The organism is Sphingomonas trueperi (genome assembly GCF_011927635.1).
Lineage (GTDB): Bacteria > Pseudomonadota > Alphaproteobacteria > Sphingomonadales > Sphingomonadaceae > Sphingomonas > Sphingomonas trueperi.
The window spans coordinates 54,551-109,227 of sequence record NZ_JAATJB010000002.1; the positions used below are offsets into that span (position 1 = coordinate 54,551).

Sequence of the window (54,677 nt, forward strand, 5' to 3'; positions counted from 1 at the left end):
GCCCGAAATCGATCGCGTCGCCCTCGCGCAGCCGCTTGGCGTTGCGGATGAACGCCCGCCAGCGGCGCGGCCCCTCGCGTTTGTGGAGCGTCGCGCCGATCCTGGCCTCGCCGCGCGTGCCCTCCAGCTGGGCGGGGATCACGCGGGTGTCGTTGAACACCAGGCAGTCGCCGGGGCGGAGCTGGGCGGCGAGATCGCGGACGATCGCGTCGCGCGTCTCCGGCCCGTCGAGCACCAGCAGGCGGGCGGAGTCGCGCGGGGCGGCGGGGCGCAGCGCGATCCGCTCGTTCGGCAGTTCGAAATCGAAAAGGTCGACGTTCACGAGGAGAGGTCGATCACTTCTTCTTCGGTGCCGGCTTTTTCGCCGCAGGCGCGGGCTTGGCAGCGGCCGGGGCGGTCGGCGCCACCGGGATCAGCGTCGGGCCGGTCGCCGCCGGGGTGGCGGGGGCCAGCGGCTGATAGGGCGGGGGATTGTCCGATTCGATATAGGCGTGGATGATCACGGTCGGATGCTGCGGCGGCTCGCCGCGCGCGATCTTGTCGACCCACTCCATCCCCGAGGTGACGCGGCCGAACACGGTATAGTCGTGGTCGAAGGCCAGCTTGGGCTGCATCATGATGAAGAACTGGCTGTTGGCGCTGTTCTCCGCCTCGGTCTTCTGCTCGGCCGTCGCATTGTCCGGCGCGCCGCGGCGGGCGGCCGAGACGGTGCCGCGGACGTGCGGCAGCGAACTGAACTCGGCCGGCACGTTGGGCAGGTCCGAATCGCCGGTGCCGTCGCCCTTGGGATCGCCGCCCTGGGCGATGTTGTAGGGATCGTCGACCACGCGGTGGAAGGTCAGGCCGTCATAGAAATGGCGGCGGGTGAGCGTCTTGATCCGCTCGACCATCTTGGGCGCCACGTCCGGGCGCAGGCGGATCAGCACGCGGCCGCCGGTCGACAGGTCGAGCACCCAGGTGTTCTCCGGGTCGGCGGGAACCAGCACGGCGGGGCGAGTGTTCACATCGGCATTGACGCCCTTGAACGGCTCGATGATCGGCTGCGGCTTGCCCCCGCCGCCCTGGGCCAGCGCCGGCACGGCGAACAGCGTGGCGGCCATGGCGGCCATCGTGGCTAGGAAACGCATCGAACTTCCCACTCGTTTTCTGGTGAATGCGCGGCTCTACCGCAATCGCCGGGCAGCGCAAAGCCCGGTGCGCGTCGGCTTGGCGTTAGTTGCTGCCCTTGCGGCCGAGCAGCTCGACGCGGGCGGCGACATCGGCTTCCACCGCCTCGGTGACGAAGCGGTGGATCGGGCCGCCATACATCGCGATTTCCTTCACCAGCCGGCTGGCGATCGGCTGAAGCGACACGTCGGCCATCAGGAAGACGGTCTCGATCCGGTCGTTGATCTGCTGGTTCATGCCGGCCATCTGGTATTCGTACTCGAAGTCCGCGACGGCGCGCAGGCCGCGGACGATCACGCTGGCGCGCTCGCGCTCGGCGAAGTCCATCAGCAGCGAATCGAAGCTGACCACCTCGATCGTGCCGGGCAGCCCCTCTACCTCGCGACGGACCATCGCCATCCGCTCCTCGACCGTGAACATCGGCGACTTGGACGGGTTGGTGGTCACGCCGATCACCAGCCGGTCGACCAGCTTCGCGCCGCGGCGGATGATGTCCATATGGCCGCGGGTGATCGGATCGAAGGTGCCGGGATAGACCCCGATACGGCTGTGCATGCGGCGTCTCCCCCCGGTCCTTACCGGTCGCGTTCGAGCGTGAAGCGCGCCACGTCGCGCAGCAGATCGGCCTCGGGGCCGAAGGCGTGGAGATGGGCGATCGCCTGGTCGACCAGCATCCGCGCCTGTTCGCGCGCGCGATCGATGCCGAGCAGCGACAGGAAGGTCTCCTTGCCCGCCGCGCCGTCCTTGCCGAGCTTCTTGCCGACCAGTGCCTCGTCGCCCTCAGCATCGAGAATGTCGTCGACGATCTGGAAGGCGAGGCCGATATCGCGGGCATAGCCGCGCAGGCCCGTGCGGCCCTCGTGCGGCACGCGGCCCAGGATCGCGCCGCATTCGACCGCGCAGGAGATCAGCGCGCCGGTCTTCAGCGCCTGCAGGCGGGTGACGGTGGCGAGGTCGAAGCTCGCCTTTTCCGCCTCCAGGTCCATCATCTGGCCGCCGGCCATGCCAGCAGGCCCCGAGGAGCGGGCGAGTTCGGATATTAGCTCGACCCGGACGAACGGGTCGGCATGCGTCGCCTCATGCGCGAGCAGCTCGAAGGCGAGATCGTGGAGGCAGTCGCCGGCCAGGATCGCGGTGGCCTCGTCGAACGCCTTGTGGACCGTCGGCTTGCCGCGGCGCAGGTCGTCATCGTCCATCGCCGGCAGATCGTCATGGATCAGCGAATAGACATGGATGCATTCGAGCGCGGTGGCGACGCGCGCCGCGCAGCTCTTGTCGACCGCGAACAGCTGGGCGGTGGCGAATACCAGCAGCGGGCGCAGCCGCTTGCCGCCGCCGATCGCGGCGTGGCGCATCGCGCGATACAGGTCGGCGCGGGGATCGTCGGGCACGTCGAGCAGCCGGTCGAACTGGGCGTCGATCTCGGCCGCGACCTGGCGCAGCGCCGATTCGAGCGCGAGCGAAGCGTGCGTCACGCTCGCCACGCCTCAGCCGGCCGCGAAGGGGGCGGTGCCGGCGGCGCGGCCGTCGGCATCGGTGCGGATCGCCTCGATCCGGGCCTGCGCCGCGTCGAGCCGCGCAGCGCATTGCCGGCGCAGCTGGTCGCCGCGCTCATAGAGGTCGATCGCCTCCTGCAGGGCCGCTTCGCCGCTCTCCAGCCGGCTCACGATCTTCTCCAGTTCCTTCAGCGCCTCTTCGAAGGAGAGCGCCGTGATGTCCGCTTGGGTAGCCATGCGCTCGCTATGCGGCAGGGTGGGGCCCGATGGCAACCGGGCCCCGCCATGTATTTACTGGCCGGCGGGCTTGGCGCCGGTGCGGTAGCGATCGAACCAGGCGAGGATCGCCGCAGCCTTGGCCGCCGACTGGCTGGGCCGGGCGGTGAAGCCGCCATGGCTGGCGCCGGGCACCTTCACCAGCGCGGTGGGCACGCCGCGGATCTGGAGCGCGGCATAATATTGCTCCGATTCGCTCACCGGGGTGCGATAATCCTCGCTCCCGACGACGACGAGCGTCGGCGTCTTGACGTTGCCCACCAGGCTGAGCGGCGAGCGGTTCCAGTAGCTCATCGGATCCTCCCAGGGCTGCTTGGCGAACCAGTAGCGCGAGGTGAAGCCCGTGCCGTCCATGGTCAGCGCCTCGCTGATCCAGTTGATCACCGGCTTTTGCGTGGCGGCGGCCTTGAATCGGTCATTCTTGCCGACGATCCACGCGGTGAGCACGCCCCCGCCCGATCCGCCGGTGACGAAGAGGTTGTCGGGATCGGCCACCCCCGACGCGATCGCGGCGTCGACCGCCGCCATCAGGTCCCCATAATCGTCGCCGGGATACTTCTTGTCGATCAGGTCCGCGAATGCCTCGCCGTACGAGGTGCTGCCGCGCGGATTGGCATAGACCACCGCATAGCCGTGCGCGGCGTAGAGCTGGTAATCGGTCGAGAAGCCGGGGCCATAGGCGGTGTGGGGGCCGCCATGGATCTCGAGGATCGTCGGCACGCGGGTGCCGGGCTTCACGCCGGGCGGGGTGACCAGCCAGGCGTCGATCTTGCGGCCGTCGGGTGCGGTCACCGCGAGCGGGGTCACCGGAGCGAGCGTCTTGGCGGCCAGCACGGTGTCGTTGAGATGGGTGAGACGCTTGCCGTTCACATAGATGTCGGCCGGGTGCAGCGCGTCGCCGCCGGTATAGGCGATGGTGCCGCCGGCCGAAACGGTAAAGTCGCCGCCGGTATAGGGCCGATCGAGCCCGCCGCCGCCAAGGCCGGTGGCGACGGTGCTCACCTTGCCGTCGAGCCCGATGCGGGCAACGAGCTTGCGGCCGTGATCGTCATAGGAGACGAACAGGCTGCGGCCGTCCCTGGCCCACACTGCGCCGTCGATGCTCTTGTCGAGCCCGGCGGTGAGCGACCGGCTGCCGCTGCCGTCGCGGTTCATCACGTAGAGCTGGGTGTTCTGGAAGCTGCGGTGCGTGTCGTCGAAGCCGAGATAGGCGATGCGAGTCCCGTCGGGCGAGAGCACCGGCGCGGCATCGGGGCCGTAGCGCTTGGTGATCTGGGTCAGCGTTCCGGAGGCGACGTCGACCGCGTAGATCTCGCTGTCGTTCGGCTCGCGCTCCCAATCCTTGCGCCGGTTGCTGCCGAAGTAGAGCGTCCGCCCATCATTCGACCAGGCGAGCGGGCCGGCATCGTCGAACTTGCTGAACGTCACCTGTCGCGGCGCGCCGCCGTCCGCCGCAACGACGAAGAGATGGTCCGAGCCGGGCTTGAGATAGCCGCCGCCATCGGCGCGGTAGGTGACGCGGTCGATGATCTCCAGCGGCTCGGCCCATTTGGCGCCCTCGGGCTTGGGTGGCTGGCTGCCGAGCGTCATGCCTTCGCCGGGCACGGTCATGGTGTAGGCGAGCTGCTTGCCGTCCGGCGACCAAGCGATGCCCTGCGGGCTGTCCGGCAGGCCGGTGATGCGCGCGGTGGCGCCGGTAGCGATCCAGCGGACGAACAGTTGCGGCGCGCCGCCCTCGGCGCTGGAGACATAGGCGAGGCGGGTGCCGTCGGGCGACCAGCGCGGCTGGCTGTGCGATCCGGTGCCGGCGACCAGCGGAGTCTGTTGGCCGGTCTTCACGTCGACCAGCCAGATGCTGGCGCGGCCGCGATCGGTCATGATGTCGGCCGACTGGCGGACATAGGCGACCTTGGTCCCGTCCGGGCTGATCTGCGGGTCGCTCGCCTGCTCGAGCGAAAACAGGTCGCTGCCGGTGAACAGGCGGTTGGGCCCGTCCTGCGCGAGCGCGGCCGCGGGGATCGCGGCGCTGAGGAGAAGGGCGAGGGAGGCGAGGCGCATGAAGGTCTCCGGCAGGACAGGTGCAGCATCGTGTTCGGGCGCGGGGCGCTTGGCAAGTCGTTACGAGGACAATGGACGGCAGTATGATTGCCGCCATTGGCACCCTGCGCCTAGGCCGGCGTTGGGAAGCGCGAAGGAGACTTGCAGATGTTCGAAATCATCAATCCCGCGACGGGCGAAACCGTCGACCGCATCGCCGAGCTGGACGATGCCGGGATCGAGGCGGCGCTGGCCCGCGCGGCGGCCGGGTACAAGCAGTGGCGCGAAACCTCGATCGAGACGCGCACCGCGCTGCTGGGCAAGATCGCCGATGCCTGGGAAGCCAACAAGCAGCACCTCGCCGAACTGGCGGTGCGCGAGATGGGCAAGACGATCACCGCGGGCCTGGCCGAGGTGGAGAAGTGCATCTCGGGCTTCCGCCACTATGCCGAGCATGGCCCCACCTATCTGGCGCCCACGGCCGTCCAGACGCCGACCGGCCATGCCGTCGCGCGCTGGCTGCCGCTGGGACCGGTGCTGGCGGTGATGCCGTGGAACTTCCCCTATTGGCAGGCGGTGCGCTTCCTCGCGCCGACGATCCTTGCGGGCAATGTCGCGCTGCTCAAGCATGCCTCCAGCGTGCAGGGCTGTGCAGCGGCGATGGAGGCGATGGCGCGCAAGGCGGGCGCGCCCGAGGGGCTGTTCCAGAACCTCGCGATCACGTCGGGCAAGGTCGACGCGATCATCGCCGACAAGCGGGTGGCGGCGGTGACGCTCACCGGCTCGGAAGGCGCTGGTGCCAAGGTCGCCGAGGCGGCGGGCCGCGCGCTCAAGAAGGTGGTGCTGGAGCTGGGCGGCTCCGATCCGTTCATCGTGATGCCCTCGGCCGATCTCGACGCGGCGGTGAAGACCGCGGTGACCGCGCGCGTGCAGAATGCCGGGCAGAGCTGCATCTGCTCGAAGCGGATGATCGTCCATGCCGAGGTGTACGACGCCTTCCTCGAGAAGTTCGTCGCCGGGATGGAGGCGGTGAAGATCGGCGATCCGATGGACGCGGACACCGTGATGGGGCCGCTCTCCAGCGTCCAGCAGCGCGACACCGTGCTGGAGCAAGTGGAGAAGGCCAAGGCGGCGGGGGCGAAGCTGCTGACCGGCGGGGCGAAGATCGATCGTGGCGGCGCGTGGATGACGCCGGGGGTGCTGGTCGACCTTGATCCGGAAAGCGACGTGGCGAAGGAGGAGATCTTCGGGCCGGTCGCGGCGGTCTACAAGGTCGCGGATATCGATGAAGCGATCGCGCTGGCGAACGACGTGCCCTACGGGCTGGGCTCGTCGGTATGGACGCAGGACGAGGCCGAGGTGGAGCGGTTCGCGCGCGACATCGAAGCGGGGATGACGGCGGTGAATTCGCTGCTCGCCTCGGTGCCGGAAGCCCCGTTCGGCGGCGTGAAGCTCTCCGGCCATGGCCGCGAGCTCGGGCCGTGGGGGCTGCACGAGTTCATGAACCTGAAGGCGGTGATGTTTGGGGGTGGGAAGGCTGGGGATTGAGCTTCCCGCCCTATAGCCCCTCCCCTCCTCGGAGGAGGAGGGGAGGGGCTAGCGAATGGAAATCACCGCCCGGCCTTCACCTCCGCCAGCAGATCCTTGCGGCTGAGCTTGCCGATCATCGTCTTGGGCAGGCTGTCTCGGATCACCACTTCCGCCACCCGCTCGTGCTTGCCGAGCTGCGCGTTGAGCCAGCCGCACATCTCCTTGGCGTCCGCGGTCATGCCGTCGTTCAGCGCGACATAGGCGTGCGGCAGCTCGCCATGGTATGGATCGGGCAGCCCCAGCACGAGCGTCTCCTTCACCGCCGGATGGGTGTAGAGCACCGCCTCGATCTGGCTGGGAAAGACCTTGAACCCGCCGACCGCGATCATGTCCTTCAGCCGGTCGACGATGTGGATATAGCCATCCGCATCGATGATGCCGACATCGCCGGTGCGCAGCCAGTGATCGTCGACGAAGGTGCCGACATCGGCCTCGGGCCGGTTCCAATAGCCCTGCATGATCTGCGGGCCCTGCACGACGATCTCGCCCGGCTCGCCCTCGGGGGCAGGCTTGCGCGGATCCTCCTTGTCGACCAGCCGCACTCGGGTGCCGGGGATCGGCTGGCCGATCGTGCCGCTCTTGTTCAGCCCGACATAGGGATTGGCCGAGACCACGCCCGAGCTTTCGGACAGGCCATAGCCCTCGATGATGTGCGCGCCGGTGACCGACTCCCAGTTGAGCTTGAGCTGCTCGGGCAGCGGCGCGCCGCCGGAGATGCAGAAGCGCAAGGACGAGAAGTCGGACGGCTTCATCCCCGGCGCGTCGAGCAGTGCCTGGTACATGGTCGGCACGCCGGGCAGCGAGCGCGGCTTGGTGCGGCGCAGCTCGGTGAGCACCTGCTGCGCGTTGAAGCGCGGCAGCATCACGATCTTGCCGCCGGTGATCACCGTGCGGTTGAGCACGCAGGTGTTGGCGAAGACATGGAAGAAGGGGAGCACGCCCAGCACCGAATCCTCGGCCTGGCCGAGTTCGGGGTCGAGCTCGGCCACCTGCCGCGCATTGGCCGACAGATTCTGGTGGGTGAGCACCGCGCCCTTGGGCGTGCCGGTGGTGCCGCCGGTATATTGGATCAGCGCGACGTCGCGCTCGGGATCGATGGTCGGATTGGGGCAATCGCCCTTGTTGGCGATCAGCTTGGAGAAGGCGAGGATGCGCGGGTCGTGCGGGCGGGCGGTCACCTCGCTGCCGCGGAACAGCTGGTAGAAGAGCGACTTGGCGGTGGGCAGCGCGCCTGCGACCGAGCCGACGACGAGGCGCTCGAGATCGGACCGCTCCAGCACCTTGAGCGCGGTGGGGAGCAGCGCGGTGGCGGACAGGGTGAAGAGCAGCCTTGTCCCCGAATCGGCGACCTGCGCGGCGAGTTCCTCCACCGAGTAGAGCGGCGAGAAGTTCACCACCGTCGCGCCCAGCTTGAGGATGCCGTAATAGGCGGCGACGTAATGCGGCACATTGGGCAGGAACAGCCCGATCCGGTCGCCCGGGCCATAGCCCAGCGCGCGCAGCCCGCAGGCGACGCGATTGGCGCCGTCCAGCACCTCGCCATAGCTGTAGATGCGACCCATGAAATCGAGGAGCGGAGCTTGGCGGCGGGCCGCTGCGCTCTCCTCGAACAGGTCTACCATGGACCGCAACGCGTAGCTGCGATCCCACTCTCCTGGATGCCGATAGGCGGTCTTCCAGACCATTTCGGGCTTTGTCATTGACACCAGTGTAAGCAACCAGATTTTGCCATGCAAGCGCGGTTTTCACGCGCACGAGGACGTTTCGCGCAACCTGCGCGGTCCGTCGCTACGGCAAGTTCCGAGGTCGGGTTTCGCGCCTCAGCGCGCGAGGCGGCCGCTCCAGGTGACCAGCACCGAAACGGCGAGCACGCCGAGATCGACCGCGGCATGGACCTGCTGGGGCGCGGTATCGCCGACGCGGTGCATCAGCAGCTCGAAATCGGCATGCGGGGGCGAGGGGCGCGTGATCGCAACGAGCAGCGCGACGGCTCCGGCAACCAGCAACAGGCGCTTGTGACGCGGCATTTTCCCCAGTCTCCCTGCCGCCGATCTACACGCGACGGCAGAAACAGGCAAGCTCAGGCCGCGTCGAGTCGCAGCGCGCGGGCGCGGTCGCGGCCGGCCGCCTTGGCCTCGAACAGCGCCGAGTCGGCGCAGCGATACAGCGCCTTCCAGTCGAGATCGGAGGCAAGCGTGCCGGTGCAGGTGCCGATGCTCGACGTGATCGTCAGGTCGAACGGCATCCGGACCCGGCGCAGGCTGGCGAGCAGCGCCTCGGGCTCGATCCGCTGCGTGGCGGGGGTGAGCAGCGCGAATTCCTCGCCCCCCATCCGCGCGATCAGCACCGGGTCCGGCGCGGCATGGCGCAGCGCGACGGCGAACAGGCGCAGCACCTCGTCGCCACCGTCATGCCCCAGCGTTTCGTTGACGCGCTTGAAATGATCGATGTCGACGAGGAGCAATTGCTGATGCTCGACGCGCCCGATCGCTTGGTGGAGGAAGGCGCGGCGGTTCAGCAGCCCGGTGAGCGGATCGATGTCGGCCAGCTTGCGCGCGACCACTTCGCGGGTGATCGCCGCGTCGCGCTCGTCGCGCAGGAACTTGATCCGATAGGCCACGGCGAGCGACGAGATCAGCGCCTCTGCCCCCATCGACACCACCGTCGAATTGTCGATCCAGAAGTTCCAGCCGATCAGATGGAGCGAATTGAGCACCCGCAGCACCGCCAGCAGGATGGGTGCGCTCCAGGCGACGGCGAACAGCCACAGGAATCGCGAGCGCTGGTACCATGCGCCCCACAAGGTGGGCACGACGATGGCGAGCAACCCGACGATCGTCAGCGCGTAGAGCAGATCGGCGATGCGCAGATTGATCGCGCCGAACGCTGCGACTCCGAAGGCCGAGAGCGGCACCGCCATGGCGATGACGTTCGAGCAGCGTCCCACCCAGGATGGCAGGTCCTTGTCTTCGAAGAAGCTGCGCGTGAACAGGGCCGCGGCGCCGCCCGCCAGCCCCATGAACAGATAGTTGAGCCGCAGGCGATCATTGTTCGCCAGCGCCGGCGCCAGCCAGGCAAGGGCTCCCGACGAGGTGATCGTATAGCCGAGCAGCGCCGCTAGCAGCAGGCAGTAATGGAGTTGGAACCGATGCCGCATCGCGCACCAGAGCGCGAGATTGTAGACGATCAGCGCCAGCGACATGCCTGCGAAAAAGGCATAGAGCGCCGCCAGCCCGAGATTGGCGGCATCGCCTTCGGCGAGCGTCGCGATCCGCGGCCCCAGCAGGATCCCGCGCGCGTTGGCGGCATTGTCGACATGGAACAGCACGCGCACCAGCGCCGGGTCGCGCACAGGGATCGGGAGCTGCGCGATCGCGCCGAGCTGGATCAGCGGGGCGATCCCGCGCGCGTCGCTCCGCCAGCTGCGGATCGCGTCGTCCGCATAGACGAGATGGATCGTCAGCCCGTCCTGCCAGACGCTGCCGAAGCGGATGACCAGGGGCGTCGCAAAGGTGGAGCGGCGATCGATCACGCTGGTCATCGCCCAGAAATCGCCGGAACCGAATCGGTGCTGCGGCGTCGTACAGTCGAACCGTTCCGGGTGCCGGATCAGTTCGTCTTCCCGCTGCCCCTTGTCCGCCAGCAGACACACGCCAAGTGGTTGACCGGCAACGCCCGCTTGGGCATGTGCCGGGGGCACGATGCACGCGAGCACCGCGACGAGCGCGATGCAGAGCAGCCGGCGGGAAAAGGCGCTAACCATGGTGGCGTCGCTACGCCTGTCGGACAAAGAAGACGTAAATGAGGCCGATGCCGGGCACTGCTGATACTGCCGGAGCGCATGGCACCCCTTCCGCGGAACCAGGGCCGGGCGGCGCGGCCGCCGCGCCTGCCAATCGGCTGGATGTCGTCGACGTGCTGCGCGGCTTCGCGCTGATGGCGCTGTTCCTCGTCCATGTCATCGAAAGTTACGAGCTGTTCTGGGCGGGCGAAAAACCCGGGCTGATCACCGATGTCGTCTTCGCGCTGTTTATGGGCAAGAGCTTCTCGCTGCTCGCCCTGTGCTTCGGATTCAGCTTCTTCATCCTGATGGACCGCGCGGCGCAGCGGGGGCAGGACTTCACCGCCCGCTTCGCCTGGCGGCTGCTGCTGCTGGAAGGAATCGGCTTCCTCCATTCGCTGATCTATCGCGGCGACATCATGCAGACGCTGGCGGCGATCGGCTTCCTGCTGCTGTTCTTCAACCGGATCCGCAGCAACGCGGTGCTGCTCGGCGGGGCGGTGTTCTGCCTGATCGGGCCGAGCCTGATCGTGCAGCTGGTCGCCGGCGCGCTGGGCGCGGGCTGGGCCAACGCGCCGGCGCAGTCCTCGGTCGATCCGGGCATGCCCGTCTATCTGGGCGGCGACCTGTGGCAGGTGCTGCGGGTGAACCTGTGGGCCGGGCAGCAATCCAAATACTGGTTCTTCCTCGAATATGGCCGGATGGTGCAGATCCTCGGCCTCTATCTGCTCGGGCTGGTGCTCGGGCGGACCGATTTCTTCGGCAACCTCGCGAAGAGCCGCGGCTGGCGCAGGCCCGCGCTGCTGGGCGCCTTGGTGGCCGCGGTGCTGCTCTTCGTCACCCGCGAGCCGCTGCGCCTGTGGTTCTCGGGCCTGCACTACGGTCTCGGCGCCGACCGCGCCTTCTGGGCGCTGCTCAACCTGTGGCTGGACCTGGCGGGCACCGCCTTCTGGGCATTGCTGGTGATCGCGCTGTACGACGGGCCCGCGCGGCGGCTGGTGCAGCCGCTCGCCGCGCCGGGGCGGCTGACGCTGACCTATTATATCCTGCAGTCGGCGGTCTTCGTGCCGATCTTCTACCATTACGGCCTGGGCAAATATGCCGACTGGGATGCGGCGACGCGGCTATGGGTCGCGCTGGCCGCCATCGCGGTGCAGATCGTCGCCGCGCACTGGTGGCTGGCGCGCTTCCAGTATGGCCCGATCGAATGGGTATGGCGCGCGCTGACCTATTTGCGGCGCGACGTGCCCTTCCGCCGCAAGGCCCCGGCGCGCGGCTGACGCGCCGGGAGGCTTGGTTCAGATGTCCTGGACGAGCCGGCCGTACAGCTCCGGGCGGCGATCGCGGAAGAAGCCGAAGGCGGCGCGGTGGCGCTTCACCCGATCGAGATCGAGCGTCGCGGTGATCACGCCTTCCTCGGTGCGATTCAGCTCGGCGAGGATGTCGCCGCGCTCGTCGGTGATGAAGCTGGTGCCGTAGAAGGTCTGGCCATGCTCGGTGCCGACGCGGTTGGCGGCGATCACCGGCACGACGTTGGACACCGCATGGCCGACCATCGCGCGGCGCCACAGCCGGGCGGTGTCGAGGCTGTCGTCATGCGGCTCGCTGCCGATCGCGGTCGGGTAGAAGAGCAGCTCGGCACCCATGAGCATCATCGCGCGCGCGGTTTCCGGATACCATTGGTCCCAGCACACGCCCACGCCCAGCGTGGCGCCGGGGCCGTCCCACACCTTGAAGCCGGTGTTGCCGGGGCGGAAGTAGAACTTCTCCTCATAGCCCGGACCGTCCGGGATGTGGCTCTTGCGATAGACGCCCGAGACCTTGCCGTCCGGGCCGATCATCGCGAGGCTGTTATAATGGTGGGGCCCATCGGCTTCGAAGAAGCTGGTCGGGATGTGGATCGAAAGCTCGGCGGCGAGCGCCTGCATCGCCAGGACCGCCTTGTGCTCGGTCACCGGCTTGGCGTTCGAGAACAGCCCTTCGTCCTCGACGCGGCAGAAATACTCGCCCTCGAACAGCTCGGGCGGCAGCACGACCTGCGCGCCGCGACCGGCCGCCTCGCGGACCAGTTCGGAGACGCGCGCGATGTTCGCGTCGATATCGTTCGAAAAGGCGAGCTGCAGCGCGCCGACAGTGATCTGGGTCATGCGCCGCCATGTAGTCGATGGCGCGTCCAAATCCAGCCCTTGCCTGCCGGATCCGGGATGCGCGCGCGCGCTCTTGCGCAAATTCAGAGCCATCGATCCGTGCAGGTATCGGCTGCTCTATAGACCAAGGAGAAGGTCAGCGGCGGGGGGCACCCGGCCGCTCGGTAGCGGTGCGTGGAGTATGTGAATGACGATCAAGCAGAAGCTCCTCGGCTGCCTCGCCCTGTTCGGCATCGCTACGCTGCTGCTGGTCGGCGTCGGCTATTGGTCGGCGCGGTCGAGCGAGGCGGCGCTTTCCACGCTGCTTGCCGATCGGGTGAAGCCGCTGCGCGAGCTGAAGGTGGTGGCCGATCGCTATGCGGTCGAGATCGTCGACACCGCGCACAAGGCGCGCAACGGCAACATGGCCTTTGCCGAGGCGGCGACGAAGGTTGCCGCGGGCAGCGACGAACTGCACAAGTCGTGGCGCGCCTATCGCGCCACCCGGATCGAGGGCGAGGAGGCCAGGCTGGCGGCCGAAGCCGAAACCCGGATGAAGGTGGCCGACGAGAAGGTCGAGCGGCTCGGCAAGATCCTGAGCGCCGGCGATGCGGCGGCGCTCGACGGCTTCGTGCGCAACGAGGTGTATCCGGCGATCGACCCGGTTTCGGAGGCGATCGCCAAGCTCGTCGACCTGCAGATCAAGATTTCGGAGTCGATCGCCGGCAAGGCGCAGGCCGCCGCCGGGTTCGCCCGCCTTTCGATGGCCGCGCTCGGGCTGCTGGCGGGCGCGGTGCTAATCGTCTCGTTCCTCACCATCACCCACAAGGTGATCGCGCCGATTCGCCGGCTGGCGGAGATCATCGCCGAGCGCGCGCGGTCCTCGGGCGAGGCGCGGCTGCCGCATCTCGAGCAACAGGACGAGATCGGCGACATCACCCGTTCGGTCGACGGCTTCCTGAAGGCGGCGATCGCCAAGGAGCGCGATCGCGCCGAAGCCGCCGCTGCCGAGCAGACGACGGTCACCACCGCGCTGCGCGACAGCCTTGCCGCGCTCAAGGCGGGCGACCTGACCCGCCCGGTCACCGCGGCGTTCCCCGCCGCCGATGCCGAGCTGAAGAGCAGCTTCAACGAGGCGCTGGACAATCTGCGCACGCTGATCGGCACCGTGATCCAGAGCGCGCAGGGGATCAGCACGGGCTCCAAGGACATCGCCCAGGCCTCCGAGGATCTTGCCCGCCGCACCGAAAGCACCGCCGCCTCGCTGGCCGAGACTGCGGCCTCGATCGGCGAGATCGACGGCCGGCTGAAGGCCACCGCGGCGGCGGCGACCAACACGGTCGAACGCGCCAACGGCGCGATCCACACGGTGGAGGGCGGTCGCGCGATCACCGACGAGGCGGTGCAGGCGATGAGCCGGGTAGCCGACAGCGCCAAGGGGATCGACGGCGTGATCGAGGGGCTCGACAAGATCGCCTTCCAGACCCGCGTCCTCGCGATGAACGCCGCGGTGGAGGCGGGACGTGCCGGCGAGGCCGGCCGCGGCTTCGCGGTGGTGGCGGATCTGGTCTCGGCGCTGGCGATGCGCGCCGAGGAAGAGGCCAAGCGCGCCCGCGACCAGCTGACCGTCACCCAGTCCGAGATCGGCACGGCGGTGGAAGCGGTGCAGAAGGTCGACGGTGCGCTCTCGAACATCTCGCAGGACGTCGCGCAGGTGCACCAGCTGCTCGGCAGCATGGCGACCGACAACAACGCCCAGGCTGCCGCGATCGTGCAGGTGACAACCGCGGTGCACACCATGGACAGCGCCACCCAGCAGAACGCCGCGATGGTCGAGGAGACCTCGGCGGCGGCGCGCAACCTGTCGAACGAGACGCGGTTGCTCAGCGATCAGGCGAGCAGGTTCCGCGTGGCAGGCGACGGCGGTGCGTCGCTCCAGGGCAGGTTCGTCACCCCCGCCGAGGCGCGGCCGCTGCCTGTCGCCGCCGTCCGCGCGATGACCCGCGATGTCGAGGACTGGCAGAGCTTCTGACGCACCGGAGCGGGCGCAGAGCGTGATGCCGAAGCGCGCGGGCGCCGCGACGGTCACGCAGCAGAGCAGATCGTCCGCGCGATGCCGGCGACGATCAGCCGGACAGCAGCGCGCGGACGGCCAAGGCGGTCACCCGATCGTCGGGATCTGCTGCGAGATGCAGTGGAAGCTGCCCCCGCCGGTGAGAATATGGTCCGCCCGCTGGCCGACGATTTCGCGGCCGGGGAAGAGGCCCTGCAGCGTCTGAATCGCGGCAGGATCGTTGGGCTGGCCGTAGAGCGGCACCACCACGGCGGCATTGCCGATGTAGAAGTTCATGTAGCTGGCCGGGATCACCTCGCCATCCTCGTCCCGCACCGCGCCGGGGGAGGGCATCCGCACCACCTCGACGCCGAACGCCTCGGCGCGGGCGACCGCATCGGCGTAGATCGCGGCGTTGGGATCCTCCTCGGCCGGGGTGGGGATCAGCAGCCGGTTGGGACCGACGAAGCGGGCGAGATTGTCGACATGGCCGTCGGTATGGTCGTTGGCGAGGCCGTCGCCCAGCCACAGCACGCGAGTGTAGCCCAGGTCCGCCGCCAGCTTCGCCTCGATGGCCGCGCGGTCGAGATCGGGGTTGCGGTTGGGGTTGAGCAGGCACTGTTCGGTGGTGACGCACAGGCCGGTGCCGTCGCCGTCGATCGCGCCGCCTTCGAGCACCCAGCCATGCTTGACGGCGGTAAGCTGCCGGCGGGCGGCGAGGCGGGCGCCGATCGTGTCGTCGCCTTCGAGGTCGTATTTGCCGCCCCAGCCGTTGAAGCCGAAATCCTGCGCGACATTGTCGCCGGTGACGATGCCGGCGGTGTCGCGCAGCCAGATGTCGCCGAACAGCTCGGTCACGACCTCGGCGGCGTCGCCGGCCATGGCGCGGGCGGCGTCGGCGGCAGCCGCATCAGCGGCGACGAGGATCACGCGCTCGCCGCGGCCTTCGGCATGGACCGCGCGGGCAAAGGCGATCACTTCTTCGCGGGCCGGCTCCAGGTCTTCGACCCAGAGGTCAGCGTGGCTGGGAAAGCCGATCCAGACCGCATCGTGCGGCGCCCATTCGGGGGGAGGGGTACGAGTCATGGCGGGGGCTTTAGCCCCGTACGGTTACAGGGGAAAGGCCGCGGTGGGCAGCGGCAGCTTCCACCCTTCGATCGTCATCCCGGCGGAAGCCGGGACCCATTCGCCTCTCGGTATCGGCAGGTGCCGTGACGGAGACCCCAATGGATCCCGGCTTTCGCCGGGATGTCGACGGAAGGGGCGCGGGACCGCGTTACTGCCCCGCCCGCGCCTTGTCGCGGATGCTGCGGAATTCGGCGTCCTTGAACCAGTTCGGCCAGCCGCTCCCCTCGGCCAGTTCGCGGCCCAGGCCGTAATAGATCCGCAGGTCGGACAGCGCGCCGTCCCAGTTCCAGTTGGGATCATATTCGTCCTGCGGCTTGTGGTAGCGCTGGTCGGTATAGTCCTCCGCCGCCTTGGCGCCGGCCGCCTTGCCGCCGACGACCAGATCGTCGCCGCTCTCGCCATAGAGCATCGGCACGCCGAGCTTGGCGAAGCTGAAATGGTCCGATCGGTAATAGCTGCCCTTCTCGGGCGTCGACTCCACGCCGATCACCCGGCCCTCGGCGGCGACCAGCGGCTTGACCATCTCTTCCAACTCGGACTTGCCCGCGCCGACCAGCACGAAATCCTTCGCCTTGCCGACGATGTTGAGCCCGTCCATGTTCACGCCCCCCACCGTCTTCGCCAGCGGGTAGACCGGATGCTCGGCATAATATTGCGAGCCGATCAGCCCCTGTTCCTCGGCGGTCACCGCCAGGAACACCATGCTCCGCCTGGAAGGGCCTGCCTTGGCATGGGCCTCGGCGAGCGCGACCAGCCCGGCGGTGCCGGTGGCATTGTCGACCGCGCCGTTGCAGATATCGTCGCCGTTCACCGGCTTGCAGCGGCCGAGATGGTCCCAGTGCGCCGAGAACAGCACCACCTCGTCGGGCTTGGCGGTGCCGGGCAGGATGCCGACGACGTTCTTCGAGGCCTGGCGCTTGATGCCGACGCCGAAGCTGGCCGACGCTTTCACCCCCAGCGGCACCGCCTTGAAGCCCTTGTGCCTGGCCGCCTCGACCAGCGCGGCATAGTCCTTGCCGGCGCTGGCGAAGAGCGCCTTGGCCGCATCCTGCTGGATCCAGCCGATCAGCTGCGACTGGTCTTCATGGTCGCCGGGTGTGTCCTGCTCAAGCTTGGGGCCGCCCCAGCTGCTCTCGACCACGCCCCAGCCATAGGCGGCGGGCTCGGTATCGTGGATGATGATCGCGCCCGCGGCGCCCTGGCGGGCGGCTTCCTCGTACTTGTAGGTCCAGCGGCCATAATAGGTCATCGCGCGGCCGCCGAACGGGCCGTCCAGCGTCATGGTCTGCCAGTCGGGATCGTTGATCAGGATGACGACCGTCTTCCCCTTCACGTCGAGCCCGGCATAGTCGTTCCAGCCGCGCTCGGGCGCGTTGATGCCATAGCCGACGAACACGACCTCGCTGTCCTTCAGGTCGATCTTCGGCGTGACGCGATAGGTGGAGAACACCGCCTCGCTGCCATAGGCGAGCGACACCGGCGTCTTGCCGCCGGTGAAGGCGAGCTTGCTGGGGCTCTGCACGCTGAGTTCCACCAGCGGCACGTCCTGCACCCACTGGCCCTTGTTGCCGGGCTTGAGCCCCGCCTTCTGGAAGCGCTCGATCAGATAAGCGATCGTCTTGTCCTCGCCCGCCGTGGTCGGCTTGCGCCCCTCGAACGCGTCGGACGACAGGGTCTGCGTGACGGTCTTCAGCGTATCGAGCGAAATGGCCGGGGCAGCGGTCTGCGCCTGGGCGGCAGCGGTGGTCGAGAGCAACGCAAGGGCAAGCAACGAGAAGCGCATGGAATTCCTCCTGGTGCGCCCGTTCTGCGGATTCGTGGCCATCCGCACAACGAAAAAGGGCGGCCCCGAAGGACCGCCCCGTTTCTCGTTTCCCGAAGGAAGCCGAATTAGCGCGAGTAGAACTCGACGACCAGGTTCGGTTCCATCTTCACCGGGTACGGCACTTCGTCGAGCGTCGGCACGCGGGTGAAGGTGACCTTCGCCGCGCCGTCCGGCGCGACATAGTCGGGGATGTCGCGCTCGGCGAGGCTCTGCGCTTCCATGACCAGCGCCATTTCCTGCGCCTTGCTGCTCAGGCTGATTTCCTGGCCCGGCTTGATGCGGCGCGAACCGATGTTGCACTTCTCGCCGTCGACGCGGACATGGCCGTGGTTGACCAGCTGGCGGGCCGCGAAGATCGTCGGCGCGAACTTGGCGCGGTAGACGATCATGTCGAGGCGCTGCTCGAGCAGGCCGATCAGGTTCTGACCGGTGTCGCCCTTCATGCGCGACGCGTCTTCGTACGAGCGCTTGAACTGCTTCTCGGTGATGTCGCCGTAATAGCCCTTGAGCTTCTGCTTGGCGCGCAGCTGGATGCCGAAGTCCGACATCTTGCCCTTGCGGCGCTGACCGTGCTGGCCCGGGCCGTATTCGCGCTTGTTCACCGGGGACTTCGGACGACCCCAGATGTTTTCGCCCATGCGGCGATCGAGCTTATGCTTGGCGCTGGAGCGCTTCGACATGTCAATTCCTTACCAATTGCTGTGACGTTGACCCGGGCGGCACGCCGTCCTGATCGCAATCCCGGTTTCGCCTGCGCTCCTCCGTCGGGAAAAGCGCAGGGCCACCGCTTCACCGGGGGTGCGGGGCCAATTGCGAAGCGGCGCGCCTAGCGGGGTGGGGCGGGTGAGTCAAGCCCGAGCCATTCGGCGCGAACCTGCGGGTCGGGGTCGTGCGCTACCCGGGCACCGCTTTCTATCTGCCAGCGGGCCCGATCGAGCCGTTCCAGCGCCCACGCAGCCGCGCCGCGTACGACCGGCGCGGGATCGTCGAGCAGCGCCAGCACCGGCGCAACCAACCGATCGCTGCCGCTGTTGCCGGCGGCGATCAGGCAGTTGCGCACCATCCGGTCACGGCCGATGCGCTTGATCGGCGAGCCGGCGAAGACTGCGCGGAAGCTTGCGTCATCGAGCGCCAGCAGATCGGCGAGGTAGGGCACGGTCAGCTCGGCGCGGGGGTGGAAGGCGAGGTTCGCCTGGGCGGCGGCGGCGAACTTGTTCCACGGGCAGACCGCCAGGCAGTCGTCGCAGCCATAGATGCGGTTGCCGATGCCTTCGCGCAGTTCGCGCGGAATGGGCCCCTTGTTCTCGATCGTCAGGTAGGAGACGCAGCGGCGCGCGTCGATCCGATAGGGGGCGGGGAAGGCGCCCGTCGGGCAGGCGGTCTGGCAGGCGTCGCAGCTGCCGCAGCCGCCGCCGCTCGGGCCATCGGAGGCGAGGTCGAGCGTGGTGTAGATCGCGCCGAGGAACAGCCAGCTGCCATGGCTGCGGCTGACCAGATTGGTGTGCTTGCCCTGCCAGCCGAGCCCGGCGGCCTCGGACAGTGGCTTTTCCATCACCGGCGCGGTATCGACGAACACCTTCACGTCGGCGCCCGGCGCCTCGGCGACCAGCCAGCGCGCGAGCTCCTTCAGCCTGCGCTTGACCACGTCATGATAGTCGGCGCCTTGCGCATAGACCGAGATGCGGCCGATCTCGCCCTCGGCCGCCAGCGCCAGCGGATCGTTGGCGGGAGCGTAGCTCATGCCCAGCGCGATCACCGATCGCACCTCGGGCCACAGGCCCCTCGGGCTGCCGCGCTGCTCGGCGCGTTCCTCCATCCACAGCATCTCGCCATGCGCGCCTTCGGCAAGCCACTGGCGAAGGCGCTCGGCGGTGCGCGGCGCGGCATCGGCATGCGCGACGCCGCACGCCGCAAAGCCGATCTCCGCCGCCTTCGCCTTCAGCCGTTCCTCGATGGACTTGTCTTGCCGCACGCGCACCCGCTACCACGTTGCGATTGCTAGGGGGAGGCATCGTTGCAGCAACTCGCCGTCAGTGCCTCCGGGCTGGTCAAGCGCTTCGGAGACCGGCGCGCCGTCGACGGCGTCGGCATCGCGGTGCCCAAGGGGCTGATCTACGGCGTGCTCGGCCCCAACGGTGCGGGCAAGACCACCACGCTGCGCATGCTGCTCGGCATCATCGAGCCCGACGAGGGCGAACGGACATTGCTCGGCAGCCGCTTCCCACGCGATCGGAGCGACCAGGTCGGCTATCTGCCCGAGGAGCGCGGCCTCTATCCCAACATGAAGTGTCGCGAGGCGATCGCCTTCATGGGCGCGCTGCGCGGGCTGCCCTGGGCGACCGGCCGCAAGCGGGCAGGGGAACTGCTCGAAAGCGCGGGGCTCGGCCATGCCGCCGACGACAAGATCCGCAAGCTGTCCAAGGGCATGGCGCAGCTCGTCCAGCTGCTCGGCTCGGTGGTGCACGAACCCGAGCTGCTGGTGCTCGACGAACCCTTTTCGGGGCTCGATCCCGTGAACCAGGAGCGGCTGGAATTGCTGATTCGCGGCCAGCGCGATCGCGGCGCGACGATCCTCTTCTCCACCCATGTCATGGCGCATGCCGAGCGGCTGTGCGAGCGGATCTCGGTGATCGCGGGCGGCAAGGTGCGGTTCGAAGGCACCGTCGACGAAGCGCGCGCGCTGCTGCCGCTGCGTGCCCGCTATACGCCGCACCACGATGCCGATGCGATCGGCGCGATGCTGCCGGACGACGCGGTGCGCGAGGGCGGCAGCTGGCGCTTCACCATGCCCGATGGCGGGATCGAGGCGCTGCTCGTCCGGCTGATCGATGCGGGGCACGGCATTTCCGGCCTGTCGATCGAGCGGCCGGGGCTGCACGATGCCTTTGTCCGGATCGTCGGTGCCGAGGCGCTGGCCGACCAGCCGGAGACGATCGCATGATGCCGCGCTTCCTCCGTCAGGCGCTGACCATCGCGCGCCGCGACCTCACCGCGACGGTGATGACGCCGACCTTCCTGCTGTTCCTGCTGAGCCCGCTGCTGATGATCGGGTTCGGGATCATCGGCGGGCTGAGCGGGCAGGCGGCGGGCGCCGCCGGCGAGGCCCGGCAGGTACTCGTCGCAATCGTGCCTGTTGACCAGCACGAGGACCTGCGCGCCGCCGATCGCGAACTGCGCAGCGTGTTCAGCCGCGATTCCGCGCGGCCCCGGCTGCAGCTGGAGGCGCCGCAGGGCGACGCGGCGCGGCAGGCGCGCGCGCTGTTCGACTCGGATGCGATCGAGGCGGCGGCGGTTCTGTATGGCCCGCTCGATCATCCGATGGTGCTGCGCCGCGCCGGTGCCGAGGCGGAAGGACGCTATCTCGCCGCGCTCGCCACCCAGACGCTGCGGGCCGCGCATGCGCCGGACGTCCGCAGCACCGCGCGCTTCGAGATCATTGCCGTGCAGGCGCCGACCGTCAGCGGGCGCGGGCAGGCCGCCTATTTCTCCACCTTCGCGATCTTTCTCGTCACGCTGATGCTCTCGGGCCAGGCGGTGGGGGCGATGGCCGAGGAGCGGTCGAACAAGGTGATCGAGATCCTTGCCGCGGCGGTGCCGTTGGAAAGCGTGTTCTTCGGCAAGCTGCTCGGCGCCTTCGGGTCGGCGCTGCTGTTCGTTGCCTTCTGGGGCACGCTGATCGCCAATCTGCCCAAGCTGCTGCCTGCGGGCATGGGGAGCGGGCTGTCCGATCTGAGCGTCGCGGTGGGGCCGATCTTCCCGCTGCTGCTGATCGGCTATTTCGTAATGGCCTATCTGCTGCAGAGCGCGGTGTTCCTCGGCATCGGCGCGCTCGCCTCCACCCAGCGCGAGATCCAGATGCTGTCGCTGCCGATCACCATCTTCCAGTTCGCGATGTTCGGCATGGCCTCCTATGCGGCGGGCAATCCGGAAAGCTGGGTGGCGATGGCGGCGGAGATCATGCCGTTCAGCTCGCCCATGGCGATGGCCGCGCGCGCGGCGAATGCGCCCGAGCTCTGGCCCCACGCGCTCGCCTTTGCCTGGCAGGCGCTGTGGGTGGCGATCACGTTGACGATCGCGGCGCGGCTTTTCCGGCGCGGGGTGCTCAAGTCCGGGAGCCCGAAGCGGGGAAAGAAGGCGGTGGCGTAGGATCCTCTCCCTTGAGGGAGAGGATAGCGAAGCTTGGCGCGACAGCGCCTAGCGTAGCTTGGAGAGGGTGAGCGGCTGCGGAGCAGTCGCGCGAGGCAACGCCGCGCATTGCCCCTCTCCCTCCCACCGCCTCCGGCGGCGGGCCCCTCCCTCTCCCCGGTGGGGAGAGGGAAAGGAAGGTCAATGCGTCGCGTCGTCGATCGCGTTGCCGGTGCGGTCCACGCCGTTGGCGAGCGCATCGCCGGTGTCGTCCGCGCCCTCGCGGATCGCGCGACCGGCGGCATCGGCGCGGTTCTCGATCCGATCGCCCAGCCGGTCGGCCGCATTGGCCAGCGAGTCGCCGGTACGGTCGAGCGAATTGTCGACGCGGTCCTCGGTGCTCGGCGAGCAGGCGGCGAGGCCGAGAGCGAGCGCGGGAAGCAGAACGGACAAAGTCTTCGGCATATGGTCTCCTGGGTGTCTAGCCAGCGGGCGCACACGCGCGTAGAGGGCCGCCATGTCACATCGCATCGCCCTCGCCTCGGATCACGCCGCCTACGGAATGAAGGCAGAACTCGCCGATTGGTTGCGCGCAGCCGGTCATGACGTGCTCGATCTGGGCACCAACGGACCCGAGAGCGTCGACTATCCCGACTATGGCTACCGCCTCGGCAAGGCGATCGAGACCGGCGAGGCGACCTTCGGCATCGCGCTGTGCGGATCGGGGATCGGCATCTCGATCGCGGTCAACCGCAACCCCGCCGCCCGCTGCGCGCTCGTCTCCGAGCCGCTCTCGGCCGGCCTTGCGCGCGAGCATAACGATGCCAATGTCATCGCCCTCGGCGCGCGGATGATCGGCATCGAGATGGCCAAGGCGTGCGTCACCCAGTTTCTTGAAACGGCTTTCCTCGGCGACCGGCACGTCCGTCGCGTGGAGAAGCTGAGCAACCCCGAAAGGAGCCCCGCATGAGCACCAACCCCGTTACGGCAGGCCTTCAGCCGGATGGCTTCTTCACCAAAACCCTGAGCGAAGTCGATCCCGCGGTATTCGCCGGCGTCGAGCACGAGCTCGCCCGCGAGCAGTATCAGATCGAGCTGATCGCCTCGGAGAACATCGTCTCCAAGGCGGTGCTCGAGGCGCAGGGCTCGGTGTTCACCAACAAATATGCCGAGGGCTATCCGGGCAAGCGCTATTACCAGGGCTGCCACCCGTCGGACGAGGTCGAGCAGCTGGCGATCGATCGCGCCAAGCAGCTGTTCAACTGCGACTTCGCCAACGTCCAGCCGCACTCCGGCGCGCAGGCCAATGGCGCGGTGATGCTCGCGCTGACCAAGCCGGGCGACACCATCCTCGGCCTCAGCCTCGATGCCGGCGGCCACCTGACCCACGGCGCCCGCGCGGCGATGAGCGGCAAGTGGTTCAACGCGGTCCAGTACGGCGTCCGCCCCGACGACCATCTGATCGACTATGACCAGGTCGCCGCGCTTGCCCGCGAGCACAAGCCCAAGCTGATCATCACCGGCGGCTCGGCCTATCCGCGCCACATCGATTTCGCCCGCTTCCGCGCGATCGCGGACGAAGTCGGCGCGATGTTCATGGTCGACATGGCGCACTTCGCCGGCCTGGTCGCCGGCGGCGTGCATCCAACGCCGTTCGGCCACGCCCATGTCGTCACCACCACCACGCACAAGACGCTGCGTGGTCCGCGCGGCGGCATGATCCTGACCAACGACGAGGCCATCGCCAAGAAGATCAACTCGGCGGTGTTCCCAGGGCTTCAGGGCGGCCCGCTGATGCACGTGATCGCCGCCAAGGCGGTCGCGTTCGGCGAGGCGCTGCGTCCCGAGTTCAAGAGCTATGCCGCGGCGGTGGTCGAGAACGCCAAGGTGCTGGCGGCGACGCTCAAGGAGCGCGGCGCGAACCTCGTCTCGGGCGGCACCGACACGCATCTGGCGCTGGTCGACCTCACCCCGCTGGGCGTGACCGGCAAGGACGCCGACGAGGCGCTGGAGCGCGCCGCGATCACCTGCAACAAGAACGGCATCCCCAACGATCCGCTGCCGCCGATGAAGACCAGCGGCATCCGCGTCGGCTCGCCGGCGGGCACCACCCGCGGCTTCGGCCCGGCCGAGTTCCGCGAGATCGGCAACATGGTCGCCGACGTGCTCGAGGGCCTGCGCTCGAAGGGCGAGGCGGGCGACGCCGCGGTCGAGGCCGATGTGAAGGCCCGCGTGCGCGCGCTGTGCGAACGCTTCCCGATCTACGGCGGCTGATGCAGCTTCTCCCTCTCCCCGCTTGCGGGGAGAGGGCCGGGGAGAGGGGCCTGAAAGGCCTTTCCCCACTGCCCCTCTCCCCCCGCCGCTTCGCGGCTCCTCCCTCTCCCCAATGGGGAGAGGGCTGATATGCGCTGCCCCTTCTGTTCGAATGAAGCCAGCCAGGTAAAGGATAGCCGCCCCACCGACGACGGGGCGGCGATCCGCAGGCGCCGGCAGTGCGAGGCGTGCGGTGCGCGCTTCACCACCTTCGAGCGTATCCAGCTGCGCGACCTGACCGTCGTGAAGAGCGGAGACCGGCGCGAGCCGTTCGAGCGCGAGAAGCTGATGCGCTCGGTCTCCACCGCGTGCCGCAAGCGGCCGATCCAGCCCGCGCAGATCGAGCGGCTGGTCTCCGGCATCCAGCGCCAGCTGGAAACGACGGGCGAAAGCGAAATCCCCTCCCAGCGCATCGGCGAGCTGGTGATGGAGGCGCTCAAGGGCCTCGATTCGGTGGCCTATATCCGCTTCGCCAGCGTGTATAAGGATTTTCGCGAGGCGAAGGATTTCGAGGAATTCGCCGGTAACGTCAGCGAGGTCGGCAAAAGTTGAATTCCCCCGTGATCGTGCTCGTCCGCCCGCAGCTGGGCGAGAATATCGGCAAGGCCGCGCGCGCCATGCTCAACTTCGGGCTGACCGAGATGCGGCTGGTGAGCCCGCGCGACGGCTGGCCGAATCCCTCGGCCGGTCCCGCGGCGAGCGGTGCCGATCTAGTGCTCGAAAAGGCGCAGGTGTTCGAGAGCGTCGCCGATGCGGTGGCGGACTGCACCCATGTCTATGCCACCACGGTGCGCAAGCGCGGCGTGACCAAGCCGGTGGTGACCCCCGAGGTCGCCGCGCGCGAGATCCATGGCGCAGCCACGCGCAGCGCGATCCTGTTCGGGCCGGAGCGTTCGGGGCTGGAGACCGACGATGTGGCGCTCGCGCGCACGATCATCACCGTGCCGATCAACCCCGAGTTCGGTTCGCTCAACCTCGCCCAGGCGGTGATCCTGGTCGCCTATGAATGGTCGAAGCATGTCGGGCTGGAGAGCCCGCCCGCGGTCGATCTCGATCCCCCTGCGCCGCAGGAGGAGCTGGACGGGATGATCGGCCAGCTCGATGCGATGCTGGACGACTCGGGCTATTATTTCCCGCCGGACCGGGTGCCCTCGACCAAGCGCACGCTGCGCACGCTGCTCACCAAGCCGCGCTGGTCGAGCCAGGAACTGCGCACGCTGCGCGGCGTGCTGTCGGCGCTGGATGGCCGGAAGCGTCACCGGGCGGAGTAACGGCCCAGCCCATAATCGTCATTCCGGCGAAAGCCGGAATCCATTGGGGTCCCCGGTGCGGCTTTTGCTTTGGCGTAGTGGCGAATGGATCCCGGCTTTCGCCGGGATGACAGCTTCAAGTAGAGCGAACAGCTCCCCCTCCGCGCCGGGAAGGGGAGCATATTCCAAAGCTCAACGCCCGCGCGGCGGGCCCTTGCGGAAGCCGCCGGGCTTGCCGTTGGCGTTGCTGCGGTTCGGCGGCCCGCGACGCGCGGGGCCATCGGCACGCGCACCCGGCTGCGGCGCATCGGTCGCGCGCTCGATGCGGATGCCGTCGTCATCATCGCCCGCGGTGCGCGCGAACTTGTCGACCGCGCTCGCGAACTTCGCTGCCAGCTGCGCCGGGATCTGGAAGTGCGTCTCGTTCGCCGCGATGCGGATCGCGCCGACCTCGTTCCGGGTGATGTGTCCGCGGCGGCAGATCAGCGGCAGGATCCAGCGCGGATCGGCATTCTGGCGACGGCCGATATCCATGCGGAACCACACGGTATCGTCGAAGCCGGGGCGATGCCGCTCCTGCTGCGCGGCGCGGCGTGCCTCCGGCGTCGCCTCGATCAGCTCCTCGGGTTCGGGCAGCTGCGAACGGTGCGCGCGGACCAGCGCGGCGGCGATCTCGGCCGGGGTCTTCTCGGCGAGCAGGCGCTCGGCGAGTGCGACGTCTTCCTCGTCCGTCTCGATCGGCTGGAGCAGCGCGGCGATCAGGCGTTCGCGATCGGCTGCGCGGATCTGCTCCGGCGTCGGGGCGTCGATCCACTCGGCCGGGATGCGCGCACCGTGCAGCATCTGCTCGACGCGGCGGCGGCGCGGATAGGGGACGATCAGCACCGCGGTGCCCTTCTTGCCCGCGCGGCCGGTGCGGCCCGAACGGTGCTGGAGCGTCTCGGCATCGCGCGGCAGCTCGACATGGACCACCAGCGTCAGCGTCGGCAGGTCGATGCCGCGCGCGGCGACGTCGGTGGCGACGCAGACGCGGGCACGGCGATCGCGCAGCGCCTGCAGCGCATGGTTGCGCTCGGACTGCGAATGCTCGCCGGAGAGGGCGACGGCCGCGAAGCCGCGCTCGATCAGGCTGGCGTGCAGGTGGCGGACATTGTCGCGCGTGGCGCAGAACAGGATCGCCGTCTCCGCCTCGTGCAGGCGCAGCAGGTTGATCACGACATGCTCGATATCGGCAGGCGCGACGGTCACTGCCTGGTAGCTGATGTCGCCGTGGCCGCGATCGTCGCTCTTGGTGGTGATCTGGAAGGCGTTGCGCTGGTAGCGCTTGGCCAGCGCCACGATCGGGCGCGGCATCGTCGCCGAGAACAGCAGCGTGCGGCGGTCCTCCGGCGTCGCGTCGAGGATCGCCTCCAGCTCTTCGCGGAAGCCCATGTCGAGCATCTCGTCGGCCTCGTCGAGCACCGCGACGCGCAGGCTGGAGAGGTCGAGCGCGCCGCGCTCGAGATGGTCGCGCAGGCGGCCCGGCGTGCCGACGACGATATGCGCGCCGTGGTTGAGCGTGCGACGCTCCTTCGAGGCGTCCATGCCGCCGACGCAGGTGGCGATGCGCGCGCCGGCCGGGCTGTACAGCCAGATCAGCTCGCGGCTGACCTGCAGCGCCAGCTCACGCGTCGGCGCGATGATGAGGGCGAGCGGCGCGCCGGCGGGCGGCAGCATCTCTTCGCCGGCGAGCAGTTCGGGCGCCATGGCGAGGCCGAAGGCGACCGTCTTGCCCGAGCCCGTCTGGGCGGAGACGATGAGGTCGCGGCCGGCGGCCTGGTCTTCCAGGACGGCGGACTGAACGGGGGTCAGCGTGGAATAGCCACGCTGTTCCAGCGCCTCGGCGAGGCGCGTCGGTAGATTCGAAATAGACATTGAGACCCTAAAATTGGGGCTACGCGCGGCGCACCGCAAGCCCGATACAGTGTTGCAGGCGCGCCCCTCTAACCTCGCGCGCGATCGATCAGCCAGACGGCGAGCGTGAGGAGACACCCCACTGCCAGCCCGGCCAGCAATCCCACCGTCGCTTCTCCGCGTAGGGCCCCGGCCACTGCGCCGACGAGAATGCTCGCCGTCAACAGGAAGCCGCCGGCCATCGGCGTGCGCGAAGGGGTGGACTGCATGGTGCCCCTTGCCACGAATCTGCGCGAAGCGCCAGCCTTAGCCATGGTTTCCCGATCGTTCACCAGCATCGTCCACCGGAGCGGAAGGGAAACCGGTGTATCAGGCCGGCACGGGCCGGGGGCTGCCCCAGTGTTGGAGTTGCAATGGACGTCTACCCCTATCTGAGCGATCGCGACGAAGTGCACGACGCGGCCGATCTGATTCGGCGCTTCGGCCATGCCGCGTGCGGCGAAGCCGCCGCGCGCGCCGAGGCGAGCCGCGATCTCGGCAACGTCATCCACTTCTGCCGCTGGCGCCAGATCGAACGGCTGGTGGTGCTGCTGTCCGTGCCCAAGGTGCTGGGGACGGTCCACTGAGGCTGTGCTGAGCATCCGAAGGTAAAAAGCGTATCCCTCCCCCTGTGGGGAGGATGTAGCGGGCTTCGGACCCAACCTCGCACCGCGGCGTTCCATCCTCGCACCCCCTTCCGCGAGGTACGCTTGACCACACCCCAGATCCTGTCCCTCGTCGTGCTCGCCGGCATGATGCTGCTCTTCATATGGGGCAAGCTCCGCTACGACATGGTGGCCGTGCTGGCGCTGCTCGCGGCGCTGGCAGTGGGCGTGGTGAAGCCCAAGGAGGCGTTCACCGGGTTCGCCGACGACATCGTCATCATCGTCGCCTCGGCGCTCGTCCTCTCCGCCGCCGTCCAGCGCTCGGGCGTGATCGAGCGCGCGATGCTGCTGCTCCAGCGACGGGTGACGCGGGTGCGGTCGCAGCTGCTGCTGCTCAGCGCCAGCGTCGGCTTCGCCTCGGCGCTGGTCAAGAACATCGGCGCGCTGGCGATGATGATGCCGGTCGCCTTCCAGATGGCCAAGCGCTCCAAGGCCTCGCCGGCCACCTTCCTGATGCCGATGTCGTTCGCGTCGCTGCTCGGCGGGCTGATCACGCTGATCGGCACCTCGCCCAACATCATCGTTAGCCGGGTGCGCGAGGAGATGACCGGCCAGCCCTTCGGCATGTTCGACTATGCGCCGGTGGGGCTGGGGCTGACGCTGGTCGGCCTCGTGTTCCTGCGCTTCGCCTATCGGCTGATCCCGCGCGACCGCCGCGCCGCGCCGACGCTGGGCGAGGCGATGGACATCGAGGACTATGTCACCGAGGCGGCAGTGCCGGAAGGATCGGCCGCGGAAGGCGAGACGGTCGCCGAGTTTCGCGAGCGCCACGATCATGCGGTGGCGGTGACCACCATCCTGCGCGGCGGCATCCGCAGCACGCCCTTCCCGGACAATCGCCTGCGCGCCGACGACGTGCTGATCCTCGCCGGCGCGCCCGACGATCTGGAACGCGTGATCGCCACCGATGCGCTGGTGCTGGAGGGGCAGGACCGTGCCCAGCCCGAAGGCAATACCAGCGAAGTCGGGGTGATCGAGGCGGTGATCGGCACCGACTCCGCACTGATCGGCCGCACCGCCGGGCGGCTGGGACTGCACGAACGCTTCGGGGTGAACCTTATCGCCGTTTCGCGCCAGGGCGAGCGGCTGTCTGCCCGGCTGGGCGATATCGAACTGCGCGCGGGCGACGTGATCGTGCTGCAGGGGCCGCTCGACCTTTTGTTCGAGCGGCTGGGCGAGCTCGGCTGCCTGCCGCTCGCGCAGCGCGAGCTGCGGCTGGGCAGCGCCCGCAAGGGCCTGCTGCCGCTGGCCATCCTCGGCGTGGCGATGGCGGCGACGGCGACCGGCTATGTCCCTGTGGCGGTCGCGTTCTTCGCCGCGGCGGGGCTAACCATCCTGCTCGGCGCGCTGCCGGTGCGCGAGGCCTATGAGCATATCGAATGGCCGATCCTGGTGATGCTGGGCGCGCTGATCCCGGTGAGCGATTCGCTGCGCACCACCGGCGCCAGCAAGATCATCGGCGACAACCTCGGCCATATCGCCGCGACGCTGCCGCCCTGGGGCGCGGTCGCGATGATCCTGGCGGCCGCGATGGCGGTGACGCCCTTTCTCAACAACGCCGCGACGGTGCTGGTAATGGCGCCGATCGCCGCCACCTTCGCAGGCGAGCTCGGCTACCGGCCCGAGGCGTTCCTGATGGCGACCGCGGTGGGCGCGGGCTGCGACTTCCTCACCCCGATCGGGCACCAGTGCAACACGCTGGTGATGGGGCCGGGCGGCTACAGGTTCGGTGACTATGCGCGGCTCGGCGCGCCCTTGTCGTTGCTCGTGCTGCTGATAGGCACGCCGCTGATCATGGCCGTGTGGCCGATACATTGAGGGACGAAGTTTCCATGGAACAGATGATTCGCTTCGAGCAGACCGGCGGTCCCGATGTGCTGCAATGGGTCGAGGTCGACCTTCCCGCGCCCGGCCCCGGCGAGGTGCGGCTGCGGACGCAAGCGGCGGGGCTCAACTTCATCGACGTGTACCACCGCACCGGCGTCTATCCGGCGCAGCTGCCTTCGGGCATCGGCGTCGAGGGCGCGGGGGTGATCGAGGCGGTGGGCGAGGGCGTCACCGGCTTCGCGGTCGGCGATCGCGCGGCGACCTTCGGGCCGGCCCTCGGCGCCTATGCCACGGCGCGTAACCTCAAGGCGGACAGCCTGTTCAAGCTGCCCGACGATATCAGCTGCGAGACCGCTGCCGCCGTGCTGCTCAAGGGCTGCACGGTCGAGTTCATGGTCGAGCGCGCCGCCAAGGTGCAGCCGGGCTGGACCGTACTGGTGCACAGCGCTGCCGGCGGCGTCGGGCAGATTGCGGTCGGCTGGCTCAAGGGCATCGGCGCGACGGTGATCGGCACGGTCGGCCACGAAGCCAAGGTGGAGAAGGCGCGCGCGGTCGGCTGCGACCATGTGCTGCTGTCGCGCGGGCAGGAGGATGTCGCGGCGCGGGTGCGCGAGATCACCGGCGGCGAAGGCGTGCCGGTGGTGCTCGACGGGATCGGCAAGGCGACCTGGGAAGCCTCGCTGGGATCGGCGGCGCGGCGCGGGCTGATCATCAGCTATGGCAATGCCAGCGGCTCGGTGGAGGGGGTGAAGCTCGCCACGCTCAACCAGCATGGCTCGCTGTTCGTCACCCGGCCGAAGCTGTTCGACTATTATGTCGCGCCCGAGGAGCGGCAGGCGGGCGCGGCGCGGTTGTTCGAGATGCTGGAAAAGGGCGCGGTGAAGCCGGAGATCGGCCAGCGCTTCGCGATCAAGGATGCAGCGGAGGCGCACCGCGCGATCGAAAGCGGGCAGACGACGGGCTCGACGATCCTGCTGCCGTAAGACGCAGGGCGGAGGGATAAGCCTGCGCCCCCCTCCCGCTTGCGGGAGGGGGGCGGGGGAGGGGAGCTACTTCCGCTTGCTCAGCGCCGCGACGCAGCTCGCCTGGTCGAGCGGGCTGCCGTTGCGCTGGCGGGCATCCACCCAGGTCACCGCCGCCGCGCCGCCGCCGCGCTCGGGCGGGTACAAGTACGCGTCGAGCACGCAGATCGGCCCCACGAACTGCAGCTTGCGGCCCTTGCCCTCGGTCACGTCGAGCCGGGGCTGGCCGAAGCGCGCGAGCAGCTGCGGGGCGGTGAGCCCGCGGATCGGCGCGAGGTTCGCCGGCTGCTCGGGCACGCGCCCCGGCACCGGCAGCGGCGCCGCCGGCCGCGCCGCCGGTACCGTTCCCGAACAGGCGGCGAGCAGCAGCGCCGACAAGGGCACCGAGGACTTGGCGAGACGGACAGCGTTCAAACGGTTTTCCCTTGGTTGCACTTGTATCTGCCTCTCTCTAGGGCGACGCCCACTATCATTGGAGCCCTGAACCTTGACCAACCCCAGCTACGACGTGGTCGCGATCGGCAATGCGATCGTCGACATCCTCGCCCAGGCCGACGACGCCTTCATCGAATCGATCGGCGTGCCCAAGGGTTCGATGCAGCTGATGTTCTCGCCCGAAGAGGCCGATGCGCTCTACGCCAAGATGGGCCCGGGTCGCGAGGTTTCCGGCGGTTCGGCGGCGAACACCGTCGCGGGGATCGCGGCACTCGGCGGCAAGGCGGCGTTCATCGGCCAGGTGGCCGACGACCAGATCGGCGCGGTGTTCGCGCACGACATCCGCGCCGCCGGCGTCCATTTCGACACCGCGGCGCGCCCCGGCCAGCCGACCTCCGCGCGCTGCCTGATCTTCGTGACGCCGGACGGCCAGCGCACGATGAACACCTTCCTCGGCGCCTCGCAGTATCTGCCCGCCGCCGCGCTCGACGAGCAGCTGATCGCGAACGGCGCGATCCTCTATCTCGAAGGCTATCTCTGGGATCCCGAAGAGCCGCGCGCCGCGATGCGCAAGGCGATCGACATCGCCCGCGCCGCCGGCCGCAAGGTCGCCTTCACCCTGTCCGACGTGTTCTGCATCTCGCGCCACGGCGACGATTTCCGCAAGTTGATCGAGGACGGGCTGATCGACATCCTGTTCGCCAACGAGGCCGAGTTGCTCGCCTTGTGCGCGCATGAAGATTTCGAAGCGGCGGTGCAGCACATCCATGGCAAGGTGCCGCTACTCGTCGTCACCCGCAGCGAGAAGGGGGCGATGGCCCTCCAGGGCGACGAGCGGATCGAAGTTCCCGCCGAACCGATCGCGGCGCTGGTCGACACCACCGGCGCGGGCGACATGTTCGCCGCCGGTTTCCTGCACGGCCAGGCGCAGGGCAAGGGGCTGAAGGAGTCGCTCCAGCTCGGCGCGATCTGCGCGGCGGAGATCATCCAGCATTATGGCGCGCGTGCCGAGAAGGACCTGAAGGCGCTCGCCGCCGCGAAGATCGGCTGACACGGCGGTTGTGGCGGGGCCGACGCTCCCAGGGAACGTCATCCCGGCGAAAGCCGGGATCCATTGGGGGCTCCGCCTAGGCTCTTGCTGCTGCCGAGAGGCGACTGGATCCCGGCTTCCGCCGGGATGTCGATTGCGGAGAGGCATGGGCCTCGGCCAGTCGTTGCATAACCACCAGCCACCAAAGAAGAAGGGCCGGAGGATCGCGCCTCCGGCCCTTTCTTTTTGCGCCTGCAAGCCGCGGATCAGGCGTCCTTGTAGCCCGGCGTGTGGGCGTCGCCGATCGGCGGCACCGGCTGGGGCGGCGCGTCGGCATCGATTTCCGGCACGTCGACCAGCCCGCGGCCGACATGGCTGCGCGAGCGGCTGTAGCTGTAATAGACCACCAGGCCGACGACGGCCCAGCCGAAGAACAGCGCGATCGTCGGGCCGGAGAGGCTGACGAACAGATAGAGGCAGCCCGCGATCGCGATGGGCGCGGTCACCATGATCGCCGGGGTGCGGAACGGGCGGTGGCGCGTGGGGTCGGTCCGGCGCAGCACCAGCACCGCGATCGACACTGCGGCGAAGGCGAACAGCGTGCCCGAGTTCGACACGTCCGCCAGCAGGCCGACGGGGAAGAACGCCGCGAACAGCGACACGAAGATGCCGGTCAGGACGGTGATGACGTGCGGGGTGTGGAACTTCGGGTGCACGCGCGAGAAGAATTCGGGCAGCAGGCCGTCGCGGCTCATCACGAAGAAGATGCGGGTCTGGCCGAACATCATCATCAGGATGACCGAGGGCAGCGCGATGATCGCCGCGGCGCCCACCAGCCAGCCGAGGAACGGATGGCCGATCGAGCGCAGCGTCCAGGCCAGCGCTTCCTTCGAGCACACCACTGCCTGCTCGGTGAGCGCCGAACAGGCCTGCGACAGCGCGGGCGTGCCGGGCGAGAGCACTTCGCCGCCCGGGCCATAGACCGGCTGCGCGCCGACGGTGCCGATCACGCCGGCGGCGACCAGCATGTAGAAGATGGTGCAGATCGCGAGGCTGCCGATCAGGCCGATTGGCATGTTGCGCTGCGGGTTCTTGGTCTCCTCGGCCGCGGTCGAGACCGCGTCGAAGCCGACATAGGCGAAGAAGATCGAGGCGGCGGCGCCCGAGATGCCGGCGAAGCCGAGCGGCGCGAACGGGGTGAACTGGCCGGTCTTCAGCACCGGGATCGTCACGATCACGAACATCGCCAGGGCGAGGATCTTGATGCCGACCAGGATCGCGTTGACCGAGGCGCTTTCCTTGGTGCCCTTGACCAGCAGCGCGGTGACGATCGCGGCGACCGCCATCGCCGGCAGGTTGATCATGCCGCCGTCGAACGGCCCGCGGATCAGCTGCAGCGGCACGACGATGCCGAAATTGTTCTGGATGAACCCCATCATATAGCCGGACCAGCCGACCGAGACGGCCCCCGCCGCGATGGCATATTCGAGGATCAGCGCCCAGCCGACCATCCAGGCGACCAGCTCGCCCATCACGGCGTAGCTATAGGTATAGGCGGAGCCCGAGACCGGCACCATCGCCGCCATCTCGGCATAGCAGAGCGCCGCGACGGCGCAGACGAAGCCGGCGATGACGAACGAGACCATCATGCCCGGCCCGGCCTTCTGCGCGGCCTCGGCGGTGAGCACGAAGATGCCGGTGCCGATCACCGCGCCGATGCCGAGCATGGTCAGCTGGAAGGCACCCAGCGAGCGGTGGAGCGATTTCTTTTCGGCTGTAGCGAGAATGGCATCGAGAGGCTTTACGCGCCCGAATATCATTGCGTGATCCCCATATGCGGCGAGCGTAGCGCCGCCCCCAATTGGTAAAGGCGCGAGCCTAGCCCCAAACGCGGCCCGCGCAATCCCCTACCGCGTGCGGATGTGAAACAATGTTGCGTGCACACGCAATTACCGCGCGAGCATCGGCCCGAGCGGCTGGCCCGCGAAGATATGGACGTGCAGGTGCGGCACTTCCTGCCCGGCATGGAGGCCGGTATTGGCGAGCAAGCGGTAGCCGGGTTCGACGAACCCCGCCTCGCGGGCGACCTTGCCGACGGCGCGGATGAACCCGGCGATCTCGGCGTCGGATGCACGGGCCGAGAAATCGTCCCAGCTGACATAGGCGCCCTTGGGGATCACCAGGATATGGTGCGGCGCCTGGGGCGCGATGTCGTGGAAGGCGAGGGCGTGCTCGTCCTCAAATACCTTCTTCGCCGGAATCTCGCCGCGCAGGATCTTGGCGAAGATGTTCTGGTCGTCATAGGGCTGGGTCGGGTCGATCGGCATTGGTGGCTCCGTGGCTTGAATCCTCCCCGGCACGGGGAGGGGGACCGCGCGGCGCAGCCGCGTGGTGGAGGGGCCGCGCCGCGAGGCGCGGTGCCCGATTTCAGCGCAGGATCCCGCCGCGTGCCGCGGCGGCCCCTCCACCATTCGCTGCGCGAATGGTCCCCCTCCCCGTGCCGGGGAGGAATTGGAGGGGAGCAACCTCATCCCCGCGCCGCCTTTTCGGCAATCCCGGACACGCCTTCGCGCCGCACCAGCTCGGCGCGGACATCGTCGAGGCTCAGCCCCATGTCCGCCAGCAGCACGAGCAGGTGGAAGAGCAGGTCCGCCGATTCCTTCACCAACTCCGCGCGATCGTCCTGGATCGCGGCGATTACCGCTTCGGTGGCTTCCTCGCCCAGCTTCTGCGCGATCTTGGCGCGGCCGCGGGCGGTGAGCTTGGCGACATAGCTGGTCGCGGGATCGCCCAGGCGGCGGTCGCGGATGGTCTGTTCGAGCGTGTCGAGAAGGTCGGCCATGGTCTCCGGCTGCGGGAGCCGTGCGGCGCTGTCAATCCTGGGGCGCGGGATTGCGGGGCTTCCCCTATGGTAGCTGCGAGCGATTCGCGGGTAGCAGGGCGGAATGACGATGGTGCAGGAACGCGAATCGACGACGGTGCCGGGCGGCTCGCGCCTGTCGCGGCCCTTGTGGCTGGGGCTGGGCTTCGTGTTCGTCGCGCTCGGCTTCATCGGCGCGCTGCTGCCGCTGCTGCCGACGACGATCTTCCTGATCCTCGCCGCCGGCTGCTTCGCCCGCTCCTCGCCGCGGCTGGAGGCGTGGCTGATCGACCATCCGCGATTCGGGCCGACGCTGGTCGCGTGGCGCGAACAGGGCGCGATCCCGCGCAAGGGCAAGGCGCTGGCCTGTGCCGGCATGGCGCTCGGCTACGGCCTGTTCGCCTGGGGCGCGCGGCCGGGGCCCTGGCTGGCGGTCGGGGTGGCGGCGGCGATGCTGGGCTGCGCGTGGTATGTGCTGAGCCGGCCGACGGCTGTTTAGGTCGGCGAATGCGTGCCTCTCGGCGCTTCGAAGCGGCCGCTCATGCATGGAAGTGGGTAGGAAAGGAGCACTTACTTGATATGGCAGCTACATGGAAAAGCTGTCCCGCCGCTCATTTCTGGCTGCCTCGCTCATTGGTGCATATAGCGGCATCATCATGCAATGTGCGTTGGCGTGGTCGGACGAGCCGCAGTTTAAATGGTCTGAAGCGTGGGCGATTCCGCTTATCGTCGCGGTCTACGGCTTTCTCGCACTGCCGTTCGTAAGCTTGGGATTGCTGCTTTTCGGAGTTCCAGCAGCACGTGCGCTTCATGCTCAGCGGGATCAATGGTGGATTGGCTTGGTCGCGGGAGTTGTCGGCGCAGTTGCCGGTAAGCTTGTATTCTACGCCATCGATCACCTCCTCTTTTTTGGTTACTACAGGCTTTGGGAGGTTGGTCGATCTGATCTGGGTATTCTTTATGGTGTGCCGACAGGACTCTCTTGGTGGTGGTTACAGAGGAGCCGAATGACAGCGCTCAAGGGAGGGAACTAGGCTTGCGCTGACAATGATCTTCTACCCCCTTACCGGTATCCCCGCCGCCGCCAGCGCGGCATGCGCCTCGGCGATGGTCGCCTGGCCGAAGTGGAAGATCGACGCCGCGAGCACCGCCGAGGCATGGCCGTCGCGGATGCCCGCGACCAGATCGTCCAGCCCGCCGACGCCGCCCGAGGCGACCACCGGCACGGTCACCTGGTCGGCGATGGTGCGGATCAGCTCGAGGTCATAGCCATCGCGGGTGCCGTCGCGGTCCATCGAGGTGACGAGCAGCTCGCCTGCGCCCAGCTCGGCGAGGCGCAGCGCATGCTCGACCGCGTCGATGCCGGTGGCGCGGCGGCCGCCATGGGTGAACACCTCCCAGCGCCCGTCGCCGGTCCGCCGCGCGTCGACCGAGGCGACGACGCACTGGCTGCCCATCCGGTCGGCGATCTCCGCCACCACTTCCGGCCGCGACACCGCGGCGCTGTTCACCGCGACCTTGTCGGCGCCGGCCAGCAGCAGCGCGCGGGCATCCTCGACGCTGCGCACGCCGCCGCCGACGGTGAGCGGCATGAAGCACACCTCGGCGGTGCGGCGCACCACGTCGAGGATCGTGCCGCGCGCCTCGTGGCTGGCGGTGATGTCGAGGAAGCACAGCTCGTCGGCGCCCGCGGCGTCATAGGCGCGGGCCTGCTCGACCGGATCGCCGGCGTCGCGCAGCTCGACGAAGTTGACGCCCTTGACGACGCGGCCGTTCGCCACGTCGAGGCAGGGGATGACGCGGGCGCGGACGGTCATCGCCCCGCCTCGATCGCCTCGGCGAGGTCGAGCCGGCCGTCATAGAGCGCGCGGCCCGAGATCACGCCTTCGATGCCGTCGTCGACATGGGTGCGCAGCGCATGGATGTCGTGGATGTCGGTGACGCCGCCGCTGGCGATCACCGGGATCGACACGGCGCGGGCGAGCGCCACGGTCGCCTCGACATTGCAGCCCTTGAGCAGTCCGTCGCGGCCGACATCGGTGAAGAGCAGCGCGGCGACGCCCGCGTCCTCGAAGCGGCGGGCGAGATCGACGACGCTCACGTCCGACACATCGGCCCAGCCATGCGTCGCGACCATGCCGTCGCGGGCGTCCACCGCGACGACGATCTGGCCGGGATGCGCGCGGGCGGCTTCGCGGACGAGGTCCGGGTTCTCCAGCGCGGCGGTGCCGATCACGACGCGGGTCACGCCCATGTCGAGCCAGCGGCTGATCGATTCATGGTTCCGGATGCCGCCGCCGAGCTGCACCTTGCTCGGCGTCCGGGCGAGGATGTTGGCCACCGCGAGGCCATTGACCGATTCGCCCGCGAACGCGCCGTCGAGGTCGACGACGTGCAGCCACTCGGCGCCGGCCTCGGCGAACAGCGCTGCCTGGGCGGCGGGGTCGTCGCCATAGACGGTGGCGCGCGCCATGTCGCCTTCGGCCAGGCGGACGACCTGGCCGGCCTTGAGATCGATGGCGGGGAAGATGTGCAGGGTCATGGGGATCTCAGGGCTTCCAGGCGAGGAATCGTTCGAGCAGCGCGATGCCGTAGCGCTGGCTCTTCTCGGGGTGGAACTGCAGGCCGACGATGTTGTCGCGGCCGATCGCGGCGGTCACCGGGCCGCCATGCTCGGTGGTCGCGAGCACCGCGTCGCCGTCAAACGCGAAGCTGTGGAGGAAATAGGCCTCGCCGCGCTCGATCAGCGGGTGGTCGGCCACCGGCACCACGTCGTTCCAGCCCATGTGCGGGACGCGCAGCTCGGGGCTCGCGGGCAGCTGGCGGACGGTGCCGGGGATCCAGCCAAGCCCGGCATGGCTGCCGAGCTCCTCGCCGGTCGTCGCGAGCAGCTGCATGCCGACGCACACGCCGAGGAACGGCACCGCATCGCGCAGCACGCGGGTCTCCAGCGCCTCGATCATGCCCGGCAGCGCGCGCAGGCCCGAGGCGCAGGCGCCGAACGCGCCGACGCCGGGCAGCACCACCCGATCCGCGCCGAGCACCACCGCCGGGTCCGCCGTCACCGCGATGTCGGCAGCACCCGCCGCCTTCAGCGCATTGTGCACCGAGTGGAGGTTGCCCGCGCCGTAATCGATCAGCGCGACCGTCACTGGCCGAGCGCTTCCAGCCCCGGCGCGAGGATGCTCGGGGCGACTTCGATGAACGCATATTCCGCCGCACCGGCAGTGGCGAAGGGGTCGCCCGCGGCCCAGGCCTGCACTTCTTCGAGCGAGCCGCGCGCCATGAAGAAGCCGCCGGTCACCGGCACCTTGCGGCCCGCGACCAGCAGCCGCCCGTCGGCGACGCCCTGCTTGAGCCAGTCGACATGCGCCGGGCGAAGCGCGTCGATCTCGGAAATGTCCACCTTGTAGGTCAGCAGCACGAGGATCATCACAGCACTCCCTTGGTCGACGGGATGGCATCCGCCTTGCGCGGATCGATCTCCACCGCCTCGCGCAGCGCACGGGCCAGGCCCTTGAACGCGGCTTCGGCGATATGGTGGTTGTTGCTGCCGTACAAAGTCTCGACGTGCAGCGTCAGCCCTGCGGTCTGGGCGAAGCTGTGGAACCAATGCTCGAACATCTCGGTGTCCATCTCGCCGAGCTTCTTCTGCGAGAATTCGGTCTTCCACACGAGATAGGGGCGGCCGGAAATGTCGATCGCGACGCGGGTCAGCGTCTCGTCCATCGGCGAGAGCGCGTCGGCATAGCGGCGGATGCCCTTCTTGTCGCCCAGCGCCTTGGCGATCGCCTCGCCGATCGCCAGCCCGGTGTCCTCCACCGTGTGGTGCTGGTCGATATGGAGGTCGCCCACGGTCTTGACGTCCATGTCGATCAGCGAGTGGCGGCTCAGCTGCTCGAGCATGTGATCGAAGAATCCGATGCCCGTATGGATGGTATAGACGCCGGTGCCGTCGAGGTTGACGGTGACGTCGATCGAGGTTTCGCTGGTCTTCCGGCGGATCGTCGCGGTGCGCATGAGGGTGCACATAACGCTGATAGCGACGCATGCAATCTTGACCCGATATTTTCAGCCGCTACCCAAGGGAGCATGAACGGCACCGTGCCCGATAGTTTGATTCCGTATGACGAGATCGTGCAGGAAGCCCTGCGCGCCGTGGTGGGCCGTGTGCTCGGCTCGGTGGCGCAGTCGGGCGGCCTGCCGGGCGCGCATCATTTCTACATCACCTTCAAGACGCAGGCGCCCGGGGTCGACATCCCGCAGCGGCTGATGGAGCGGTTCCCGGACGAGATGACCATCGTCCTCCAGCACCGCTACTGGGACCTGACGGTGGACGACCGGAAATTCTCGGTGGGGCTCAGCTTCAACCAGATCCCGTCGATCCTGACGATCCCGTTCGCGGCGATCACCGGCTTCCACGATCCGGCGGTGAATTTCGAGCTGCGCTTCCAGGCGACCGAAGGCCCCGAGGGCCCCGAACCGCACGAGCATGACGACGCCGAGAATGACGGCGACGGCCCGGTGGCCAAGCCCGCCGAGGACGGCTCGAACGTCGTGTCGGTGGACTTCAAGCGGAAGAAGTAAGGGCGGGAGCCCATAGCGTTTCCTCCCCCGCCAGGGAGAGGTGGCGCCGAAGGCGACGGAGGGGGGGTGCCGGAACCTCTCGGACCGTCGTGCTTCCTCCCCCTCCGACCCGCTGGCGCGGGCCACCTCCCCCTGGCGGGGAGAGCAATCGCATATGGCCAAGGACTCCCGTCATCCCGGCGGAAGCCGGGATCCATTGGCGCTGATGCCACGGTTCTTTCCCCCAGCGCACAGGGCAATGGATCCCGGCTTCCGCCGGGATGACGATGGTTTTCGATGCACCGATATCCTTCGGGTTCAAATGCGATAGCCCTGCCCTCGAGGGGGAGGATACACTCTGCCCTTGAGCGTCTTCCGACTCCCCTAAATCAGCCCCTTCGCCCTTAGGCTGGCATGGCCTTCGCTGCCGATGATGATGTGGTCGTGCACCACGATGCCGAGCGGCTTGCCCGCCTCGGCCACCCTGCGCGTCACGTCGATGTCGGCGCGGCTCGGGCTCGGGTCGCCCGAGGGGTGGTTGTGGACCAGGATCAGCGCCGCCGAGCCCAGGTGCAGCGCGCGGGCGATCACCTGGCGGACGTAGAGCGGCGCCTCGTCGATCGAGCCTTCGTTCATCAGCTCGTCGCGGATCAGCATGTTGCGGGTGTTGAGGTGTAATACGCGCACCCGCTCGATCGCATGCGGGGCCATATCGGCGCGCAGATAGTCGAGCAGCGCCTGCCAGTTGGCCAGCACCGGCTGTTCGCGCACCCGCGCCTGGAGCAGCCGCAGCGCGGCGGCGTGCACCGCCTTGAGTGCGGCGATCTGGGTGTCCTTGACGCCCTCGATCCGCAGCATCGCCTCGGCATCGGCGGCGAGCAGCCCGGGCAGGCCGCCGAACTCCTTGAGCAGCGTCTTGGCGAGCGGCTTGGTGTCCTTGCGCGGGATGGTCAGCGCCAGCAGATATTCGACCAGTTCGTGATCGAGCAGCGCCTCCGGCCCGCCCTCGAACAGGCGTTTGCGCAGGCGCGCGCGGTGGCCGCTGTTGTCGGGAGCCTCGTCGGACATCGCCGCGACTATGCAGGGACGGGGGAAGCCCTGCAATCCGCCGGAACGAATAGGGCGCCCCTGCATCGCTCGCACGGCAACCTGTTGCACCGCAACGGAGGTAATTGGCGGATTTCTGCGGCTGCGAAGACCGCGCTGGCGCATGATTCGGCAATGAAGCGCAGCATGCTGCAACGGTTGACTCGGTCGATTGGTCTTCCTAAAGCGCCCGTACGTCGCGGCCATCGGCTGGCGATGCTGTTTGTCGCCCGCCCGATGCGCGGCGGCTTTTTCATATCTGGATCGCCGTGCTCGCTTTGTCTGACGACCCTATCCGTTCCGACCTCGACCGTCGCATCGCCGATGCGAAGGCGGCGGTGCGCGAGGGCCAGACGCCGGTGCGCAAGCCCGGAAAGGGCTATAAGCAGGGCTCGCGGGTGCTCGCCGAACTGATCGGCGCACCGCTGGGCGGCGGGGTGATCGGCTTCGCGCTCGATCGCTGGCTGGGAACGAGCCCCTGGGGGCTCCTGATCCTGCTGGTGCTCAGCGTGATCGTGGCGTTTCGCAACATCTACAAGATTTCGAAGGAGCGCGCAGAGTGAGCGCCGGCAAAATCGATCCGATGGAGCAGTTCAAGGTCGAGCCCGTACTGGGCCGGCATATCGACCTGTTCGGCTATGACATCTCCTTCACCAACTCGGCGCTGTTCATGTTCGTGGTCGCCGCGCTGCTGTTCCTCTTCATGGTGGGCGGCCTGCAGCGCAAGCTGATCCCGGGCAAGTGGCAGCTGATGGTGGAAGGCGCGGTCGGGTTCATCGACTCGATGGTCAACGTGAACATCGGCAAGGGCGGCAAGAAGTTCGCGCCGTACATCTTCTCGCTGTTCTTCTTCATCCTGTTCGCCAACCTGGTCGGCGTGCTGCCGCTGGCGGTGCTGCCGGGGCTGCACACCTTCGCGGTGACCAGCCACATCACCGTCACCGCGGTGCTCGCCTTCTTTTCGTTCGGCATCGTCCTCGCGGTCGGCCTGATCAAGCATGGCTTTAAGTTCTTCTCGCTGTTCGTGCCGCACGGCGCGCCGGGTTGGCTGATGCCGGTGATCATTCCGGTCGAGCTCGTCTCGTTCCTGGTGCGTCCGTTCTCGCTGGGCCTGCGACTGTTCGTCGCGATGACCGCCGGGCACATCCTGCTCGAAGTGTTCGGCAGCTTCGTCGTCCAGGGTTTCACCAGCGGCACGCCGCTGGGCGGGCTGGTCGGCGTGCTGAGCTTCGCGATGATCGTCGGCGTGAGCGCGCTTGAGCTGCTGGTCTGCGCGATCCAGGCCTATGTGTTCGCGCTGCTGACCTCGCTGTATCTCCACGACGCGGTGCACCTGCACTAAGTCGATCCGTTTCGAATTATCGTTTTTACCGAATTATCTAGGGAGCTAGAAATGACTGATCTTGGTGCAATGTACATCGGTGCCGGCCTCGCTGCGATCGGTATCGGCCTCGCCGCGCTCGGCGTGGGCAACGTGTTCGGTTCGTTCCTCGAAGGCGCGCTGCGCAACCCGGGTGCGGCGGACGGCCAGCAGGGTCGCCTGTTCATCGGTTTCGCCGCGTCGGAACTGCTGGGCCTGATCGCGTTCGTCGTCGCGATCCTGATCCTCTTCGTCGTCAAGTAAGCAGAACGGAGGCCTCGGCCGATGCCGCAGTTAGATCAGATCCCGGAGATCTACGCCTCGCAGGTCTTCTGGCTCGCGATCGTATTTGCCCTGATCTACTTCGGGATCGGCAAGGCGATGGTCCCGAAGATCGAGCGGACGATGGAAGATCGCTCCGCCCGCATCAGCGGCGACCTCGCGGCAGCCGAAGCGGCGCGCGACGCCGCCAAGGCTGCGGACGAGGCCTATCAGGCGGGGCTGGACGCTGCCCGTGCCGAGGCGCTGCGGGTGACCGCCGGCGCCAAGGCGCAGGCGGCGACCGCCGCCGAAGCCAAGCTCAAGGCCGCCACCGCGGCCGATGAAGCACGGCTGGCCGACGCGACCCGCTCGATCGCCGAGCGCGAGCAGGCGGCGATCGGCGAGATCGAAGCGGCGACCGTCGAGGCCGTCGAGGCGATCGTCGCCCGCGTCTCGGGCGTCGCGGTCGACCGCGCCAGCGTCGAACAGAAGGTAAAGGCGGCGCTTGCCCATGGCTGAACAAGCTCATTCCGTAAACGCCGAGGTCGGTACCGTGGAACTGCACCATGAGCCGGCGGTGTTCGGCGTGATCACCGCGCCCGGCTTCGTGGCGCTGTCCATGCTGGTCGTGGTGGTGATCCTCCTGGTCAACAAGGTGCCGGGCATGATCGGCGCCATGCTCGACAAGCAGATTTCCAAGATCCGCACCCAGCTCGACGAAGCGTCGAAGCTGCGCGCAGAGGCCGAGGCGATGCTCGCCGAGGCCAAGGCCCGCACCGCGTCCGCCGATGCGGACGCCAAGGCGGTGGTCGCCAACTCCCAGGCCGAAGCGGCTGCGATGCAGGCCAAGGCGGAGGCCGATGCGGCCGAGCTGATCGCCCGCCGCACCCGCATGGCCGAGGACAAGATCGCCGCCGCCGAGCGCACCGCGATCCAGTCGATCCGTGCCCGCGCCGCCGATGCCGCCACGACCGCCGCTGCCGCGGTGATCGCGGAAAAGCACGGCGCCGAGGCCGACAAGGCGCTGGTTGACAAGACCATCGCCGGGCTGGGCCGGCTCAACTGAGCTGGCCTGCCACGCCGCCCGTGCTAAGGGCGTGCGATGGCTGAACCCAAATCCTATCGCTGGCTGAGCGCCGGTGCCCTGGTGGCACTGGCGCTCGCTGCGTTTGTGGCCGTGGTCGCGCTGCGCCACGCGTCCGACGACCATAGCCGGGCGACCGATGTGAAGGTCCGCGCGGACCAGGCGATGCAGCGGATCGAAGCCGAGGTCGACCGGCTCGAGAACGAGGCCGCCGCACCCTGATTCTCCCGCGTCGCCTTCCAGCCGATCGCCCGCCGGCAGCTGCTCCCAACTGCCTCCGGTTTCGCGAAAATTACGGATCCATGACGGCGGCTTGCGCAAGTCTCCTATAAGGAAAGTGCGGGGCTTGCCGGGGCAATTCCACGACGATTCAACGGGCTATGGTCACCAGGCCGCAAATGCGGCGGGGGAGGACAGCTGCGCCCTGTGGCGGCGGGAAGGGTTTGGCGGGCGGCCGCACGGGACGTGCAGGTTAGCTTAGGGGCGTTATGCAGAAGATTGTCGAAGGTGCGCGGACGCAGGGCGTCGTCGCGCAGAAGGTTCGTGGTGTCCGCGGCATTCTCGCCGCATCGACCATGCTGGGGATGCCGGTTGCGGCCGCAGCGCTCGGGCTGCTCGCGCCAGCGGCGGCGCAGGCGCAGTCGACGATCCTCGCCGGGGATTACATCAAGGTCGGCATCAACGGCAGCATCGGCTCGCTGGGCTATGATGGCAACACCTCGCCTGGGATCCTGTACGATGGCTCGGGCTCGGGCACGTTCAACACGGCCTATGACTATCTGACGCCGGGCAGCCCGTTCGAAGGGTTCGTGGTCACGGCGAACGGCCTGGCACCGATCGTGAACAACAACGGCCAAGGCGCGGCGTTCACCGGCTCGCTCACCAGCTACAACGGCGTCGCCTATGGCGGCACCACCTATGACCAGCGCGCGGTGTGGACGGGTACCTATGGCAGCCTGTTCACCATCACGAACGACTATTTCTTCAACAAGACCAGCCAGCAGGTCGGCATCCGCACGACCATCACCGCGCTGAGCGACCTGACCGATCTCGCCTTCTCGCGGGCGCTCGATCCCGACGCGGTGGCGGCGGCCGGCGATAGCTCCATGACCAACAATTTCCGCGGGAACGGCACCGTTTCGGTGAACGATCTCGTCTATGCCGAGGCGCTGGTCTCGAAATATGCCATCGGGCTCTACACCAACTCGGCCTATACGCATAACTCGGCGGTGACGGGCTGGACGACCGACACGGCCTCCTATCTCGCCGGCACCGATGTCGGCAACGGCGACAACACGATCGGCCTGGGCTTTAGCCTCGGCTCGCTGCTCGCCGGCAATTCCGCGGTGATCGACTATTCCTACATCTTCGGAACCGACATCGGCAAGGCGCTCGCCAGCGCCGGCGGCGGCCGCGGCAACATCGCGACCGACGTGACCGCGGGCGATGTCGTCGCGGGCAACGTCAACCCGGTGCTCTCGGGCGGCAAGATCACCTTCGGGGCCGATCAGACGCTGGGCAACGACCTGACCATCGATCCCGCCGGCGGCACGATCGACACCACCACCGCCAATGCGACGCTGGCCGGCGTCATTTCGGGCGCGGGCGGCCTCACCAAGACCGGCACCGGCACGCTGACGCTGACCGGCGCGAACAGCTATACCGGCGGGACCACGGTGGCGGCGGGCAGGCTGGTGGGCGACACGGGCTCGCTGACCGGCAGCATCGTCAACGACGGCGCGGTGGAATTCGCGCAGGGAAGCGACGGCAGCTTCGGCGGCGCCGTCACCGGCACCGGCGCGCTGATCAAGAGCGGCACCGGCACGCTGACGCTGACCGGCGCGAACAGCTATACCGGCGGGACCACGGTGGCGGCGGGCAAGCTGGTGGGCGACACGGGCTCGCTGACCGGCAGCATCGTCAACGACGGCGTGGTGGAATTCGCGCAGGGCGGCACCGGCAGCTTCGGCGGCACCGTCACCGGCACCGGCGCGCTGATCAAGAGCGGCACCGGCACGCTGACGCTGACCGGCGCGAACAGCTATACCGGCGGGACCACGGTGGAGGCGGGCAAGCTGGTGGGCGACACCAGCTCGCTGCAAGGCACGATCGTCAACAACGCCACGGTCGAGTTCGCCCAGGCGACTGCCGGTACCTTCGCCGGTACCCTCGCCGGCACCGGCTCGCTGGTGAAGTCGGGGGCGGGCACGCTCACCCTGGCGGGCACCGCGCAGCGCCTGACGCTCGACGTCACCCAGGGCAAGGTCATCGCGACCAGCCAGGCAGCGATCGGCAGCGACGGCGGCGCGATCAAGCTCGAGAACGCCGGCACGCTGGCGGCAGGCGCGAACCTCACCATTACCCAGGCGGTGCTGGTCGGCAACGGCGGCGGGGTGATCGATACCGGCGCGAGCACGGTGCGGCTCACCGGCGGCAGCATGGGCGGCAACTGCCTGATCAAGCAGGGCAGCGGCTTGCTGGTGCTGGCGTCCGACGCGAGCAACGCGATCGGCGCCTGTGTCGAGCAGGGCACGATGAGCTTCGATTCGACCTTCGCCGGCAACGTGTTCGTCGATGCGGTGGGTACCGCGCGCGGCAACGGCACCGTCCAGGGCAACATGCAGGTCTCCGGCACGCTGGCGCCGGGCAATTCGCCGGGCCGTCTGGTCGTGGCGGGCAGCGTCACCCAGGCGGCGGGCAGCACGCTCTCGATCGACGTCGACGGCACCACCGCAGGCGTCGGCGCAGGCCATTACGACACGCTGGTGCTCACCGGCGCGACGAGCGTGTACACCGCCGCCGGCACGCTGGCGCCGAAGCTGCGCGGCATCACCGGCGATGCCACCAACAGCTTCACGCCGACCGTGGGCCAGACGTTCGAGATCGTCACCGCCGAGGGCGGCGTGACCGGCAGCTTCGATGCGCTGACCCAGCCGAGCGCAGGCCTCGCCGCGAACACCCGCTTCGACGTGATCTATGGCAGCAAGGCGATCCTGCTGGCGGTGACGCCGGACAGCTATGCCCGCTACCTCGCCACCGGCGCAGGCTCGAACGCCGTCGCCGCGGCGACCGCGCTCGACGCGGCGCGTCCGGCGGCGGGCGTGCGCACGGCAGGGACCACGGGCGCGCTGTTCGCCAATCTCGCCACGCTGTCGGGCGGCGCGATCGGCACCAGCTTCCAGCAGCTCGCCGGCGGCCTCCATGCCGATGCCATCGAGGCGCAGTTCCAGGCCAACCAAGCGCTGCGCGACACCATGGTCCAGCGCGTCCGCAGCCGCGGCGGCGTGGCTGGCGAAGGCGCCCGCAAGACCGGCCTGTGGGGCGCGTTCAACGCCCAGCGGATCGACGTGGACGCCGACGCCACCGGCAACGGCTATCGCGCCACCAGCTATGGCTACACGCTCGGCGTCGACCATCAGGCGACCAACACCCTCGTGCTCGGCCTCGCCGCCAGCTACAAGGATGTCGACACCCGCGCCACCGCGCTCGGCACCGCCAAGGTCAAGGGCTATGGCGGCGCGCTCTACGCCGTGTGGAACAAGGGCCCGGACTATGTGACCGGCGTGATCGACTTCAATGTCGACGACTATACCGTCCGCCGCAACGTGCAGCTGGGCGGCGGTGTCGAGGCGCTGAAGGGCGACGGCAAGGGCTTCTCCTTCGGCGCGGACATCGAGGCTGGCCACCGCTTCGATCTGGGCGCGCTGGGCGTCACGCCGGTGGCGGGCATCGCCTATGACCGCGTCGAGCGGAACGCGTTCGGCGAGACCGGCGGCAGCGCCGCGCTGCGCTTCGATGGCGAGGGCCGTACCGGCTGGACCGGCCGCGCCGGCGTCCGCGTCGATGGCGCGGTGGGCAGCATGGTCCGTCCGTTCGTCTCGGCGATGGCGGTGCAGCAGCTGGGCGACAACCGTACGTCGCTGCAGGCCCGGCTGGTCGGCGCGCGGATCGATACCCGCTCGGTCTCGGTCGGCGACACCCAGCTCCGCGCCGAAGCGGGCCTGAGCGCCAACCTGACCGGCGGCGTCTCGGTGGACCTGCGCTACCGCTATACCGGCCTCGGCCATGCCGATGCGCATTCGGGCAACGCGGCGATCAGCCTGCGCTTCTGAGCGTCCAGGGGTTGAGAGGGGGAGGGGCCGGTGCGGGGAACGCGCCGGCCCTTTTCCTTTCCTGTTCCTGCGCGTGGCAATCCGCCGCCGCCGCGCCTACATCGGCGGCAATGAACGACCCCAATTCCCCCGAGCGATTCAACGAGGAAAAGGCCACTTTCGCGGTGCGCGGCGCCGAGACGCCCGACCTCGAGGCCGGCGTCGCCGCGATCCGCAACGTGCTGCAGACGCTGCCGATCCGCCCCGGCGTCTACCGCATGCAGGATGCCCGCGGCGACGTGCTGTACGTCGGCAAGGCGCGCGCGCTGAAGAACCGGGTGACCAACTACACCCAGGTCAACCGCCTGTCGAAGCGGCTCCAGCGGATGGTCGCGCAGACCCGCTCGATGACCATCGTTACGACCAACAACGAGGCCGAGGCGCTGCTGCTCGAGGCGCAGCTGATCAAGCGCTACCGGCCGCCCTACAATGTGCTGCTGCGCGACGACAAGTCGTTCCCGTTCATCCTGCTGCGCCAGGACCACGACTTCGCCCGCGTCCAGCTCCATCGCGGCGCTCGGCGCGCCAAGGGCGATTATTTCGGCCCCTTCGCGGGCGCGGGGCAGGTGCGCAAGACGCTCAATGCGCTGCAGAAGCTGTTCCTGCTGCGCAGCTGCACCGACGGCTTCTTCGCCAGCCGCGACCGGCCGTGCCTGCTCTACCAGATCCGCCGCTGCTCGGCGCCCTGCGTCGGCCGGATCGACCAGGACGGCTATGCCGAGCTGGTCAACGACGCGCGCGACTTCCTCCAGGGCAAGTCGACCAAGGTGCAGGCCAAGCTCGGCGAGCAGATGCAGGCCGCGGCCGAGAATCTCGATTTCGAGCTGGCCGCGATCCTGCGCGACCGGCTCAAGGCGCTCACCTTCATCCAGGGCAGCCAGGCGATCAACGCGGAAGGGGTCGGCGATGCCGACATCTTCGCGCAGGCGTGCAAGTCGGGCGTGATCGGCATCGAGGCCTTCTTCATCCGCGGCGGCCAGAATTGGGGCCATCGCAGCTTCTTCCCCAGCCACACCCAGGACGTGCCCGAGGACGAGGTGCTCGCCGCCTTCCTGATGCAGTTCTACGAGGAGGTGCCGCCGGCGCGGAACGTGTTCGTCGATCGCGAGCTGCCCGAGGCGGAACTGCTCGCCGAGGCGATGGGCGAGCGCGCCGGGCACAAGGTGGTGCTGTCGGTACCCCAGCGCGGCACCCGCCGCCGCCTGCTCGACCAGGCCAGGCGCAATGCGGAGGAGGCGCTCGACCGCCGCCTCGCCGAGAGCACCACCCAGACCAAGCTGCTCCGCGAGATGGCCGACCTGTTCGACCTGCCCGAGCCGCCGAACCGCATCGAGGTGTACGACAACAGCCATATCCAGGGCACCAATGCGGTGGGCGCGATGATCGTCGCGGGGCCGGAGGGCTTCCGCAAGAGCCAGTATCGCAAGTTCAACATCAAGCGCCCCGAGACCATCGCCGGCGACGATTACGGGATGATGCGCGAGGTGCTCAGCCGCCGCTTCGCCCGCGCGCAGGACGAGGACCCCGATCGCAGCCAGGGTGACTGGCCGGACCTGGTGCTGCTCGACGGCGGCCGCGGCCAGCTCAACGCCGCCAAGGCGGTGCTCGAGGAAATGGGCATCGAGGATGTCTGCATGGTCGGCGTCGCCAAGGGTCCGCACCATGGCCGCGACGGCCGCGAGGTGTTCCACCTGATGGACGGCAGCGAGCGGATGCTGCCGGTCAACGCGCCCTTGCTCTTCTACCTCCAGCGGCTGCGCGACGAGGTCCACCGCTTCGTCATCGGCGCGCACCGCGACAAGCGCGCCAAGGCGATCGGCGCGAGCCCGCTCGACGAGGTGCCGGGCATCGGTCCGGCGCGGAAGAAGGCGCTGCTGATGCACTTCGGCACCGCGCGCGCGGTGCGCAACGCCAGCCTGGAGGATCTGCAGAAGGCGCCGGGCGTCTCGGCGGGCGTGGCACAGCAGGTGTACGACTTCTACCACAGCCGATAGCTGCCACGGCTCGTCGTTCGTAACGGGCACTTGAGCGTCGTTCCGCATGCGCTACTGTCTCCCCTCGATTTGAGGGGGAGTTGCATGCCGGGGCGTCGAATGTTGGTGGCCGTGTTGTTGTCCACGGCCGGGGTGGCGCATGCCGGGGACAAGCCGCTCTACCAGCCGGCGCCCGCCTGGGTGCTGCCCGCGCCGGCGGTGGACACCGCCAAGCTCGACGATGCCGCGCCCGTGCTGCAGATCTTCGACCAGCAGCAGCGGCTGGAGGACGGCCAGGTCGCGATCTATTTCGAGAGCGCGATCCGCATCGCCTCGCCGCAGATGCTCACCCAGAGCGGCACGCTGCCGCTGCAATGGGATCCGGCCAAGGGCGACCTGATCGTCCACAAGCTGCAGATCCTGCGCAAGGGCGAGCGGGTGGACCTGCTCGCCAAGGGCACCCGCTTCACCGTGCTCCAGCGCGAGCAGAAGCTGGAGCAGGCGTCGCTCGACGGCATGCTCACCGCCACCGTGGCGCTGGAGGGGCTGCGCGTCGGCGACGTGATCGACATCGCCTTTTCGATCACCCGCAAGGACCCGGTGCTCGGCAAGGAGATGATGAGCGTGGTGCCGATGGTGCCGGCGCCGACCAAGCTCGGCTTCGGCCGCGCGCGCGTGCTGTGGAAGGACGGCGTGCCGCTGGCGTGGCGCGACTATTCGGGCGGGGTGGTCGGATCGGCCGAGCGCAGCAAGGCGGAGGCCAAGCTGATCGCGGGCGGCACGCGCGAACTCACCCTGACGCTGCCCACGCCCAAGCCCGCCGAACTGCCCGACGACGCGCCCGCACGCTACAAGCCGCTGCCGATGGTCGAGCTGAGCAGCTACCCCGACTGGGCGGCGATCTCGCGCGGCATGGCGCCCTATTATCGCAGCGAGGGCGCGATCCCCGCGGGCAGCCCGCTCGCGGGCGAAGTCGCGCGCATCGCCGCTGCGAGCAAGGACCCGCGCACCCGCGCGGCGCTGGCGCTGCGGCTGGTGCAGGATCAGGTCCGCTACCTGTTCCGCGGCATGGACAATGGCAATTACCGGCCCCAGGCGCCGGTTGATACCTGGTCGCTGCGCTATGGCGACTGCAAGGCCAAGACGCTGCTGCTCGTCTCGCTGCTCCGCGCGCTCGACATCGAGGCCGAGCCGGCGCTGGTGAGCAGCGGCCTCGGCGACCTCGTGGAGTCGCGGCTGCCTTCGCCGGGCGCGTTCGACCATGTCATCGTCCGCGCGAGCATCGCGGGGAAGACGCTGTGGCTGGACGGCACCCAGGGCGGCTCGCGCGCCGAGGATCTCGACGACGTGCCGCCGTTCAAGACCGCGCTGCCGATCCGCGCCGCCGGGGCCGGGCTGGAGGCGATGCCGATGCGGCCGCCCGCGCGCCCGGCGCAGCAGGTGTCGGTGACGCTCGACGCCACTGCGGGCATCGCGTTCCCGCAGCTCTACACGATCAGGATCGTCTATAGCGGCGCGATGGCCGAGGCGCTGCGCGGCGCCCGCTCGCAGATCGACAAGGACAAGCTCACCGCCTTCCTCGATCCGCAGATCAGCGCGGTGATCGGCAATCACAGCAGCTATGACCAGAAGATGGAGGACGACGCCGCCAGCGGCACCGTGACGGTCAGCGCGGCGGGCGTCGCCTATCAGGACTGGAATTTCGACCGCGGCCGCTTCCGCGAGACGCTCGATACCACGGCGGCGTCGCTGAACTTCGCCCCCAACCGGGCGCGGACGGCGTGGAAGACGATCCCGGCGACCAGCGGGGCGCTGAGCGACGTCTGGGTCGAGCGCCGCTGGCAGCTGCCCAACGGCGGCACCGGCTTCACGCTGGAGGGCCAGCAGACGCTGCCGGCTGCCGTGGCGGGCATGCAGCTGGCGCGCAAGGTGACGCTGGCCGATGGCTGGCTCTCGCTGCAGGATCGCACCACCACCGGGCTGGCGGAAGTCCCCGCCGCGCAGATCCCGGCGGCGCGTGCCGAGGTGGCGCGGGTCAAGGCGAACCCGCTGCGGCTGGTCGCCCCCGCCGATCTGCCGCCGCGCTGGGCAGCGGTCACCGCCGCCAAGCAGGGCATCCGACTCAAGCCGATCTTCGAGGCCTATGCCAAGGCGATCGCCGCCACCCCCGACGATCCCGACGGCTACACCAACCGCGCCTGGTTCTACGAGACGCTCTACGAGCGCGAGGGGGCGATCGCCGACCTCGGCAAGGCGATCGAGCTCGCGCCTACCGCCGACACCCTGGTGCGCCGCGCCCAGGCCTATTACGCGCTGCGTCAGGACGACAAGGCGCTGGCCGACGTCCAGGCGGCGCTCGAGCTGGAGCCCGATTCGGACGGCGCCACCGGCTTCCTCGCCACGCTCAAGCGCGATCGCGGCCAGCTGGACGAGGCGCGCGCGCTGATCGAGGCGCGGATCGACCAGGGCGGCGAGAAGAAGCTCGGCTGGCAGGTGCAGCTCGCCGATCTCCTCGCCGAGGGGGGGAAGGTCGACGATGCCGTCGCCGTGCTCGACGAGGCGATCGCCGCCGCCCCGCGCAACGCCGCGCTGCTCAATCTGCGCTGCTGGGTCCGCGCGACGCACAATGTCGCGATCCCGCAGGCGCTGCAGGATTGCACCAGCGCGGTCGAGCTGAGCAGCAGCGCCGCCGCGGTCCTCGACAGCCGCGCCATGGTCTATTTCCGCATGGGCAAGCTCGACGCGGCGCAGACCGATCTCGACGCGGCGCTGCAGGGCAACCCCGAGCAGTCCGCCAGCCTCTACATGCGCGGGGTAATCGGCAAGCGGACCAAGGCCAAGGATGCCGACGCCTATCTCGCCGCCGCGCGGATGATCGAGCCGCGGATCGACGAGCAGTTCGGCCGCTACGGGATCAAGCCCTAGGCTTTGCCATTTGTTCACGCGGGCGGGGGTAGGACGGGGGCAATGGTCCCCCGTCTCCGGGACGCTTGCGAGACGCGCCTGCATGCCCACCCAAGTCTTCCTGACGATCGATACCGAGCTGATGTGGCGCCACCACGTCGCCGGGCTCGATCTGGCGGAGATGGCGGCGCGCTCGTTCGAGCCGGCGGGGGTGGGGGTCGGCTGGCAGCTCGAGCGGCTGGCGGCGCATGGGCTGAAGGCCTGCTTCTTCGTCGATCCGATGCCCGCGCTGGTCCATGGCCTGGTGCCGATCGCCGCGGTGGTGCGGGCGATCCGCGCGGCCGGGCAGGAGGTGCAGCTGCACCTCCACCCCAACTGGACCGGGGCGAGCGCGACGGATCGCGCCAAGATGCCGGCGCGGTTCGACCTCGTCGATTACGCCGCCGACGAGCAGCGCGCGCTGCTCCGCCAAGCCCGCGCGCTGCTGATCGAGGCGGGGGCACCGGCGCCGATCGCCTTCCGTGGCGGCAGCTATGCGGCCAACGACGCGACGCTCGCCGCGCTGGCCGAGGCGGGCTTCGCCTATGATTCGAGCCACAACGGCTCCGAACACCCCTGGCCGAGCGCGATCGGCCTGTCGCCGCGGCGGATTGCGCCGGTGCTGCACCAGGGGCTGATCGAAGTGCCGGTGACGCTGATCGATGCGGGCACGCAGCTGCGCCATTTCCAGATCTGCGCGCTCTCGGCCCGCGAAATGCGCGCCGCGCTCGACCATGCGGTGGCGCAGCGCCATGCCGCGGTGACGATCGTCAGCCATGGCTTCGAGCTCGCCAACCGCGCGGGGACGCGGCCCAACGCCGTGCATGTCCGCCGCTTCGAGGCGCTGTGCGGCGTGCTTGCGGCGCGACGCGATGTTCTGCCGACCGCGCACTTCGCCGACCGCCCCGCGCTTGCGCTCGACCAGGACGACGTGCCGCTGGCGCCGAGCACGCTGCGCACCCGGCTGCGGCAGGCCGAACAGCTCTGGTCCAACCTGGTCGAAGAGCGGGCGGGGTGAGCGCGGCGACGATGGTGCCGCTCCGCTTCATGGTCGGCGCGCGCACGCTGACGACGGTCCGGCGGCGGCTGGTGCGGGTGCCGTTGACGCTGGCGGAGGCCCGGGCGGGCGGGCGCCCCACGCTGCCGGCGCTGCCGGTGGATGCGCAGGGCTATCTGGCCACCTCGCTGCCCGAGGCGCAGTCCGCGGCCTTGCTGGGCAACGGGATGCTGGGGTTGGTCCGACAGCGCTACACGCGCTTTTACCTGGACCTGTCGCTGGGGTTCGACGCGTGGTTCGCCGGACTCTCGGCGAACACCCGCCAGGGGCTGAAGCGCAAGGCCAAGCGGCTTGGCGGCGAGGTGCGCTGCTATCGTACGCCGGCGGAGATGGCGCTGTTTCATCCGCTCGCCCGTGCGCTCTCGGCGCGGACCTATCAGGAGCGGCTGCTCGGCGCCGGCCTGCCGGATGATCTGGCCGATCTGCAGCGGCTCGCCGCGGCGGACGCGGTGCGCGCGTGGCTGTTGCTGCTCGAGGGGCGGCCGGTGGCCTATCTCTGCTGCCCGGCCATGGGAGACACGCTGGTCTACGCTCATGTCGGGCACGACCCGCAGTTTGCCGCACTGTCGCCGGGGGCCGTGCTGCAGCTGGCGGCGCTGCGCGACCTGTTCGCGGAAGCGCGGTTCGCCTGGTTCGACTTCACCGAAGGCGAGGGGCAGCACAAGCGCCAGATGGCGAGCGGCGGGGTGGCGTGCGTCGACCTGCTGCTGCTGCGGTGCACGCTGGCGAACCGCGCGCTGATCGCGGCGCTGGCGGGGTTCGACCGCGGCATGGCGCTGGCCAAGCGCGCGGTGCAGCGGCTGGGCGCCGAAGGGGTTGCCAGAAGGTTCCGGCGGGGCTGAGTCCTGCAACGCCCCCTCCCGTTTGCGGGAGGGGAGTCTAGGCGATCAGGCGAGCGGCACGCGATCCACGCGTGCGGCGGAGAGGCCGTAGTAATTGGACACGCGGTCGGCATAGGCCTGGGTGAATTCGGGCGCGTTGCTCGCCCAGCTCGGGCCGCCCTCGAGCACCCGGCGGTCGATCGTGACGACATAGTCGTCGCCGGTGGCGTCATAGGCGATCAGCTCGAAGGGCAGGGGGTAATAGCTCTTGCCCATGCCGAGGAACCCGCCCAGGCTGAGCACCGCATAGAGCGTGCGCCCGCTGCCCTTCTCGACCATGAACGCCTGGACCTGCCCCAGCGAATCGCCGTCACGGCTGCGCACCTTGAGCCCGTCGACGCGGGCGGTGACGAGCAGGCTGTTGGTTTCGGGCGTAT

The 54,677-nt window shown here is 68.8% G+C and carries 55 protein-coding genes (2 of these 55 running past the window's edge); 27 read left to right on the forward strand and 28 right to left on the reverse strand.

Annotation, left to right across the window (positions count from 1 at the left end):
• The 6 genes from queA to GGR89_RS03505 form a co-directional block, all read right to left on the reverse strand.
• Positions 1 to 322, reverse strand: the 5' end (the start) of a protein-coding gene (queA, locus tag GGR89_RS03480; protein ID WP_125978042.1) for a tRNA preQ1(34) S-adenosylmethionine ribosyltransferase-isomerase QueA. The gene continues 710 nt to the left of window position 1, outside the view; the window shows 322 of its 1,032 coding nt (coding positions 1–322); it begins with the start codon at positions 320 to 322; the stop codon falls past the left edge of the window.
• 13 nt (positions 323 to 335) lie between these two features.
• Positions 336 to 1,127 (reverse strand): peptidylprolyl isomerase, encoded by a 792-nt coding sequence (locus GGR89_RS03485; RefSeq protein ID WP_241213501.1) that lies wholly within the window; start codon positions 1,125 to 1,127, stop codon positions 336 to 338.
• 85 nt (positions 1,128 to 1,212) lie between these two features.
• Positions 1,213 to 1,722 carry a pantetheine-phosphate adenylyltransferase gene (gene coaD, locus GGR89_RS03490; RefSeq protein WP_125974136.1) on the reverse strand — a complete coding sequence of 170 codons (510 nt, stop codon included), beginning with the start codon at positions 1,720 to 1,722 and terminating at the stop codon, positions 1,213 to 1,215.
• Between the two features lie 20 nt (positions 1,723 to 1,742).
• On the reverse strand, positions 1,743 to 2,651 hold the full coding sequence (locus GGR89_RS03495; RefSeq protein WP_125974134.1) for a polyprenyl synthetase family protein: 909 nt from the start codon (positions 2,649 to 2,651) through the stop codon (positions 1,743 to 1,745).
• Between the two features lie 3 nt (positions 2,652 to 2,654).
• Positions 2,655 to 2,900, reverse strand: coding sequence for an exodeoxyribonuclease VII small subunit (locus tag GGR89_RS03500; protein ID WP_125974132.1), 246 nt, complete (start codon positions 2,898 to 2,900; stop codon positions 2,655 to 2,657).
• Between the two features lie 54 nt (positions 2,901 to 2,954).
• On the reverse strand, positions 2,955 to 4,997 hold the full coding sequence (locus GGR89_RS03505) for an alpha/beta hydrolase family protein (protein ID WP_125974130.1): 2,043 nt from the start codon (positions 4,995 to 4,997) through the stop codon (positions 2,955 to 2,957).
• A gap of 147 nt (positions 4,998 to 5,144) precedes the next feature.
• Between GGR89_RS03505 and GGR89_RS03510 the strand changes: the two genes are divergently transcribed.
• Positions 5,145 to 6,524: an NAD-dependent succinate-semialdehyde dehydrogenase gene (locus GGR89_RS03510; RefSeq protein WP_125974128.1), complete on the forward strand. Its 1,380-nt coding sequence runs from the start codon at positions 5,145 to 5,147 to the stop codon at positions 6,522 to 6,524.
• A 62-nt stretch (positions 6,525 to 6,586) separates the two neighbouring features.
• Here the strand turns inward: GGR89_RS03510 and GGR89_RS03515 are convergent, their stop codons facing one another.
• From GGR89_RS03515 to GGR89_RS03525, 3 genes are all read right to left on the reverse strand, one after another.
• A complete protein-coding gene (locus GGR89_RS03515) occupies positions 6,587 to 8,266 on the reverse strand; it encodes a long-chain-fatty-acid--CoA ligase (protein WP_164521809.1) in 1,680 nt (559 codons plus the stop codon).
• Between the two features lie 120 nt (positions 8,267 to 8,386).
• Positions 8,387 to 8,593 (reverse strand): hypothetical protein, encoded by a 207-nt coding sequence (locus GGR89_RS03520; RefSeq protein WP_125974126.1) that lies wholly within the window; start codon positions 8,591 to 8,593, stop codon positions 8,387 to 8,389.
• A gap of 53 nt (positions 8,594 to 8,646) precedes the next feature.
• A complete protein-coding gene (locus tag GGR89_RS03525; RefSeq protein ID WP_164542635.1) occupies positions 8,647 to 10,329 on the reverse strand; it encodes a GGDEF domain-containing protein in 1,683 nt (560 codons plus the stop codon).
• A 38-nt stretch (positions 10,330 to 10,367) separates the two neighbouring features.
• On the opposite strand from GGR89_RS03525, the gene GGR89_RS03530 reads away from it, so the two are divergent.
• Complete coding sequence (locus tag GGR89_RS03530) at positions 10,368 to 11,627, forward strand: DUF418 domain-containing protein (protein WP_241213500.1); 1,260 nt, start codon at positions 10,368 to 10,370, stop codon at positions 11,625 to 11,627.
• 18 nt (positions 11,628 to 11,645) lie between these two features.
• Here GGR89_RS03530 and aguB read toward each other — a convergent pair whose 3' ends face one another.
• Positions 11,646 to 12,494, reverse strand: a complete 849-nt coding sequence (gene aguB, locus GGR89_RS03535; RefSeq protein ID WP_125974124.1) for an N-carbamoylputrescine amidase — start codon at positions 12,492 to 12,494, stop codon at positions 11,646 to 11,648.
• Positions 12,495 to 12,681: 187 nt separating this feature from the next.
• Between aguB and GGR89_RS03540 the strand changes: the two genes are divergently transcribed.
• Positions 12,682 to 14,505 carry a methyl-accepting chemotaxis protein gene (locus GGR89_RS03540; RefSeq protein ID WP_125974122.1) on the forward strand — a complete coding sequence of 608 codons (1,824 nt, stop codon included), beginning with the start codon at positions 12,682 to 12,684 and terminating at the stop codon, positions 14,503 to 14,505.
• Positions 14,506 to 14,634: 129 nt separating this feature from the next.
• Here the strand turns inward: GGR89_RS03540 and GGR89_RS03545 are convergent, their stop codons facing one another.
• The 4 genes from GGR89_RS03545 to queG form a co-directional block, all read right to left on the reverse strand.
• Positions 14,635 to 15,612, reverse strand: coding sequence for an agmatine deiminase family protein (locus GGR89_RS03545; RefSeq protein ID WP_125974120.1), 978 nt, complete (start codon positions 15,610 to 15,612; stop codon positions 14,635 to 14,637).
• Positions 15,613 to 15,802: 190 nt separating this feature from the next.
• Positions 15,803 to 17,437, reverse strand: a complete 1,635-nt coding sequence (locus GGR89_RS03550) for a M28 family metallopeptidase (protein ID WP_125974118.1) — start codon at positions 17,435 to 17,437, stop codon at positions 15,803 to 15,805.
• Between the two features lie 107 nt (positions 17,438 to 17,544).
• Positions 17,545 to 18,159, reverse strand: coding sequence for a 30S ribosomal protein S4 (rpsD, locus tag GGR89_RS03555; RefSeq protein ID WP_019369873.1), 615 nt, complete (start codon positions 18,157 to 18,159; stop codon positions 17,545 to 17,547).
• Positions 18,160 to 18,305: 146 nt separating this feature from the next.
• Entirely contained in the window at positions 18,306 to 19,451 is a 1,146-nt protein-coding gene (gene queG, locus GGR89_RS03560) for a tRNA epoxyqueuosine(34) reductase QueG (RefSeq protein WP_167712783.1), read from the reverse strand.
• Positions 19,452 to 19,493: 42 nt separating this feature from the next.
• Here queG and GGR89_RS03565 point away from each other — a divergent pair, with 42 nt between their 5' ends.
• Positions 19,494 to 20,420 (forward strand): ABC transporter ATP-binding protein, encoded by a 927-nt coding sequence (locus tag GGR89_RS03565; protein WP_125974114.1) that lies wholly within the window; start codon positions 19,494 to 19,496, stop codon positions 20,418 to 20,420.
• Positions 20,417 to 21,625, forward strand: coding sequence for an ABC transporter permease (locus GGR89_RS03570; RefSeq protein WP_125974112.1), 1,209 nt, complete (start codon positions 20,417 to 20,419; stop codon positions 21,623 to 21,625). Before GGR89_RS03565 ends, GGR89_RS03570 begins: the two co-directional genes overlap by 4 nt.
• A gap of 180 nt (positions 21,626 to 21,805) precedes the next feature.
• Here the strand turns inward: GGR89_RS03570 and GGR89_RS03575 are convergent, their stop codons facing one another.
• A complete protein-coding gene (locus GGR89_RS03575; RefSeq protein WP_125974110.1) occupies positions 21,806 to 22,069 on the reverse strand; it encodes a hypothetical protein in 264 nt (87 codons plus the stop codon).
• Between the two features lie 52 nt (positions 22,070 to 22,121).
• Here GGR89_RS03575 and rpiB point away from each other — a divergent pair, with 52 nt between their 5' ends.
• The 4 genes from rpiB (at position 22,122) to GGR89_RS03595 (ending at position 25,188) form a co-directional block, all read left to right on the forward strand.
• Positions 22,122 to 22,574 carry a ribose 5-phosphate isomerase B gene (rpiB, locus tag GGR89_RS03580; protein WP_084582539.1) on the forward strand — a complete coding sequence of 151 codons (453 nt, stop codon included), beginning with the start codon at positions 22,122 to 22,124 and terminating at the stop codon, positions 22,572 to 22,574.
• Entirely contained in the window at positions 22,571 to 23,878 is a 1,308-nt protein-coding gene (glyA, locus tag GGR89_RS03585) for a serine hydroxymethyltransferase (RefSeq protein WP_125974108.1), read from the forward strand. Before rpiB ends, glyA begins: the two co-directional genes overlap by 4 nt.
• A 129-nt stretch (positions 23,879 to 24,007) precedes the next feature.
• Entirely contained in the window at positions 24,008 to 24,469 is a 462-nt protein-coding gene (gene nrdR / locus GGR89_RS03590; protein ID WP_064311935.1) for a transcriptional regulator NrdR, read from the forward strand.
• The gene (locus GGR89_RS03595; protein WP_125974106.1) at positions 24,466 to 25,188 is read left to right on the forward strand and encodes an RNA methyltransferase; all 723 of its coding nucleotides are present in this window, start codon (positions 24,466 to 24,468) and stop codon (positions 25,186 to 25,188) included. The genes nrdR and GGR89_RS03595 overlap by 4 nt, the downstream gene beginning before the upstream one ends.
• A 171-nt stretch (positions 25,189 to 25,359) precedes the next feature.
• On the opposite strand, the gene GGR89_RS03600 is transcribed toward GGR89_RS03595, so the two are convergent.
• Complete coding sequence (locus tag GGR89_RS03600; RefSeq protein ID WP_125974104.1) at positions 25,360 to 27,081, reverse strand: DEAD/DEAH box helicase; 1,722 nt, start codon at positions 27,079 to 27,081, stop codon at positions 25,360 to 25,362.
• Between the two features lie 68 nt (positions 27,082 to 27,149).
• Positions 27,150 to 27,398: a hypothetical protein gene (locus GGR89_RS03605; protein WP_125974102.1), complete on the reverse strand. Its 249-nt coding sequence runs from the start codon at positions 27,396 to 27,398 to the stop codon at positions 27,150 to 27,152.
• Positions 27,399 to 27,473: 75 nt separating this feature from the next.
• Between GGR89_RS03605 and GGR89_RS03610 the strand changes: the two genes are divergently transcribed.
• From GGR89_RS03610 to GGR89_RS03620, 3 genes are all read left to right on the forward strand, one after another.
• The gene (locus GGR89_RS03610) at positions 27,474 to 27,686 is read left to right on the forward strand and encodes a hypothetical protein (protein ID WP_125974100.1); all 213 of its coding nucleotides are present in this window, start codon (positions 27,474 to 27,476) and stop codon (positions 27,684 to 27,686) included.
• Between the two features lie 123 nt (positions 27,687 to 27,809).
• Positions 27,810 to 29,582 (forward strand): SLC13 family permease, encoded by a 1,773-nt coding sequence (locus GGR89_RS03615; protein ID WP_125974098.1) that lies wholly within the window; start codon positions 27,810 to 27,812, stop codon positions 29,580 to 29,582.
• Between the two features lie 14 nt (positions 29,583 to 29,596).
• On the forward strand, positions 29,597 to 30,574 hold the full coding sequence (locus GGR89_RS03620; protein ID WP_125974096.1) for a quinone oxidoreductase family protein: 978 nt from the start codon (positions 29,597 to 29,599) through the stop codon (positions 30,572 to 30,574).
• Positions 30,575 to 30,640: 66 nt separating this feature from the next.
• On the opposite strand, the gene GGR89_RS03625 is transcribed toward GGR89_RS03620, so the two are convergent.
• A complete protein-coding gene (locus GGR89_RS03625) occupies positions 30,641 to 31,027 on the reverse strand; it encodes a hypothetical protein (protein WP_125974094.1) in 387 nt (128 codons plus the stop codon).
• Between the two features lie 73 nt (positions 31,028 to 31,100).
• On the opposite strand from GGR89_RS03625, the gene GGR89_RS03630 reads away from it, so the two are divergent.
• Positions 31,101 to 32,099, forward strand: a complete 999-nt coding sequence (locus GGR89_RS03630) for an adenosine kinase (RefSeq protein ID WP_125974092.1) — start codon at positions 31,101 to 31,103, stop codon at positions 32,097 to 32,099.
• Positions 32,100 to 32,344: 245 nt separating this feature from the next.
• Here the strand turns inward: GGR89_RS03630 and GGR89_RS03635 are convergent, their stop codons facing one another.
• The 3 genes from GGR89_RS03635 to GGR89_RS03645 form a co-directional block, all read right to left on the reverse strand.
• On the reverse strand, positions 32,345 to 33,898 hold the full coding sequence (locus GGR89_RS03635; protein WP_125974090.1) for an amino acid permease: 1,554 nt from the start codon (positions 33,896 to 33,898) through the stop codon (positions 32,345 to 32,347).
• Between the two features lie 129 nt (positions 33,899 to 34,027).
• Complete coding sequence (locus GGR89_RS03640) at positions 34,028 to 34,405, reverse strand: histidine triad nucleotide-binding protein (RefSeq protein WP_125974088.1); 378 nt, start codon at positions 34,403 to 34,405, stop codon at positions 34,028 to 34,030.
• A gap of 200 nt (positions 34,406 to 34,605) precedes the next feature.
• Positions 34,606 to 34,920 carry a phosphoribosyl-ATP diphosphatase gene (locus GGR89_RS03645; protein WP_125974086.1) on the reverse strand — a complete coding sequence of 105 codons (315 nt, stop codon included), beginning with the start codon at positions 34,918 to 34,920 and terminating at the stop codon, positions 34,606 to 34,608.
• Between the two features lie 109 nt (positions 34,921 to 35,029).
• Here GGR89_RS03645 and GGR89_RS03650 point away from each other — a divergent pair, with 109 nt between their 5' ends.
• Both GGR89_RS03650 and GGR89_RS03655 read left to right on the forward strand, forming a co-directional pair.
• The gene (locus tag GGR89_RS03650) at positions 35,030 to 35,437 is read left to right on the forward strand and encodes a YbaN family protein (protein WP_125974144.1); all 408 of its coding nucleotides are present in this window, start codon (positions 35,030 to 35,032) and stop codon (positions 35,435 to 35,437) included.
• A 91-nt stretch (positions 35,438 to 35,528) separates the two neighbouring features.
• Positions 35,529 to 35,972, forward strand: coding sequence for a hypothetical protein (locus GGR89_RS03655; protein ID WP_125974084.1), 444 nt, complete (start codon positions 35,529 to 35,531; stop codon positions 35,970 to 35,972).
• A 21-nt stretch (positions 35,973 to 35,993) separates the two neighbouring features.
• Here the strand turns inward: GGR89_RS03655 and hisF are convergent, their stop codons facing one another.
• The 5 genes from hisF to hisB are packed head-to-tail and all read right to left on the reverse strand — an operon-like array spanning position 35,994 to position 38,958.
• Complete coding sequence (gene hisF / locus GGR89_RS03660) at positions 35,994 to 36,755, reverse strand: imidazole glycerol phosphate synthase subunit HisF (protein ID WP_125974082.1); 762 nt, start codon at positions 36,753 to 36,755, stop codon at positions 35,994 to 35,996.
• Entirely contained in the window at positions 36,752 to 37,480 is a 729-nt protein-coding gene (gene hisA, locus GGR89_RS03665; RefSeq protein ID WP_125974080.1) for a 1-(5-phosphoribosyl)-5-[(5-phosphoribosylamino)methylideneamino]imidazole-4-carboxamide isomerase, read from the reverse strand. The genes hisF and hisA overlap by 4 nt, the downstream gene beginning before the upstream one ends.
• A 7-nt stretch (positions 37,481 to 37,487) precedes the next feature.
• A complete protein-coding gene (gene hisH, locus GGR89_RS03670; RefSeq protein WP_125974078.1) occupies positions 37,488 to 38,090 on the reverse strand; it encodes an imidazole glycerol phosphate synthase subunit HisH in 603 nt (200 codons plus the stop codon).
• The gene (locus tag GGR89_RS03675; RefSeq protein WP_125974076.1) at positions 38,087 to 38,371 is read right to left on the reverse strand and encodes a YciI family protein; all 285 of its coding nucleotides are present in this window, start codon (positions 38,369 to 38,371) and stop codon (positions 38,087 to 38,089) included. The genes hisH and GGR89_RS03675 overlap by 4 nt, the downstream gene beginning before the upstream one ends.
• Positions 38,371 to 38,958, reverse strand: coding sequence for an imidazoleglycerol-phosphate dehydratase HisB (hisB, locus tag GGR89_RS03680; protein ID WP_116470859.1), 588 nt, complete (start codon positions 38,956 to 38,958; stop codon positions 38,371 to 38,373). The genes GGR89_RS03675 and hisB overlap by 1 nt, the downstream gene beginning before the upstream one ends.
• Positions 38,959 to 39,030: 72 nt before the next feature.
• Between hisB and GGR89_RS03685 the strand changes: the two genes are divergently transcribed.
• Positions 39,031 to 39,525 (forward strand): SspB family protein, encoded by a 495-nt coding sequence (locus GGR89_RS03685; protein ID WP_125974074.1) that lies wholly within the window; start codon positions 39,031 to 39,033, stop codon positions 39,523 to 39,525.
• Positions 39,526 to 39,888: 363 nt separating this feature from the next.
• Here GGR89_RS03685 and radC read toward each other — a convergent pair whose 3' ends face one another.
• Positions 39,889 to 40,572: a RadC family protein gene (gene radC, locus GGR89_RS03690; protein ID WP_125974072.1), complete on the reverse strand. Its 684-nt coding sequence runs from the start codon at positions 40,570 to 40,572 to the stop codon at positions 39,889 to 39,891.
• 287 nt (positions 40,573 to 40,859) lie between these two features.
• On the opposite strand from radC, the gene GGR89_RS03695 reads away from it, so the two are divergent.
• The 11 genes from GGR89_RS03695 (at position 40,860) to GGR89_RS03745 (ending at position 54,261) form a co-directional block, all read left to right on the forward strand.
• Positions 40,860 to 41,153 carry an AtpZ/AtpI family protein gene (locus tag GGR89_RS03695; protein WP_425338738.1) on the forward strand — a complete coding sequence of 98 codons (294 nt, stop codon included), beginning with the start codon at positions 40,860 to 40,862 and terminating at the stop codon, positions 41,151 to 41,153.
• 20 nt (positions 41,154 to 41,173) lie between these two features.
• Complete coding sequence (locus GGR89_RS03700; RefSeq protein WP_206431199.1) at positions 41,174 to 41,932, forward strand: F0F1 ATP synthase subunit A; 759 nt, start codon at positions 41,174 to 41,176, stop codon at positions 41,930 to 41,932.
• A 69-nt stretch (positions 41,933 to 42,001) separates the two neighbouring features.
• Positions 42,002 to 42,214 (forward strand): F0F1 ATP synthase subunit C, encoded by a 213-nt coding sequence (locus GGR89_RS03705; RefSeq protein WP_010544368.1) that lies wholly within the window; start codon positions 42,002 to 42,004, stop codon positions 42,212 to 42,214.
• A 21-nt stretch (positions 42,215 to 42,235) separates the two neighbouring features.
• Positions 42,236 to 42,730 (forward strand): F0F1 ATP synthase subunit B family protein, encoded by a 495-nt coding sequence (locus GGR89_RS03710; RefSeq protein ID WP_125974067.1) that lies wholly within the window; start codon positions 42,236 to 42,238, stop codon positions 42,728 to 42,730.
• Entirely contained in the window at positions 42,723 to 43,277 is a 555-nt protein-coding gene (locus GGR89_RS03715; protein WP_125974065.1) for a F0F1 ATP synthase subunit B family protein, read from the forward strand. The genes GGR89_RS03710 and GGR89_RS03715 overlap by 8 nt, the downstream gene beginning before the upstream one ends.
• Before the next feature lie 36 nt (positions 43,278 to 43,313).
• On the forward strand, positions 43,314 to 43,517 hold the full coding sequence (locus tag GGR89_RS03720) for a hypothetical protein (protein ID WP_125974063.1): 204 nt from the start codon (positions 43,314 to 43,316) through the stop codon (positions 43,515 to 43,517).
• A gap of 266 nt (positions 43,518 to 43,783) precedes the next feature.
• Entirely contained in the window at positions 43,784 to 47,407 is a 3,624-nt protein-coding gene (locus tag GGR89_RS03725) for an autotransporter outer membrane beta-barrel domain-containing protein (RefSeq protein ID WP_167712757.1), read from the forward strand.
• A 110-nt stretch (positions 47,408 to 47,517) separates the two neighbouring features.
• Complete coding sequence (gene uvrC / locus GGR89_RS03730; protein ID WP_125974059.1) at positions 47,518 to 49,440, forward strand: excinuclease ABC subunit UvrC; 1,923 nt, start codon at positions 47,518 to 47,520, stop codon at positions 49,438 to 49,440.
• A gap of 105 nt (positions 49,441 to 49,545) precedes the next feature.
• Positions 49,546 to 52,344, forward strand: coding sequence for a DUF3857 domain-containing protein (locus GGR89_RS03735; RefSeq protein ID WP_425338739.1), 2,799 nt, complete (start codon positions 49,546 to 49,548; stop codon positions 52,342 to 52,344).
• An 82-nt stretch (positions 52,345 to 52,426) separates the two neighbouring features.
• A complete protein-coding gene (locus GGR89_RS03740; RefSeq protein ID WP_125974055.1) occupies positions 52,427 to 53,380 on the forward strand; it encodes a polysaccharide deacetylase family protein in 954 nt (317 codons plus the stop codon).
• On the forward strand, positions 53,377 to 54,261 hold the full coding sequence (locus tag GGR89_RS03745) for a GNAT family N-acetyltransferase (protein ID WP_241217858.1): 885 nt from the start codon (positions 53,377 to 53,379) through the stop codon (positions 54,259 to 54,261). Before GGR89_RS03740 ends, GGR89_RS03745 begins: the two co-directional genes overlap by 4 nt.
• Before the next feature lie 45 nt (positions 54,262 to 54,306).
• On the opposite strand, the gene GGR89_RS03750 is transcribed toward GGR89_RS03745, so the two are convergent.
• Positions 54,307 to 54,677, reverse strand: partial view of a PRC-barrel domain-containing protein gene (locus tag GGR89_RS03750; RefSeq protein ID WP_125974053.1) — the 3' portion only. The gene runs 7 nt beyond the window's last position; only the last 371 of its 378 coding nucleotides appear in the window; its start codon lies beyond the right edge, outside the window — the gene reads right to left on this strand; it ends in the stop codon at positions 54,307 to 54,309.

What these genes read in the sequence shown, in the direction of transcription:
- GGR89_RS03485 (WP_241213501.1), bottom strand. Translation starts at nt 1,127, where the DNA reads ATGCGTTTCCTAGCCACGATGGCCGCCATGGCCGCCACGCTGTTCGCC.
- coaD (WP_125974136.1), bottom strand. Translation starts at nt 1,722, where the DNA reads ATGCACAGCCGTATCGGGGTCTATCCCGGCACCTTCGATCCGATCACC.
- GGR89_RS03500 (WP_125974132.1), bottom strand. Translation starts at nt 2,900, where the DNA reads ATGGCTACCCAAGCGGACATCACGGCGCTCTCCTTCGAAGAGGCGCTG.
- GGR89_RS03505 (WP_125974130.1), bottom strand. Translation starts at nt 4,997, where the DNA reads ATGCGCCTCGCCTCCCTCGCCCTTCTCCTCAGCGCCGCGATCCCCGCG.
- GGR89_RS03510 (WP_125974128.1), top strand. Translation starts at nt 5,145, where the DNA reads ATGTTCGAAATCATCAATCCCGCGACGGGCGAAACCGTCGACCGCATC.
- GGR89_RS03515 (WP_164521809.1), bottom strand. Translation starts at nt 8,266, where the DNA reads ATGACAAAGCCCGAAATGGTCTGGAAGACCGCCTATCGGCATCCAGGA.
- GGR89_RS03520 (WP_125974126.1), bottom strand. Translation starts at nt 8,593, where the DNA reads ATGCCGCGTCACAAGCGCCTGTTGCTGGTTGCCGGAGCCGTCGCGCTG.
- GGR89_RS03525 (WP_164542635.1), bottom strand. Translation starts at nt 10,329, where the DNA reads ATGGTTAGCGCCTTTTCCCGCCGGCTGCTCTGCATCGCGCTCGTCGCG.
- GGR89_RS03530 (WP_241213500.1), top strand. Translation starts at nt 10,368, where the DNA reads ATGAGGCCGATGCCGGGCACTGCTGATACTGCCGGAGCGCATGGCACC.
- aguB (WP_125974124.1), bottom strand. Translation starts at nt 12,494, where the DNA reads ATGACCCAGATCACTGTCGGCGCGCTGCAGCTCGCCTTTTCGAACGAT.
- GGR89_RS03540 (WP_125974122.1), top strand. Translation starts at nt 12,682, where the DNA reads ATGACGATCAAGCAGAAGCTCCTCGGCTGCCTCGCCCTGTTCGGCATC.
- GGR89_RS03545 (WP_125974120.1), bottom strand. Translation starts at nt 15,612, where the DNA reads ATGACTCGTACCCCTCCCCCCGAATGGGCGCCGCACGATGCGGTCTGG.
- GGR89_RS03550 (WP_125974118.1), bottom strand. Translation starts at nt 17,437, where the DNA reads ATGCGCTTCTCGTTGCTTGCCCTTGCGTTGCTCTCGACCACCGCTGCC.
- rpsD (WP_019369873.1), bottom strand. Translation starts at nt 18,159, where the DNA reads ATGTCGAAGCGCTCCAGCGCCAAGCATAAGCTCGATCGCCGCATGGGC.
- GGR89_RS03570 (WP_125974112.1), top strand. Translation starts at nt 20,417, where the DNA reads ATGATGCCGCGCTTCCTCCGTCAGGCGCTGACCATCGCGCGCCGCGAC.
- GGR89_RS03575 (WP_125974110.1), bottom strand. Translation starts at nt 22,069, where the DNA reads ATGCCGAAGACTTTGTCCGTTCTGCTTCCCGCGCTCGCTCTCGGCCTC.
- rpiB (WP_084582539.1), top strand. Translation starts at nt 22,122, where the DNA reads ATGTCACATCGCATCGCCCTCGCCTCGGATCACGCCGCCTACGGAATG.
- glyA (WP_125974108.1), top strand. Translation starts at nt 22,571, where the DNA reads ATGAGCACCAACCCCGTTACGGCAGGCCTTCAGCCGGATGGCTTCTTC.
- nrdR (WP_064311935.1), top strand. Translation starts at nt 24,008, where the DNA reads ATGCGCTGCCCCTTCTGTTCGAATGAAGCCAGCCAGGTAAAGGATAGC.
- GGR89_RS03600 (WP_125974104.1), bottom strand. Translation starts at nt 27,081, where the DNA reads ATGTCTATTTCGAATCTACCGACGCGCCTCGCCGAGGCGCTGGAACAG.
- GGR89_RS03605 (WP_125974102.1), bottom strand. Translation starts at nt 27,398, where the DNA reads ATGCTGGTGAACGATCGGGAAACCATGGCTAAGGCTGGCGCTTCGCGC.
- GGR89_RS03610 (WP_125974100.1), top strand. Translation starts at nt 27,474, where the DNA reads ATGGACGTCTACCCCTATCTGAGCGATCGCGACGAAGTGCACGACGCG.
- GGR89_RS03620 (WP_125974096.1), top strand. Translation starts at nt 29,597, where the DNA reads ATGGAACAGATGATTCGCTTCGAGCAGACCGGCGGTCCCGATGTGCTG.
- GGR89_RS03635 (WP_125974090.1), bottom strand. Translation starts at nt 33,898, where the DNA reads ATGATATTCGGGCGCGTAAAGCCTCTCGATGCCATTCTCGCTACAGCC.
- GGR89_RS03640 (WP_125974088.1), bottom strand. Translation starts at nt 34,405, where the DNA reads ATGCCGATCGACCCGACCCAGCCCTATGACGACCAGAACATCTTCGCC.
- GGR89_RS03645 (WP_125974086.1), bottom strand. Translation starts at nt 34,920, where the DNA reads ATGGCCGACCTTCTCGACACGCTCGAACAGACCATCCGCGACCGCCGC.
- GGR89_RS03650 (WP_125974144.1), top strand. Translation starts at nt 35,030, where the DNA reads ATGGTGCAGGAACGCGAATCGACGACGGTGCCGGGCGGCTCGCGCCTG.
- GGR89_RS03655 (WP_125974084.1), top strand. Translation starts at nt 35,529, where the DNA reads ATGGAAAAGCTGTCCCGCCGCTCATTTCTGGCTGCCTCGCTCATTGGT.
- hisF (WP_125974082.1), bottom strand. Translation starts at nt 36,755, where the DNA reads ATGACCGTCCGCGCCCGCGTCATCCCCTGCCTCGACGTGGCGAACGGC.
- hisA (WP_125974080.1), bottom strand. Translation starts at nt 37,480, where the DNA reads ATGACCCTGCACATCTTCCCCGCCATCGATCTCAAGGCCGGCCAGGTC.
- GGR89_RS03675 (WP_125974076.1), bottom strand. Translation starts at nt 38,371, where the DNA reads ATGATCCTCGTGCTGCTGACCTACAAGGTGGACATTTCCGAGATCGAC.
- hisB (WP_116470859.1), bottom strand. Translation starts at nt 38,958, where the DNA reads ATGCGCACCGCGACGATCCGCCGGAAGACCAGCGAAACCTCGATCGAC.
- GGR89_RS03685 (WP_125974074.1), top strand. Translation starts at nt 39,031, where the DNA reads ATGAACGGCACCGTGCCCGATAGTTTGATTCCGTATGACGAGATCGTG.
- radC (WP_125974072.1), bottom strand. Translation starts at nt 40,572, where the DNA reads ATGTCCGACGAGGCTCCCGACAACAGCGGCCACCGCGCGCGCCTGCGC.
- GGR89_RS03700 (WP_206431199.1), top strand. Translation starts at nt 41,174, where the DNA reads ATGGAGCAGTTCAAGGTCGAGCCCGTACTGGGCCGGCATATCGACCTG.
- GGR89_RS03705 (WP_010544368.1), top strand. Translation starts at nt 42,002, where the DNA reads ATGTACATCGGTGCCGGCCTCGCTGCGATCGGTATCGGCCTCGCCGCG.
- GGR89_RS03710 (WP_125974067.1), top strand. Translation starts at nt 42,236, where the DNA reads ATGCCGCAGTTAGATCAGATCCCGGAGATCTACGCCTCGCAGGTCTTC.
- GGR89_RS03715 (WP_125974065.1), top strand. Translation starts at nt 42,723, where the DNA reads ATGGCTGAACAAGCTCATTCCGTAAACGCCGAGGTCGGTACCGTGGAA.
- GGR89_RS03720 (WP_125974063.1), top strand. Translation starts at nt 43,314, where the DNA reads ATGGCTGAACCCAAATCCTATCGCTGGCTGAGCGCCGGTGCCCTGGTG.
- GGR89_RS03725 (WP_167712757.1), top strand. Translation starts at nt 43,784, where the DNA reads ATGCAGAAGATTGTCGAAGGTGCGCGGACGCAGGGCGTCGTCGCGCAG.
- uvrC (WP_125974059.1), top strand. Translation starts at nt 47,518, where the DNA reads ATGAACGACCCCAATTCCCCCGAGCGATTCAACGAGGAAAAGGCCACT.
- GGR89_RS03740 (WP_125974055.1), top strand. Translation starts at nt 52,427, where the DNA reads ATGCCCACCCAAGTCTTCCTGACGATCGATACCGAGCTGATGTGGCGC.